General features: G+C 57.1%; 53 protein-coding genes and 9 pseudogenes (2 of these 62 running past the window's edge). 19 read left to right on the forward strand and 43 right to left on the reverse strand.

What is annotated here, in order from left to right; genetic code table 11:
* Positions 1-222 carry the final stretch of an inositol monophosphatase family protein gene (locus tag JCM25146_RS00870; protein ID WP_025825167.1) on the forward strand. Its footprint begins 579 nt before the window's first position, so the window shows 222 of its 801 coding nt (coding positions 580-801); its start codon lies beyond the left edge, outside the window; its stop codon occupies positions 220-222.
* A gap of 89 nt (positions 223-311) precedes the next feature.
* Entirely contained in the window at positions 312-1142 is an 831-nt protein-coding gene (locus JCM25146_RS00875; RefSeq protein ID WP_025825169.1) for a lipid-binding SYLF domain-containing protein, read from the forward strand.
* A gap of 50 nt (positions 1143-1192) precedes the next feature.
* Here JCM25146_RS00875 and mltG read toward each other — a convergent pair whose 3' ends face one another.
* The 9 genes and pseudogenes from mltG to JCM25146_RS00920 form a co-directional block, all read right to left on the reverse strand.
* Positions 1193-2227: an endolytic transglycosylase MltG gene (mltG, locus tag JCM25146_RS00880; protein WP_025825171.1), complete on the reverse strand. Its 1035-nt coding sequence runs from the start codon at positions 2225-2227 to the stop codon at positions 1193-1195.
* The gene (fabF, locus tag JCM25146_RS00885; RefSeq protein WP_081774692.1) at positions 2217-3485 is read right to left on the reverse strand and encodes a beta-ketoacyl-ACP synthase II; all 1269 of its coding nucleotides are present in this window, start codon (positions 3483-3485) and stop codon (positions 2217-2219) included. Before fabF ends, mltG begins: the two co-directional genes overlap by 11 nt.
* A gap of 104 nt (positions 3486-3589) precedes the next feature.
* Positions 3590-3829, reverse strand: a complete 240-nt coding sequence (locus JCM25146_RS00890; protein ID WP_025825175.1) for an acyl carrier protein — start codon at positions 3827-3829, stop codon at positions 3590-3592.
* A 288-nt stretch (positions 3830-4117) separates the two neighbouring features.
* Positions 4118-4858 carry a 3-oxoacyl-[acyl-carrier-protein] reductase gene (gene fabG, locus JCM25146_RS00895; protein WP_025825177.1) on the reverse strand — a complete coding sequence of 247 codons (741 nt, stop codon included), beginning with the start codon at positions 4856-4858 and terminating at the stop codon, positions 4118-4120.
* A gap of 16 nt (positions 4859-4874) precedes the next feature.
* Positions 4875-5818, reverse strand: a pseudogene (fabD, locus tag JCM25146_RS16270) (ACP S-malonyltransferase).
* A 90-nt stretch (positions 5819-5908) separates the two neighbouring features.
* The gene (locus tag JCM25146_RS00905; protein WP_025825179.1) at positions 5909-6430 is read right to left on the reverse strand and encodes a YdcF family protein; all 522 of its coding nucleotides are present in this window, start codon (positions 6428-6430) and stop codon (positions 5909-5911) included.
* 17 nt (positions 6431-6447) lie between these two features.
* Complete coding sequence (locus JCM25146_RS00910; protein WP_025825181.1) at positions 6448-7704, reverse strand: class I SAM-dependent methyltransferase; 1257 nt, start codon at positions 7702-7704, stop codon at positions 6448-6450.
* Positions 7705-7718: 14 nt separating this feature from the next.
* Positions 7719-8468 (reverse strand): glycine betaine ABC transporter substrate-binding protein, encoded by a 750-nt coding sequence (locus JCM25146_RS00915; RefSeq protein WP_025825183.1) that lies wholly within the window; start codon positions 8466-8468, stop codon positions 7719-7721.
* Positions 8469-8669: 201 nt separating this feature from the next.
* Complete coding sequence (locus tag JCM25146_RS00920; protein WP_025825186.1) at positions 8670-9026, reverse strand: hypothetical protein; 357 nt, start codon at positions 9024-9026, stop codon at positions 8670-8672.
* 471 nt (positions 9027-9497) lie between these two features.
* Here JCM25146_RS00920 and JCM25146_RS21820 point away from each other — a divergent pair, with 471 nt between their 5' ends.
* Both JCM25146_RS21820 and JCM25146_RS24370 read left to right on the forward strand, forming a co-directional pair.
* Positions 9498-9827 (forward strand): hypothetical protein, encoded by a 330-nt coding sequence (locus JCM25146_RS21820; RefSeq protein ID WP_148298916.1) that lies wholly within the window; start codon positions 9498-9500, stop codon positions 9825-9827.
* Positions 9824-10516 (forward strand): cold-shock protein, encoded by a 693-nt coding sequence (locus JCM25146_RS24370; RefSeq protein WP_025825188.1) that lies wholly within the window; start codon positions 9824-9826, stop codon positions 10514-10516. The genes JCM25146_RS21820 and JCM25146_RS24370 overlap by 4 nt, the downstream gene beginning before the upstream one ends.
* A 115-nt stretch (positions 10517-10631) precedes the next feature.
* Here JCM25146_RS24370 and smpB read toward each other — a convergent pair whose 3' ends face one another.
* The 4 genes and pseudogenes from smpB to JCM25146_RS00950 all read right to left on the reverse strand — a co-directional run bounded on the left by smpB (position 10632) and on the right by JCM25146_RS00950 (position 13666).
* Positions 10632-11129: an SsrA-binding protein SmpB gene (gene smpB, locus JCM25146_RS00935; RefSeq protein WP_025825190.1), complete on the reverse strand. Its 498-nt coding sequence runs from the start codon at positions 11127-11129 to the stop codon at positions 10632-10634.
* A gap of 2 nt (positions 11130-11131) precedes the next feature.
* Positions 11132-12021 (reverse strand): annotated as a pseudogene (dapA, locus tag JCM25146_RS16275) (4-hydroxy-tetrahydrodipicolinate synthase).
* A gap of 11 nt (positions 12022-12032) precedes the next feature.
* A complete protein-coding gene (locus JCM25146_RS00945; RefSeq protein ID WP_025825192.1) occupies positions 12033-12929 on the reverse strand; it encodes a prephenate dehydratase in 897 nt (298 codons plus the stop codon).
* Between the two features lie 5 nt (positions 12930-12934).
* Entirely contained in the window at positions 12935-13666 is a 732-nt protein-coding gene (locus tag JCM25146_RS00950; RefSeq protein ID WP_025825194.1) for a 3-deoxy-manno-octulosonate cytidylyltransferase, read from the reverse strand.
* 126 nt (positions 13667-13792) lie between these two features.
* On the opposite strand from JCM25146_RS00950, the gene JCM25146_RS00955 reads away from it, so the two are divergent.
* From JCM25146_RS00955 to JCM25146_RS00970, 4 genes are all read left to right on the forward strand, one after another.
* A complete protein-coding gene (locus tag JCM25146_RS00955; protein ID WP_242400817.1) occupies positions 13793-14293 on the forward strand; it encodes a c-type cytochrome in 501 nt (166 codons plus the stop codon).
* Positions 14290-15084 carry an inositol monophosphatase family protein gene (locus JCM25146_RS00960; protein ID WP_035371659.1) on the forward strand — a complete coding sequence of 265 codons (795 nt, stop codon included), beginning with the start codon at positions 14290-14292 and terminating at the stop codon, positions 15082-15084. Before JCM25146_RS00955 ends, JCM25146_RS00960 begins: the two co-directional genes overlap by 4 nt.
* 102 nt (positions 15085-15186) lie before the next feature.
* Positions 15187-16446 (forward strand): phosphoglycerate dehydrogenase, encoded by a 1260-nt coding sequence (gene serA, locus JCM25146_RS00965; protein WP_025825199.1) that lies wholly within the window; start codon positions 15187-15189, stop codon positions 16444-16446.
* Between the two features lie 22 nt (positions 16447-16468).
* Positions 16469-17965 (forward strand): YifB family Mg chelatase-like AAA ATPase, encoded by a 1497-nt coding sequence (locus tag JCM25146_RS00970; protein ID WP_025825201.1) that lies wholly within the window; start codon positions 16469-16471, stop codon positions 17963-17965.
* Positions 17966-17971: 6 nt separating this feature from the next.
* Here the strand turns inward: JCM25146_RS00970 and metC are convergent.
* The 3 genes and pseudogenes from metC to JCM25146_RS23125 form a co-directional block, all read right to left on the reverse strand.
* A pseudogene (gene metC, locus JCM25146_RS16280) lies at positions 17972-19185 on the reverse strand (cystathionine beta-lyase).
* Entirely contained in the window at positions 19178-19771 is a 594-nt protein-coding gene (locus tag JCM25146_RS16285; protein ID WP_369347385.1) for a sulfurtransferase, read from the reverse strand. The pseudogene metC and the gene JCM25146_RS16285 overlap by 8 nt, the downstream one beginning before the upstream one ends.
* On the reverse strand, positions 19717-20028 hold the full coding sequence (locus JCM25146_RS23125; RefSeq protein ID WP_242400818.1) for a rhodanese-like domain-containing protein: 312 nt from the start codon (positions 20026-20028) through the stop codon (positions 19717-19719). Before JCM25146_RS23125 ends, JCM25146_RS16285 begins: the two co-directional genes overlap by 55 nt.
* A gap of 218 nt (positions 20029-20246) precedes the next feature.
* Here JCM25146_RS23125 and JCM25146_RS16290 point away from each other — a divergent pair.
* Together JCM25146_RS16290 and JCM25146_RS00990 are read left to right on the forward strand one after the other, a co-directional pair.
* Positions 20247-21334, forward strand: a pseudogene (locus tag JCM25146_RS16290) (AI-2E family transporter).
* Entirely contained in the window at positions 21331-22038 is a 708-nt protein-coding gene (locus JCM25146_RS00990; protein WP_025825204.1) for an endonuclease/exonuclease/phosphatase family protein, read from the forward strand. Before JCM25146_RS16290 ends, JCM25146_RS00990 begins: the two are co-directional and overlap by 4 nt.
* Here JCM25146_RS00990 and cls read toward each other — a convergent pair.
* Entirely contained in the window at positions 22029-23456 is a 1428-nt protein-coding gene (cls, locus tag JCM25146_RS00995) for a cardiolipin synthase (protein WP_025825206.1), read from the reverse strand. The two genes, JCM25146_RS00990 and cls, sit on opposite strands and share 10 nt — an antisense overlap.
* Before the next feature lie 10 nt (positions 23457-23466).
* Between cls and JCM25146_RS01000 the strand changes: the two genes are divergently transcribed.
* Positions 23467-23907, forward strand: coding sequence for a YraN family protein (locus JCM25146_RS01000; protein WP_242400819.1), 441 nt, complete (start codon positions 23467-23469; stop codon positions 23905-23907).
* Between the two features lie 48 nt (positions 23908-23955).
* On the opposite strand, the gene JCM25146_RS01005 is transcribed toward JCM25146_RS01000, so the two are convergent.
* From JCM25146_RS01005 to purB, 10 genes and pseudogenes are all read right to left on the reverse strand, one after another.
* Positions 23956-24273 (reverse strand): hypothetical protein, encoded by a 318-nt coding sequence (locus JCM25146_RS01005; RefSeq protein WP_025825208.1) that lies wholly within the window; start codon positions 24271-24273, stop codon positions 23956-23958.
* A gap of 71 nt (positions 24274-24344) precedes the next feature.
* Positions 24345-24683, reverse strand: a complete 339-nt coding sequence (gene grxD / locus JCM25146_RS01010; RefSeq protein WP_025825209.1) for a Grx4 family monothiol glutaredoxin — start codon at positions 24681-24683, stop codon at positions 24345-24347.
* Positions 24684-24720: 37 nt separating this feature from the next.
* A complete protein-coding gene (locus JCM25146_RS01015; RefSeq protein WP_025825210.1) occupies positions 24721-24951 on the reverse strand; it encodes a BolA/IbaG family iron-sulfur metabolism protein in 231 nt (76 codons plus the stop codon).
* A gap of 17 nt (positions 24952-24968) precedes the next feature.
* A pseudogene (gene purL / locus JCM25146_RS16295) lies at positions 24969-27172 on the reverse strand (phosphoribosylformylglycinamidine synthase subunit PurL).
* Positions 27169-27870, reverse strand: a complete 702-nt coding sequence (purQ, locus tag JCM25146_RS01025; RefSeq protein ID WP_025825211.1) for a phosphoribosylformylglycinamidine synthase subunit PurQ — start codon at positions 27868-27870, stop codon at positions 27169-27171. The pseudogene purL and the gene purQ overlap by 4 nt, the downstream one beginning before the upstream one ends.
* Positions 27867-27983 (reverse strand): Rap1a/Tai family immunity protein, encoded by a 117-nt coding sequence (locus tag JCM25146_RS23130; protein ID WP_242400820.1) that lies wholly within the window; start codon positions 27981-27983, stop codon positions 27867-27869. Before JCM25146_RS23130 ends, purQ begins: the two co-directional genes overlap by 4 nt.
* Positions 27956-28237 (reverse strand): hypothetical protein, encoded by a 282-nt coding sequence (locus JCM25146_RS16300; RefSeq protein WP_242400821.1) that lies wholly within the window; start codon positions 28235-28237, stop codon positions 27956-27958. The genes JCM25146_RS23130 and JCM25146_RS16300 overlap by 28 nt, the downstream gene beginning before the upstream one ends.
* Positions 28234-28476, reverse strand: a complete 243-nt coding sequence (gene purS, locus JCM25146_RS01035; protein WP_025825212.1) for a phosphoribosylformylglycinamidine synthase subunit PurS — start codon at positions 28474-28476, stop codon at positions 28234-28236. The genes JCM25146_RS16300 and purS overlap by 4 nt, the downstream gene beginning before the upstream one ends.
* Positions 28477-28504: 28 nt before the next feature.
* Positions 28505-29272: a phosphoribosylaminoimidazolesuccinocarboxamide synthase gene (gene purC / locus JCM25146_RS01040; protein ID WP_025825214.1), complete on the reverse strand. Its 768-nt coding sequence runs from the start codon at positions 29270-29272 to the stop codon at positions 28505-28507.
* A 148-nt stretch (positions 29273-29420) separates the two neighbouring features.
* A pseudogene (gene purB, locus JCM25146_RS16305) lies at positions 29421-30769 on the reverse strand (adenylosuccinate lyase).
* A 164-nt stretch (positions 30770-30933) separates the two neighbouring features.
* Here purB and JCM25146_RS01050 point away from each other — a divergent pair.
* The 4 genes from JCM25146_RS01050 to JCM25146_RS01065 all read left to right on the forward strand — a co-directional run bounded on the left by JCM25146_RS01050 (position 30934) and on the right by JCM25146_RS01065 (position 34609).
* Positions 30934-31542 (forward strand): YjbE family putative metal transport protein, encoded by a 609-nt coding sequence (locus JCM25146_RS01050; protein WP_025825216.1) that lies wholly within the window; start codon positions 30934-30936, stop codon positions 31540-31542.
* Positions 31543-31625: 83 nt separating this feature from the next.
* The gene (locus tag JCM25146_RS01055; protein WP_025825218.1) at positions 31626-33596 is read left to right on the forward strand and encodes a lytic transglycosylase domain-containing protein; all 1971 of its coding nucleotides are present in this window, start codon (positions 31626-31628) and stop codon (positions 33594-33596) included.
* Entirely contained in the window at positions 33596-34078 is a 483-nt protein-coding gene (locus tag JCM25146_RS01060; RefSeq protein WP_025825220.1) for a phosphatidylglycerophosphatase A family protein, read from the forward strand. Before JCM25146_RS01055 ends, JCM25146_RS01060 begins: the two co-directional genes overlap by 1 nt.
* 15 nt (positions 34079-34093) lie before the next feature.
* Positions 34094-34609: a CinA family protein gene (locus JCM25146_RS01065; protein ID WP_025825222.1), complete on the forward strand. Its 516-nt coding sequence runs from the start codon at positions 34094-34096 to the stop codon at positions 34607-34609.
* A gap of 8 nt (positions 34610-34617) precedes the next feature.
* Here JCM25146_RS01065 and JCM25146_RS21825 read toward each other — a convergent pair whose 3' ends face one another.
* The 13 genes and pseudogenes from JCM25146_RS21825 to JCM25146_RS01125 form a co-directional block, all read right to left on the reverse strand.
* Positions 34618-34920 carry a hypothetical protein gene (locus tag JCM25146_RS21825; protein WP_148298917.1) on the reverse strand — a complete coding sequence of 101 codons (303 nt, stop codon included), beginning with the start codon at positions 34918-34920 and terminating at the stop codon, positions 34618-34620.
* 50 nt (positions 34921-34970) lie between these two features.
* Positions 34971-35456, reverse strand: coding sequence for a type II toxin-antitoxin system RatA family toxin (locus tag JCM25146_RS01070; protein WP_025825224.1), 486 nt, complete (start codon positions 35454-35456; stop codon positions 34971-34973).
* The gene (gene lipA, locus JCM25146_RS01075) at positions 35456-36430 is read right to left on the reverse strand and encodes a lipoyl synthase (protein ID WP_025825226.1); all 975 of its coding nucleotides are present in this window, start codon (positions 36428-36430) and stop codon (positions 35456-35458) included. Before lipA ends, JCM25146_RS01070 begins: the two co-directional genes overlap by 1 nt.
* A gap of 138 nt (positions 36431-36568) precedes the next feature.
* Positions 36569-37980, reverse strand: a pseudogene (gene lpdA / locus JCM25146_RS16310) (dihydrolipoyl dehydrogenase).
* 30 nt (positions 37981-38010) lie between these two features.
* Positions 38011-39265, reverse strand: a pseudogene (locus JCM25146_RS16315) (pyruvate dehydrogenase complex dihydrolipoamide acetyltransferase).
* Between the two features lie 12 nt (positions 39266-39277).
* Positions 39278-40633, reverse strand: a complete 1356-nt coding sequence (locus JCM25146_RS01090; protein ID WP_025825228.1) for a pyruvate dehydrogenase complex E1 component subunit beta — start codon at positions 40631-40633, stop codon at positions 39278-39280.
* 6 nt (positions 40634-40639) lie between these two features.
* On the reverse strand, positions 40640-41650 hold the full coding sequence (gene pdhA, locus JCM25146_RS01095; protein WP_025825230.1) for a pyruvate dehydrogenase (acetyl-transferring) E1 component subunit alpha: 1011 nt from the start codon (positions 41648-41650) through the stop codon (positions 40640-40642).
* Between the two features lie 130 nt (positions 41651-41780).
* Positions 41781-42257, reverse strand: coding sequence for a cyclic pyranopterin monophosphate synthase MoaC (moaC, locus tag JCM25146_RS01100; RefSeq protein ID WP_025825232.1), 477 nt, complete (start codon positions 42255-42257; stop codon positions 41781-41783).
* A 3-nt stretch (positions 42258-42260) separates the two neighbouring features.
* A complete protein-coding gene (gene trpC / locus JCM25146_RS01105) occupies positions 42261-43127 on the reverse strand; it encodes an indole-3-glycerol phosphate synthase TrpC (RefSeq protein WP_025825234.1) in 867 nt (288 codons plus the stop codon).
* A 17-nt stretch (positions 43128-43144) separates the two neighbouring features.
* Entirely contained in the window at positions 43145-44254 is a 1110-nt protein-coding gene (gene trpD / locus JCM25146_RS01110; protein WP_025825237.1) for an anthranilate phosphoribosyltransferase, read from the reverse strand.
* Complete coding sequence (locus tag JCM25146_RS01115; protein ID WP_025825239.1) at positions 44247-44843, reverse strand: anthranilate synthase component II; 597 nt, start codon at positions 44841-44843, stop codon at positions 44247-44249. The genes trpD and JCM25146_RS01115 overlap by 8 nt, the downstream gene beginning before the upstream one ends.
* Positions 44844-44903: 60 nt before the next feature.
* Positions 44904-46436, reverse strand: a complete 1533-nt coding sequence (gene trpE, locus JCM25146_RS01120) for an anthranilate synthase component I (RefSeq protein WP_025825241.1) — start codon at positions 46434-46436, stop codon at positions 44904-44906.
* Between the two features lie 8 nt (positions 46437-46444).
* Positions 46445-48361: a SurA N-terminal domain-containing protein gene (locus JCM25146_RS01125; RefSeq protein WP_025825243.1), complete on the reverse strand. Its 1917-nt coding sequence runs from the start codon at positions 48359-48361 to the stop codon at positions 46445-46447.
* Positions 48362-48595: 234 nt separating this feature from the next.
* Here JCM25146_RS01125 and tpiA point away from each other — a divergent pair, with 234 nt between their 5' ends.
* The 4 genes and pseudogenes from tpiA to kdsA all read left to right on the forward strand — a co-directional run bounded on the left by tpiA (position 48596) and on the right by kdsA (position 52318).
* Positions 48596-49336, forward strand: coding sequence for a triose-phosphate isomerase (gene tpiA / locus JCM25146_RS01130; RefSeq protein ID WP_025825245.1), 741 nt, complete (start codon positions 48596-48598; stop codon positions 49334-49336).
* Between the two features lie 27 nt (positions 49337-49363).
* A complete protein-coding gene (gene secG / locus JCM25146_RS01135; RefSeq protein WP_025825247.1) occupies positions 49364-49708 on the forward strand; it encodes a preprotein translocase subunit SecG in 345 nt (114 codons plus the stop codon).
* Positions 49709-49851: 143 nt separating this feature from the next.
* Positions 49852-51485: pseudogene (locus JCM25146_RS16320) on the forward strand (CTP synthase).
* Positions 51482-52318 carry a 3-deoxy-8-phosphooctulonate synthase gene (gene kdsA, locus JCM25146_RS01145; protein ID WP_025825249.1) on the forward strand — a complete coding sequence of 279 codons (837 nt, stop codon included), beginning with the start codon at positions 51482-51484 and terminating at the stop codon, positions 52316-52318. The pseudogene JCM25146_RS16320 and the gene kdsA overlap by 4 nt, the downstream one beginning before the upstream one ends.
* A 90-nt stretch (positions 52319-52408) precedes the next feature.
* Here kdsA and gyrB read toward each other — a convergent pair whose 3' ends face one another.
* The 3 genes from gyrB to dnaN all read right to left on the reverse strand — a co-directional run.
* Positions 52409-54847 carry a DNA topoisomerase (ATP-hydrolyzing) subunit B gene (gene gyrB, locus JCM25146_RS01150; RefSeq protein ID WP_025825251.1) on the reverse strand — a complete coding sequence of 813 codons (2439 nt, stop codon included), beginning with the start codon at positions 54845-54847 and terminating at the stop codon, positions 52409-52411.
* A gap of 92 nt (positions 54848-54939) precedes the next feature.
* Entirely contained in the window at positions 54940-56088 is a 1149-nt protein-coding gene (gene recF / locus JCM25146_RS01155; protein WP_408734899.1) for a DNA replication/repair protein RecF, read from the reverse strand.
* Positions 56089-56123: 35 nt separating this feature from the next.
* A protein-coding gene (gene dnaN, locus JCM25146_RS01160) for a DNA polymerase III subunit beta (RefSeq protein ID WP_025825255.1) crosses the window boundary here: on the reverse strand, positions 56124-56313 show its final stretch. Its footprint extends 935 nt past the window's final position; only the last 190 of its 1125 coding nucleotides appear in the window; its start codon lies off the right edge, out of view — the gene reads right to left on this strand; its stop codon occupies positions 56124-56126.

Below are 56313 nucleotides of genomic sequence, written 5' to 3' on the forward strand. Positions count from 1 at the left end.
CTGGCTCTGGCCGATGTCGCCAGTGGTCGTCTGGATGGGTATATTGAGATTGTTATCAACCTGTGGGATGTCGCAGCAGCCCTGCCTCTTCTGGCGGAAGCTGGAGCCGTTGTCTCACCCTTCCTGCAAAATGGTGGGTTAACGGGGGGCGCAACCATTCTGGCAGCTAACCCCTATATTGGTCCTGTATTGGCTGAGGCCGTTTCCATCCCGCTAAAATAACAGCATAAGGAATGACAGGCCTTTCTCGTGCCACAAAAGCATGCTTTTTTATTAATAATAAACATTGGCTCTTCGTGGAGAAACCCGGAATGCATTTCTTTAGACGGCTGTCTTCAGTTTCTCTGATCGTGGCGGCGACCATGCTGTCTTCTGGGGTGGTCGTGTGTGCGCAGGCTGCAGACAGCGCGCAATCCACTGTTGATAAAGCTGCCCTGACTGTGCAGGACATCTTTCTGGGTGCAAATGGGCAGAGCGCACTGGTCAACAACCTGGCCAAATCACGCGCTGTCATGGTCTGTCCCTCCATGTTCCGTATGTCCATTGCATTTGGCGGTGCGCATGGTGAATGTGTTCTTCTGGCTAAAGATGCGCGAGGCTCATGGTCTGACCCTGCGTTTTATAAACTGAGTTCCGCGTCTTTTGGTATTCAGTTGGGGGTACAGAGCTCCCAGATCGTCTTTTTCATTATGACTGATCGTGGTCTTCAGGCCCTACTGGATAGCCAGTTCCAGTTCGGGTCCAATGCCGGGGCATCGTTTGCCAATATGAGTTCGGCAGTAGCCAGCAGCAATGCCGGGGCCAGCAATACGGATATACTGGTTGCCCAGAAGTCTCAGGGTGTGTTTGCCGGTGCTTCACTCGGAGGCAGCAAGTTGACCGTCAACAGTGACCAGAACCGCGCCTACTACAAACAGAGCGTTGGCCCCGAAGATATTGTTGTAAGTATGCGGGTCAATAACCCGGATGCGGACCCGTTGCGTAGTGTGCTCATGCGTTATGCGCGCATGGCGCAGACCGCATCGGGTACGGCGGCATCTTCAGGGGCTGCCAATACCAGCAATGCAGTGAATGATAGCGACAGCACAGGCGCTACAGCCCCGAGTGGTGGTATTCAGCAGGAGAGCCTATCCCCGCGCTAAGGGAGGCCCCGCTTTTTTTTTATAAGCCAGCCTGCTACTGCCAGATGGCGTTAATGGCTGGCTTTTTGTTTGCGTAGCAGCCCAACATTATGGTTGTGGTCCGCCAGTGTGGCTGCAAAGTTATGCCCACCAGTGCCGCTGGCGACAAAATAGAGCATGTCCCCTTTTGCGGGGTGCGCTGCGGCAAGTAAGGCGGCCTGTCCTGGTGAGCAGATTGGCCCCGGTGGTAACCCAGCATTCAAATACGTATTGTATGCGCTAGGTGTTTGAAGGTCTGTATGGGTCAATGCTCTGTCCAGAGTGGGCCTGCCCTGTGTTAGCGCGTAAATGACAGTTGGGTCGGTTTGTAAGCGCATATTTTTTTGCAGACGATTGTAAAAAACACGCGCAATCAGTGGGCGCTCATCAGGTTGCGCGGTTTCTTTTTCCACGACTGATGCCATGGTGAGCAGGTCCTGCGGGCTGGCAAGGGGGAGGTCGGGGTCACGCTCTGTCCAGATCTGTTTGAGTGTCTGCGTCATGGCAGCCTGCATATGGGTGAGCAATTCCTTGCGGGAGCTGTTCCGTACGTAGGTATAGGTCTGGGGGAGTGTGCTCCCTTCAGCAGGCAGCGGGGTCTCCCCGGTTAGTAAAGGGGTGGCCGCCAATAGGGCCTGAACCTGCCAGGCTGTCATGCCTTCGGGAATGGTGATCTTGTGTTGCACGGGCTTTCCGTGCCGCAATATCCATAATGTCTGTTTAATGGAGACATGGGCAGGAAAATGCAGTTCCGCCGCATGGATTTGCCCGTCCTGACGAGTCAGGGCAAGAGCGCTTAAAAATATTTGAGTATTCCACCAGCCGGGTAGCACAACGCCTGCATTTTGCAATGCGTCCAAAGTGGAGGTGTAGCTCCCGTGGGGGACCACAATATCCTGATCGGTGGATAAGGGGCCGGGCTGGAGGTAGCTTTGCCAGCCCATAAAGGCGGTTAGCCCTGCGCCTGCCAGAAGGATAAAAACCCCGCCCCCTGACCACTTGAGAAAACGATTAAGTTTGCTGTGGCCTGAGGGGGTGGAGGGCTGCTTTTTGCGTTTAGACGCCACGCACGATCAGGCTGGCGTTGGTGCCACCAAAGCCGAAGCTGTTGGACAGTGCAACATTGATCGGACGCTGCTGCGCCGTGTGTGCCACACGGTCAATCACGCTCTCACGGGACGGGTTGTCCAGATTCAGCGTTGGGGGAGCCACATTGTCCCGGATGGCAAGGATGGAGAAGATGGCTTCCACCGCACCAGCCGCTCCGAGCAAATGCCCAGTTGCGGATTTGGTGGAGGACATGGCCAGCTTTTTGGCATCATCACCAAAAAGCCGTTCTACAGCCTCAAGCTCCAGATCGTCAGCCATGGTGGATGTGCCGTGGGCATTGACATAGTTAATGTCAGCCGTCGTCAGGCCCGCACTTTGCAATGCGGAGCGCATGGCACGGTAAGCACCATAGTGGCCTTCGGAGGGGGCGGTAATATGGTAGGCATCACCAGACATGCCATAACCAATGATTTCGCCATAAATTTTGGCACCGCGCGCTTTGGCGTGCTCGTATTCCTCGAGCACGACAATGCCAGAGCCTTCCCCCATGACAAAACCATCACGGTCCTTGTCCCACGGGCGGGAAGCCTGCTGCGGCGTGGCGTTAAAACCGGTGGAAAGCGCACGTGCAGAGCAGAAACCGGCAATACCCAGCGGGCATACGGTTGCTTCTGCACCACCTGCGACCATGACGTCGGCATCACCAAACATAATCAGGCGTGCTGCATCGCCAATGGCGTGAACGCCGGTTGCGCAGGCGGTTACAACCGAATGGTTGGGCCCCTGAAAACCGTATTTGATGGAGACATGCCCGGATACAAGATTGATCAGGGCGGAAGGAATGAAAAAGGGCGACAGCCGCTTTGCACGTCCTTCATGCACCGTAATGGAGGCGTCATATATGGTCTGAAGGCCACCAATGCCCGAACCGATCATAACGCCGGTACGGCATTTCTCTTCCTCGGTCTGGGGTTTCCAGCCGGAGTCTTCGACAGCTTCAGTTGCTGCCACCAGACCCATATGGATAAAGCGGTCCATCTTGCGCTGGTCTTTGGTTGGCACCCACTCGGAGAGTGTGAGCTTACCTTCCTCGCGCGGTCCCTCAGGGACTTCCCCCGCGACCTGCGCCGGGAGGTCACTCGCATCGAACTGCGAGATTTTACCAATCCCGTTCTCGCCTGCGATCAGACGTGACCATACGTTTTCGACACCGAGGCCGAGAGGCCCGACGATGCCCATGCCGGTGACGACAACGCGTCTCCGTCCAGAATTCATTCCGGCCGAAAGCAACAAACCAGCCCGCTCCCCATTCGACACATATCTGGTCCCTCAGCCATCTGAGGACCATAGTCCTGTAATTTAAGGCAGATGGCCTGAAATCAGGCTGCTTTCTGCTTTTCAATGTAATCGATGGCGTCTTTCACCGTGGTGATTTTTTCAGCGGCATCTTCGGGGATTTCGACATTGAAGGCTTCTTCAAACGCCATCACCAGCTCAACGGTGTCAAGGCTGTCAGCGCCCAGATCGTCGATGAACGACGCTTCCGGTGTCACTTTGCTTTCCTCAACGCCGAGATGCTCGACCACGATTTTCTTAACCTTATCAGCGATTTCGCTCATCTGTCTTTCTATCCCATATGCCTGCCTACCAAAAAAGGCAGGTTGTTCAGGTGTTTTATCCGCGACGGACCTTGATGCTGGCAGAGAACTGGGAGGCAAACACCCTCCCGTTTCCGGTCCAGCAGCTCAGGTATTGCGCGCGATTAGCACGTTTTATCTCTCCACGCCAAGGCAAACCCGACAAATACATCTGTGGTAAGCCAAAAACAGCATGGTTGCGCAGCATGTGTGGCACATCTTGAAGCATTTTGCACCACCTGTTCTGGTGGTGCTCTGCTTTTCGTGTGCTCAGGCCATGACCATGCCGCCGTTGACGTGCAGTGTGGCGCCCGTAACCCACTTCGCCTCGTCCGATGCAAGGTATAGCACGGCAGAGGCAACGTCCTCCGGCTGGCCCAGGCGTGCAAGGGGGATGGAGGAAAGAAGTTTTTCCTTCTGTGCATCAGGCAGCACGTCGGTCATCGGGGTGACAATAAAGCCGGGGGCCACAACGTTAACGGTCACTCCACGCGAGCCTGCCTCCTGCGCCAGAGATTTGCTCATCCCTACCATGCCGGCTTTGGCAGCAGCATAGTTGGCCTGCCCTGCATTGCCGGTGGTGCCAATAACAGACGCAATGTTGATAATGCGGCCCGCACGGCGGCGCAGCATACCTTTGAGGGTCGCACGGCACAGGCGGAACGGCGCGGCAAGATCAACATTGAGAACCTGATTCCAGTCCTCGTCCTTCATGCGCAGGGCCAGTGTGTCCCGCGTCAGACCTGCGTTGTTGACCAGAATGTCCAAGGGGGCACCGGCAACTTCTTCGGCCCGGGCGATCAGGGCATCCGCTTCGGGCGGCTCGCTCAGGTTGGCGGCAGCATGGAATGCCCCCTCCCCCAGCTCTTCTGCCAGTTCGCGGATAACCGCTTCGCGCGTGCCAGACAGCACGACCTTGGCCCCCTGAGCATGCAGGGTTCTGGCAATGGCGCTGCCAATGCCACCGGACGCACCGGTGACAAGTGCTGTTTTTCCATCCAGTCGGAACATGGTTGGCTATCCTGTTTTAAAGGGATTTGAGAAAGGCTTCGACATCGGCCGGAGTGCCGATGGACAGGGCCGAAACTTCGGGGTCAATACGCCGCACCAGACCGGATAGAACCTTGCCTGCCCCGATTTCCACAAACGTATCAACACCCAGACCGGTCATGGTCGCTACACTTTCGCGCCAGCGCACACGACCTGTGACCTGCTGGACCAGATTAAGGCGAATCGTATCGGCATCGCTCTCACGCTCGGCTGTAACATTGGCAACAACCGGCACAACAGGTGTTGCAATGTCGCTTTGGCCAGTGCTTCGGCCATGACGTCTTCAGCTGGCTTCATGAGCGAGGAATGGAAAGGGGCTGAAACCGGGAGCTTGAGTGCGCGCTTGATGCCCATTTCCTTGGCAATGTTAATTGCGGCATCAATCCCGGCCATTTTGCCGGAAATAACAATCTGACCACCGCCATTGTCATTGGCAATTTCGGTGCTGCCTTCTGCGCTGGCGCGGGTGCAGATTTCTTCCGCCTGTGCAAGTGTTACGCCAATCAGTGCGGCCATGCCGCCCTCCCCGGCAGGAACCGCGCGCTGCATGGCCTGCCCGCGCAGACGCAGCAGCTTGGCTGCCTGTGCAACATCAAAGGAGCGGCCTGCGGCAAGTGCCGCATATTCCCCTAAAGAATGCCCGGCCAGCAGGCTAACGCGCCCCGCCAGATCAAGCCCGCCATCAAGCTCAAGTACGCGCAGAACCGCCATGGATACGGCCATAAGAGCAGGCTGGGCATTTTCGGTGCTGGTCAGGGTTTCAAGTGGGCCTTCAAAAATCGTTTTTGACAGATGTTCACCCAGAGCATCGTCAACTTCCTGAAAAACTGCACGTGCTGCGGGAAAAGCAGCGGCAAGCTCCTGCCCCATGCCAACGGACTGGCTGCCTTGTCCGGGAAAAGTAAATGCGTAAACGGCCATGATACTCACTGTTTCAAAAACGATGCCCAAAGGCAGGTCAATTGTCAGGAATGGCAGAAAAAAACCATTGGGTGCAGAATAGGGCCTGCGTTAGCGCGGCACAATACGCCAGACCAGAACGAGGAGTGCATCCCACGGAATTGCAAGGGTTTCGTGCGCGATGCGGTGCAGCTTTGTGCGTAGGCGCATGGGGCGTTGAGTATGCTGGACAAATGGAATGGCGTGGGCCTGCCACCCGGCTAGACGTAAAAGCAAAAAACAGCGAGGTACATGGTATGGGCTTGTTACCATGGCCACCGGCGTGTTGAGGGCAATGCCAAGGCGCTTGAGAATGGCGGAGCATAGAACAATGGAATCAAATGTGTCGGTCGCGCTGCTTTCAGCGACGATCTGCCATTCAGGCACTCCGGCGCTGTGGAGCAGGCGGGCCATGACGGCTGCTTCCGTCAGGCCGCTTTGCGGGACACCGCCGGTAACAATGTACGTAACCTGCCGTTTTGCCCCATAGGCCAGAGCAGAGTGTATGCGTGCGCGTAGTGCTGGTGTCGGCTGGCCATCGGGGAGCAGGGCAGCCCCAAAAATTATAACTGGCTCCGGGTTATTGACCTGCATGCGCGTCGTATGTGCGCTCAGGCTGGTGAGCGGAGCAGAACACGGTTCAGGCGTTCAAGAATATAGAAGCTCTCTTGCCAGACATGCCTGAACTTTTCTGCATTAACACCGCGAGTGGCCAGAATCGCAGCCAGCTCGCCCAGCGTGCGTTCTCCATCAATCAGGGGAAGAATGCCACGTGCCTGCGGAGGGAGGGGGATGGGTACGACCAGAGTACCAAAAGCAAAAGGCAGCATGTTGTCTGGCGTCATCTGCTTGGCCAGCTCTGCCCCCGGAATTTCGCGCATAATGGGTACGGCATTCGGGGCTAGTGGATCAGGCTTGGTGAGCCCCGCATGTTTGCGCACAACATAGGCTACATGAGTTGCCATGTTGCCAGCAAGGTCCTCCGCAATGGCCGCCTGCTCCTGCCACGGTAGCGTCGCAAGGCGCGCACGCAGGCGTGGGTCAGGCAGGAAGAGTGCTGGGTCGTACCGGGCTGGTTCCATCAGTGCGGCAGGTTCCAAGCCGGCCTGATCCAGCAGGGCCAGAAAGTCGGTAATGGTGTAAGCTCTGTCCCTCGGGTTGAGTAGCAGATCATACAATCCTGCATCTCCGCCGGACAGGTGGTCGCCAAAATTACCATTCTGGCGCAGCCATGCGGTAGCAGGGAGTGTGCGCATGACGCGGCGCGCGACATCAAGTCGTTCTTCGGGCGATTGGGTCAGCGGGGCCAGTTTTTCCAGCGCATCTTGCAGCATATATACGCCGGTGCGACCAAAGGGCGCGTAGACCATAAGCCCCATGCCCCCGCCGGGAGTCAGGTGGCGTTCCAGAGTTTGTAAGGCTGCTGCCGGGTCAGGTAGATGGTGCAGCACACCGCAACAGTCGATGTAGTCGAACAGGCCCAGTTCTAAGGCATCGAGTTCGTTAAGAGAGCCCTCAATAAAGCGGATATTGTCCAGTTTGCGGGTTTGGGCCCGTGCCTGCGCAATGGAGAGCGCCTTGGTTGAGCGATCCAGGCAGACAACTTCCGCCGGGCGATCTGCCCGTGCCAACTGGGTGGCCAGCATGATTGCGCCATCCCCCGTACCGCACCCGGCGACCAGAACCCGCATGGATTTGCTACGGGGGCGTTGGGCGCCAAAAACCCAATAATCCACTTCGCGCAGATGGCTGGGGCTGCCAATAAACAGGCGCCGCGTTTCGTCCTGCGGATTGCGCTCGGGGTATGGATAAGCCTCGTACTGGGCGGCTAGTCCAGCGTCACGATCATCTGTCGGGGTGGCTGTCATGGGCTTTGCAACCTTTAGCGGGGCAAGAGTTTGCCGCGCTGCCATGCTTCGGCAGCCTCGTCTGCGCTCATGCCTTCAACACGCATGGCGTAATCCATGGCGCTGATGATCTTGGCGCTGAGCATCAGTTCATCCAGTTCATCCAGCAGGTCTGTCTCCAGTTCATCACGCACTCCTGCGCGCAGAAGGAGCGTGGCTTCCTGCTCTTCTCCCATTGCTTTTTTGGGATCATTGAGGATGCGCAGTCCACCTTGGTGGAACAGGAAGCACGGCTGGAAGAGCGGCATAAGGCTGGGTGTATCCGCAGCAAGGGCAGCATTAAGCCGGGCCAAAGCTGCCTCGTCCGGCAGAACTTCAAGCGTAAAACCAGCGTCAGCCAGAGAATAGGCATCCAGCACATGCTGCATACGCTTTTCCAGAGACTGGGGGGTAATAATCGTCCGGCTGACAGCCGCCCCGTTCTGGGCCAGCTCAGCTAGCGATGTGATGGGGCTGTTCTCGTCCGAAATGCAGCAGCAGGCTTCTGGCCGGAACAGGTTGCCCAGTTGCGTAATGCCGGGGGAAAGCAGGCTTGCGTCCTCTTCGGGTAGCCATGCTGCAACGTAGATATCAATTTCGCCTTTATGAAGCAGGTCGGCCAGAGCCTCTTTGGGGCCTGTTACAATTTCAGGCTCAATGTCGTTGGCTTCTAGAACCCGAATGATGGTGGCTGCCGTCGCCTCATGAATTGTGGAATCAGGATAGGCGAGTGTCAGGGATGTCATTTCGGGTTCCTCTGGATCGGTCGGGACAGCAAGGTCTTAGCCCTGTCCTTGCCGCACGGCAAAGTGCAGTGGCAATCCCTCAAATGGAAATATTTGGTGTTGCCGGGTATTTTTATGGTGAGTGGGATAAAGAAAAGCCGTCATCCCCGGGGTGGGAATGACGGCCAAAAGCACCAGAACAATATGGTTTGGGGGCAGTAATCAGGCTGCGACAATGCCCTGTTTTACCGGCAGAACCGGGCGGATCATGTTCAGGGCGTCAGCAAAAGATGCGAACTGGCCCAGCGTATTGTCGCGCACGGCATCCATAACAATCCAGCGGTTGCCGCGGGAATAAACCTTGTAGGCCGGGTTGGAGGTCTCACGCACCCAGATCAGAACATAGCCGGAGGAAACACCTGCCTGTTTTTCTTCCGAAGGGAAGATATCGGCATCGCAGATACCCATGGGCTGGCTGGCTGCAATCCAGCGATCCAGATAATCACGGTGACGGCACATGATTTCCATCTGGAACGGGATGACCTGACAGGTGTTCTGTGTTTCCGACTGGCGCAGCATAAGTTCTGTATCCCCTACTCAAACCCGGTGGCTCTTTCTGAATTTGAGAGTAAGGGGGAAAGTTCGTGCCGCGCTACAGGAAAGAGAGGTCTCCCGCCTCATAAAAGGGCAGGTTGAGAGGGTAGTGGCGAAAAAAACACAAAGCAGTCGATTTTGTCAGGAAATTATGCACAATTACGGTGCGAATGATTAAAAAATGAGCATATTTTCGCGTCACCGTACGCCCGCATGTGCGTCTTAAATAAACAGAACCACGTTTTTGTGTCGGTACCAAAGCTGTCGGAACATATGCGTGGCGGCGTAAATGAAGGCTGACGTGGATGCTCTTCCCTCTCCACTGTTTATAGCGTGGCATAAGCAGGGATGTGTCATGTCATCGGGAATTGTTATGGCTGGAGTGTTGTCTCGCTTGCAGAGGGGAGTGCTCTCCTCGCCCCTTTGCTCGCGTGTTTTAAACTATAGTTTGCGTGGTTGGTTGATCTGATCGCTTGTAAGTTGTGTTTTGTGGCTGCTTTGCACGCAGGATTGGACGCCCCGGAGCGTGAGAAAGGGGCGCGGCATCACAAATTTGTGAAACGAAGAAAAGTGCGTGAAGCGGGCGCGGTTTTCATGCTTTGCTGTAGCGGCACGGTAATGACTGTGCTACGCATGCGTTGGGCATGTTTGCAATATTCAGGAGGGGGAATGATGGGCTTTTTGTTCAAAGCACGTAAACCTGTCAACCCATTCTGGCAGTTTGCCCGTTTTTCAATATCCGGAGAAGAATCTGTCTTCTCCGCACTCCAGGATCAAGACCGTTGAAAAGTAACAGGACCGACCGCAGCCCCCGTTCTCCTCGCCGCGGCGGATTTGATGACGACTATATGTCGATGCCTTCTTTCGGTGAACGCCCCGCTTACGGTGGTGGCGGTGGTGACCGTGGTGGCTTTGCTCCGCGTCGGCCCGCTGGTGGTCCGCAGGTTATCGCTTCCGGCCCGGAAGTGGGCGCGTCCGTCAAGTGGTTCAATGGCGAAAAAGGTTTCGGCTTTGTCGAACTCGCTGATGGATCGGGCGATGTGTTCCTGCACGCCAATGCGCTGTCTCAGGCTGGTGTTCAGGGCGTAAACCCTGGCGCAACTCTGGTTGTGCGTATCGGTCAGGGCCCCAAGGGTCGTCAGGTCGCTGAAGTCATCTCTGTTGACGAAAGCACGGCTCAGCCGGAACGTCCGCGTAGCCCTGCTGGTGGTCGCCCCGGTTTTGGCGCACGTCCTGCTGCACGTCCTGCTCCTGATCTGTCCGACGCTGAAGACACGCGCGGTACCGTTAAGTGGTACAACGCTGTTAAAGGCTTTGGCTTCATCACGCCTGAAGGTGGCGGCAAGGACATCTTCATTCACGCATCCGCATTGGAACGCTCCGGTCTGCCGGGTCTGAACGAAGGCCAAGGCGTGAACGTTAAGGTTGTTCAGGGCCAGAAAGGTCCGGAAGCTGCTGAAGTGACCTCTGCCTGAGGCACTGCTTTTTAGCGGTACGTTAGAAAAAAGCCTCGGTCTTGATGACCGAGGCTTTTTTATGACTGCTCATGTAAGCCATAAAGAGTTTCGTTATATGGGCTGGGCTTGGGGGTTAGTAGTCGCCCTTGCCCTTGTTACGGATCAGACGGGCTTTGTCGCGCTGCCAGTCCCTGTCGGCTACTGCCTGGCGTTTATCAACGCTTTTTTTGCCAACACCCAGACCAAGGGTTACTTTGGCCAGTCCCCGGTCATTAAAGTGGATGTCCAGCGGCACAAGGGTTGCCCCCTGCTTGGCAATTGCCCCCATAAATTTTTGCGCCTGTTTGCGGTGCATGAGCAATTTACGAGGTGCGCGCGAGTCAAAGCGTGAGAGAACCCCGCCCTGATACTCTGGGATATAGCTGTTAAACAGCCAGAGTTCACCGTTGCGTTCACCTGCAAAAGCTTCGCCAATCGTCGCACGACCAAGGCGCAGGCTTTTAACTTCCGGCCCTTTGAGCACAAGCCCGGCTTCTACAGTTTCCTTTATGGTATAGTTGAAGCGCGCTTTGCGATTTTGCGCGACCATACCATGGGAGATCATGGTGCTTTTGGTGGATTTTCCAGACATGATCAGCCCAGAAGCCCGACATCAACCAGCGCTTGCCGGACTTTCTGGCGGGACGCATCGGTTAGCGGGGCAAGTGGTAGGCGGCAGGTCTCGCCTGCCAGTCCCAGCAGGCTGGCGGCATATTTGGCCGGAGCGGGGTTGCTCTCGCAGAACAGCGTGTCATGGAGCGGGGTCAGGCGGTCCTGAATGGCAATTGCGTCCTGTGCCTGCCCTGCTTTCCATGCGGCCTGTACGGCAGCGCAAAGAGCGGGAGCAATGTTGGAGGTCACGCTAATGCAGCCATCTCCGCCTGCGGCCAGAAAAGCCACGGCCGTACCATCTTCACCAGAAAGCTGGTTAAAGGGCTTGTCCACGGCCTGACGGACCTGAAGGGGACGGAACAGATTTGCTGTTGCGTCCTTTACCCCCAGAATATTGGCATGCTTTGCGAGCCTGGCTGTGGTTTCCACGCTGATGTCAACAATGGAGCGGCCCGGAATGTTGTACAAAATAACCGGAATGGAAACCGCATCAGCTATGGTCATGAAGTGCCGGTACAGCCCTTCCTGCGTGGGCTTGTTGTAATAGGGAGCGACCACCAGCGCTGCCGAGGCCCCAGCCTGTTCCGCATGGCGGGCAAGGTCAACAGCTTCGGACGTGCTGTTGGAGCCTGCCCCCGCAATAACCGGCACACGACCATTGGCAACTTTTATGGTGCGTTCCACAACCTCATGGTGCTCGCTGTGGGAGAGTGTGGGGCTTTCCCCCGTTGTGCCTACGGCACACAGCCCGGAGGTGCCCTCCTTGATCTGCCAGTCCACCAGTTTTTCAAACGAGACAAAATCCAGGCTGCCGTCCCGGTTCATCGGGTGATGAGTGCAGTGATGGAGCCGGAGAAGAATGTATGAGGCATGGGGCAGTCACTTATCCTGGAATGGCATCTGCGGGAGTGGAGTGTGGCGTGTCCTGCCCTTGGGTGGCGGCATAGCGCCGGAAGGGCGATTGTTGATACACGCCCAGAATTGTGGCGTTTTTGGAGAAAAATTCAAGTTCCGCCAGAGCTTTGCCCAGATGGGAATCGCTGGGGTGGCCTTCTACATCCATCAAAAAACGTGTGGCGGCAAATGTTTCACCCGTCATGTAGCTTTCCAGCCGGGTCATGTTTACGCCGTTGGTGGCAAATCCCCCTAGTACCTTATAGAGGGCGCCGGGGCTGTTTTGCACGCTGAATAGCAGCGTGGTCATGGTGTGTGGCGTGTTGGGCTCAGGCTCTTGGGGCGTGCGGGCGGTAATGTAAAAGCGCGTGGTGTTGTGGGAGGCATCTTCCACATTGCGTTGTAGAATTTCCAGCCCATACAGTTCTGCGGCCAAGGCGGAGGCAACTGCGGCCTCTTCGGGCTTTTGCCAGAGCGCCACCAGTTCTGCAGCCCCTGCTGTGTCAAATTCCGTGACCGGGGTCAGGTTATGGTTTTTGAGCAGATTGCGTATCTGGGCCATGGCAACGGGGTGCGTATGCACACGGCGGATCTGCTCCATGCGGGTGCCCGGCACAACCAGCAGGCAGTGTTCAACACGCTGGAAATGTTCGCCAATAATATGCAGCCCCGATGCGGGGAGGAGCGAATGAATGTCTGGCACACGGCCTGCCAGACTGTTCTCGCACGCCAGCATGGCCTGTTCTGCACGTCCGGTATGAACGGCATCTATGGCGTCTGCAAAACTGTGGCATGGCAGTGTTGTCCAGCCCGGGCGTGCTGCGCGGCAGGCCATATCGGAGTAGGCTCCATGCATGCCCTGAAAGGCGATAACTTTGTCCATCATGGCCTTTATGCTCCAAGCAGGCGGCGTGCCCGTTCCAGATCCTGTGGTGTATCAACCCCAAATGGCGCGATTGCAATACGTGCACAACCAATGCGCATACCATTTTCCAGCGCACGGAGTTGTTCCAGACTTTCGCGTTTTTCCAACCCGGACGGAGGGAGTTGGACAAAGCGCGCAAGAGCGGTGCGCCGCCAGCCATACAGGCCCACATGGTGCCATAGGGGCCCCGGCCCCCATGGAATGGGTTGGCGGGAAAAATAAAGGGCTGGGGTTTGTTGCGCGTCAGGTGCAAAATGGCAGGCGACCTTGACTACGGAAGATGCGTTTTTCTCTTCTTCCGAGGTAATGGGCGCAACAAGGGTGCCTATGTCAAACGCCGGGTTGTTCATGACCTTGCTAACCTCATGCAAGGTCTGTGGTGCAAGCGTAGGTAGATCCCCCTGTAGGTTGATGATGGTGCTGTACTGCCCGCGCGGGTCAATACTCTGCACAGCCTGCCACACCCGGTCCGAGCCAGATGGCAGGTCTGCATCGGTCAGCACGGCTGTTCCTTTGGCGGCGGTCACGGCCTGACATATCTCTGTGTCAGCGGATGCAACCACCACAGGGCCAATGTCGGCTTTAAGCGCGGCTTCAAGCACATGCACGATCATGGGGCGTCCGGCTATGTCGGCCAGAGGCTTGCCGGGGAGCCTTGTAGAGGCAAGTCTGGCGGGGATGACAACAAGGGGCGGCATGGATCAGCTTGCTCCAAAAGACAGCGCGGCTTATAGCCGTGGAAAAGCGCCGGGCAGTCTAGAAAAGCTGCACTGCAAACGCAACCAGTGATAAACAGGGCGGTCGTGCGGATGGATGGCAGGTTCGTGAACAGGGTGGCGGTCTCGGTTCTGCTGAGCGCTGTTGCCATGGGGGGCGCACTGGCGGTGGCCGGCTCCGTTGTGCCGGATACAGCACCTGCCACGCTGGCTTTCCGGCTTCCTGACCAGCAGGCAGTCACCATTGCGCCGTTTATGGTGCGTGCCAGTTCTGCCCATGGTGGGCAGCTGGTGCGCCATATCTGCGCGCAATGCCACGCCCTTGCCGCTGGAGGAGAGGGTGCGGGGCCTGTTCTGGCTGATGTGGTCGGCCGTACTGTCGCCTCCCTTCCCGGCTATGCTTATTCTGCCGCGTTGCGCCAGCATGGTGCTCAGGTCTGGGATGATCAGAGGCTGTCCGACTGGCTGACGTCTCCTGCCCGTTATGCTGCGGGTACACGCATGTCTTTTGCCGGTTTGCCTGACCCGCAGGATAGAGCCGATGCAATTGCTTACCTGCATACGCTACACACCCCCTCCCCCACGCCAATAACAGGAGAGAACCGATGAGCCTGTCGGGAATTGACCAATTTGTGGATGTCGCCACCATGCTGGCGGATGCGGCGCAAAGTGTTGTGCGGCCATGGTTCCGGCGTGGTGTGAATGTGGACAGCAAGCAGGACGCAAGCCCGGTGACGGTAGCAGACCGGAGTGCCGAGCGGGTGATGCGCGCCATACTGGCTGAACGCCTCCCCGACCACGGCGTGTTCGGGGAGGAGTTTGGTCAGGATAATGCCGGTGCGGACTACCAGTGGTTGCTGGACCCGGTGGATGGCACACGTGCGTTTGTAACCGGACGTCCGTTGTTTGGCACCCTGATCGCCCTTTTTTACAAAGGTGAGCCCATACTGGGGGTTCTGGACCAGCCAGTTCTGCAGGAGCGCTGGCTGGGGGTTAAGGGGCGGCAGACACTCTTTACCTCACCTTTGGGGGGAACTGCCCTGACCCGGCAGGGTGTGGCGCTGGAGGATGCTGAGATGTCCTGCACATCGCCCGAAATGCTTGAACTTGCTCCCCATGACCGCTGGCGACAGCTCAAGCAAAATGCACGCCGGATGACATGGGGCGGAGACTGTTACGCCTATGGTCTGCTCGCTATCGGGCAGATTGATCTGATCGCCGAATGTGACATGAACCCGTGGGACTGGGGCGCACTTGTGCCGATTGTACACGGTGCCGGTGGTGTCATGAGCGCATGGGATGGCTCCCCTTTACGGCTTGATGGTGACCGTACGGTTCTTGCTGCGGGTTCTGCCTCCCTGCACAGTCAGGCTGTAGGGATACTGCGGGCGGAACAGTAAGATTTATATAGGGCATATCGGCAAATTTGGGCGCGCAGACTATGCATTGGTCCAGTTTTGCGATAGGTCTGCGCTTCGGTACAACAGCGATGGTCAGTCCAAATGAGCACGAGCACGCACCTGTCCCTCTCCAAGGACAAGATCCGTATTCTTCTGCTGGAGGGTATCCACGATAGTGCCGTCGCCCTTCTGAAGGCCTGTGGTTACGAGAATGTCGTACGCCATAAAGGGGCACTCGAGGGCGATGCGCTCAAACAGGCGCTGGAAGGTGTGCATATTGTCGGCATCCGCTCGCGCACGCAATTGACCAAAGAGGTCATTGAAGGTGCGGACCGCCTTATGGCCATCGGCTGTTTTTGCATTGGCACCAATCAGGTCGATCTGGAAACGGCACGCCTGAACGGGATCCCTGTTTTCAACGCGCCTTACAGCAACACGCGTTCCGTGGCCGAACTGGTCATGGGCGAGATTGTTATGCTGATGCGCCGCATTTTCCCCCGCTCGGTCGAGTGCCATAAAGGGGCATGGACCAAGTCAGCAGCCAATAGCTGGGAAGTGCGTGGCAAAACCCTTGGTATTATTGGTTACGGCTCCATCGGCTCGCAGTTGTCCGTGCTGGCAGAAGCTTTTGGCATGCGCGTGGCTTATTACGATGTAGTGGACAAACTGGGTCATGGTAACGCCATGCCGGTAGACACGTTGGATGACCTGCTGGCCCAGAGCGATGTGGTCAGTCTGCATGTTCCCCAGTTGCCAACCACAGCCAATCTGATGGGGGCCGAGCAGATTGCCAAGATGAAGAAGGGCTCCTTCCTCATCAACAACGCGCGCGGCAATGTGGTGGATCTGGACGCGCTGGCCAAAGCGCTGGAAAGTGGCCACCTGCTTGGTGCCGCGATTGACGTGTTCCCCAAAGAACCCAAAGGTCCGGGGGATCTGCTTTCTACCCCGATCATGGGGCTTGATAACGTCATCCTCACCCCGCACATCGGTGGTTCCACGGCAGAAGCTCAGGAACGCATTGGCGTGGAAGTGGCCCGCAAGCTGGTGGAATATTCGGATGTTGGCTCCACCTTTGGTGCCGTCAACTTCCCCGGCGTGCAACTGCCACAAAGCCCGCGTGGGACGCGCTTCATGCACGCGCATCATAACATCCCCGGTGTTATGATGAAGCTCAATGAAATCTTCCTGCGTGAGACCTGCAATGTGACCGCCCAGTTCCTCCAGACGGATGGGGAAATTGGCTACGTGGTGATTGAAGCGGATACAGGTGGTGATACCGATCTGGATGATCGTCTGCTCAAGGCCCTGCGTGAACTGGATGGCACAGTGCGTGCCCGTCTGATTTACAAAGGCCGTTAAGCATGGGCTGCGGAGAGTGGGAATGATTTACTCCCGCATCCGCAGCTTTGCATTTTCGGGTATCGAGGCACGACCCGTATGGGTTGAGGTTCAGATATCTTCTGGTCTGCCTGCATTTCTGGTTGTGGGGCTACCAGACAAGGCCGTAGCCGAAGCGCGCGAGCGTGTGCGGGCGGCCTTGACCTCCATCGGGCTGGCGCTGCCCGCAAAGCGTATTGTGGTAAATTTGGTGCCGGCGGACCTTCCCAAGGAAGGATCGCACTTTGACCTGCCCATTGCGCTGGCCCTGCTGGCCGCCATGGGGGTTATTCCCGGAGAAGAAGTGGGGCGCTATGCAGCCCTTGGCGAGCTCTCGCTCGACGGGCGGCTTAATCCGGTTTCTGGTGTGCTGTCAGCCTCGCTTGAGGCCGCATCCATGGAGCTGGGCATTGTCTGCCCTGCGGCTCAGGGCGAGGAAGCTCTGTGCGGTGGGGACATTGCCATTCTGGCTGCCGTAGACCTTTTGTCGCTGATTAACCATTTTACGGGCCTGCAAATTCTCTCTGGCCCCGTTTTTTCCAATACTCCCGATGTTGATGATGCCCCCGCCGAGCCTGATCTGGCTGATATAAAAGGCATGGAAATCGGGCGTCGTGCGCTGGAAATTGCTGCCGCAGGCGGGCACTCCCTTTTGCTGTCCGGTCCGCCCGGCGCAGGCAAATCCATGCTGGCATCACGCTTGCGCGGCCTGCTGCCAGACCTGCTGGCACCCGAGAGTCTGGCGGTTTCGCGCATATATAGTGCCGCCGGGTTGCTGCGTGATGGCAGACCCATGCGCCGCCCCCCTGTGCGTGATCCGCACCACTCTGCCAGCCTGCCCGCACTGGTTGGCGGGGGTACGCGTGCTCGCCCTGGGGAAATCAGTCTGGCGCATCATGGCGTGTTGTTTTTGGATGAATTGCCTGAGTTCTCTCGCGCGGCGTTGGAGGCTTTGCGCCAGCCGCTGGAGACCGGGCAGGTCAGTATTGCTCGAGCAGCTGTGCATGTTACCTACCCTGCCCGCTTCCAGCTTGTTGCTGCCATGAACCCATGCCGTTGTGGGTATCTGGGGGACCCGGAGCGTGAATGCGGCAAGGCACCCCGTTGTGGAGCGGATTATCTGGCGCGTCTTTCCGGCCCGCTTATGGACCGGATTGACCTGCATGTGGCCATGCAACCCTATGAACCCATAGGGTATATGGCGCAGGGCGGTGGGGAAGATACAGCAACAGTTGCGCGGCGTGTGGCTCAGGCCAGAGCACTTCAGGCACATCGGCAGGGCATGCGGAAAAATGCCGAAGCACCGCTTGATATCCTCAGCCTGACAGGCAGAGCGCAGGAACTGGCGCAAACCATTGCCGAGCGCTTCCGTTTTTCCGCACGTGGTTACACTCGCCTGTTACGGGTCGCCAGAAGCATAGCAGATCTGGCTGAAAACCCGGATGTGGAGGCACAGCACATCGCCGAGGCTGCTACATTCCGGGCCCGTTCCAGTACGTAAGGCGTGTCAGATGGTCGTATGGTGCAGGGCGTTGAAGGCCTGCTCCAGATCGTCAATCAGGTCCTGCGTGTTCTCCAGCCCGATCTGCAGACGGAATGCAGGAGAATCCGGCTGGTCGGAGCCAAAGTTCCGCGTGATACCGCCTGTGGTCGGCAATACCAGACTTTCGTATCCACCCCATGAGGCACCAATGCCAAACAGGCGCATGGCGTTAATCATGTGCTCCATGTTCTGGCGCGTATATGTGGTGTTCAGCACGACCCCAAACAGGCTGCCTGCCCCCGTAAAATCGCGCTTCCAGTAAGTGTGGCCCGGGCAGTCAGGTAGAGCTGGGTGCAGAACCTGTGCAACCTCGGGGCGTTCGTGCAGCCATGTTGCAACGTGCAGCGCTGTGCGTGCCTGCTGCGCCATACGGACCCCCATGGTGCGCAGGCCGCGCAGGGTCAGCCAGCAGTCGTCCGGTCCGGCAAGCTGGCCAAGCTGGATGGAGCGTCGCGCAGGATGTGCCAGCTAGCCTGATCGGCTACGGTAATAGCGCCAGCAATAACATCGGAATGTCCTGCGGGATATTTGGTCAGCGCCTGAATGGAAACATCTACCCCGTGCTCAAACGGGGCAAAAATGCCAAACCCCCACGTATTATCCAAAAACAGCCGTGCCCCATGGCTATGGGCGACATCTGCCAGCATGGGAATGTCCTGCACTTCAAAGGTATGGCTACCCGGACTTTCCGTAAAAATGATGCGGGTATTGGGCTGAACATACTCCTCAACCTCGGCTCTGCTGGCACAGGGCGGGAAGTAGGAAATATCTACCCCAAAACGCCGGAGCATATTCTCGGCAAAACGGCGGGTCGGGCCATAGATGCTGTCCACCAGCAGGCAGTGATCACCGGCCTTTAAAAAAGCGAGCAAGGGGGTTGTGCAGGCAGCAAGACCGGAACTGACAATCTGGCAGTCCGTGCCGCCTTCAATCTGTGCGATCAGTTTTTCCAGCTCATGCTGGGTGGGGGAGCCCATGGCACCATAGATGCTGGTGTGGTCATAGCGCTCCAGTCCCTTGCGGTTCATGCTCTGAAGGGAGGGGAAAAGGACAGTAGAGCCCCGCTCTACCGGCAGGTTGACGTAAGTTCCCCCTTCGGGCGCAGCTGCACGGCCTGCATGGGTCAGGGAAGTACCCAGTTTTTGCCATCCGGCATCCACGTTACGGCGGTCAGTCATGGGTTGTATCCGTTGTTATGGGCGTATTGGGTGTGCTGCCCCATTCGGCCCAGGAGCCGTCATACAGGGCGTTGGAGGTAAAACCAGCCAGTTCCAGCGCAACGCTCAGCACCGCGGCGGTCATGCCGGACCCGCAGGTGGTGATGGGGTGCGTGGTGGCGGTTACACCAGCATGTAAAAACATGGTTTCAAGCTGTGCTGCGGGTAAGAAAAAACCGTTTTCATCCATAACGGTTTTATAGGGTATGTTACGGGCACCGGGCATATGGCCCGATTTTACGCCTGCGCGTGGTTCTGGGGCCATGCCGTAAAAGCGGTCTGCGCTGCGCGCATCCAGTATCGGGCGGTTTTGCAGCCTGACGTGCTCAAGCATGTCCCCCAGTCCGGCTATGCGGGAATATTCTGTTCTGGGATGGTAGGTTTGTGGCGCATGCTCTGCTCCAGTCCCCTGTTCGACCGGCAGGTTCTGCTGTTGCCAAGCGCGAAGACCACCATGAATGATCTGCGTTTTTTCATGTCCGAACAGTTTTGTCATCCACCATGCCCGGCAGGCGGAGGCCACATTGCCCTGATCGTAAAATACCACATGGGTTTCGGGCGTAATACCAGTGCGCCAAAGAGATGCGCAAAGCGTGCAGCAGACGGTACCGTATGCGGCAAGCTGCTTTGTGGGTCTGAAAAAACGTTGATGTCAAAATACTGGCTGCCCGGAATATGGCAGGCATGAAACCGTTTTAGTGGGTCGAAGGTCTCTCCCGGCAGGGCTGTCGTGGCATCCAGAAAACGGATGGAGGTATCCTTGGCAAGAGTATGCAGAAAACTGCCGGAAATGAGAGGAGACATGTCCATAAAGTTCCATAATGTTTTTAATGCAGGTCAAAGACGATCACATAGTCTGGGGCAACAGGCAAACGTGTTTGTGCCGCGGCGTATGTACCAACACAGAGCGTTTATCGGAACCGACTGGAAAGTCGGGGCGGAATGCGCCATATCATAAAGCCGATATGCCATGTTCTTGTGGGAACATACAAAATTAAGGCGTTCCGTGGTTTATTGCGCGCATGACTGATGGTCACACATTGACGGCTGAACGCATTCTCCGGTTTTTATTGCTGGTGGGAATTGCGTATGGCTGCATAGCCGTGCTGGTGCCTTTTTCTTCCGCCCTGCTCTGGGCGGGGGTGCTGACGTACACGACATGGCCTCTGTTCCAGTATTTGCGGCGGAGCATGGGTGCCAACGCAGCCAGCCTGATCATGACCGTACTGTGCGCCGTGTGTGTGGTGTTCCCGCTGGCTTTGCTTGCCTCTGCCTGTGTTGCATCCGGTCCACGCTGGGCGCTCCAGCTGACAACCCTGTTCGGGCAGGTCAACCAGTTGCCTCCCCTACCCCACTGGCTTGATAATCTGCCGGTTTTTGGGCCTGATATTCACCGCAGATGGGCGTTGTGGAGCCGTAATCTGGAACTCGCTGCTGCGGAGTTGCGGCCTTATGCCGGGGGAATTATCCAGTCGGTTCTGAGCGTGCTGATGCAGATGGCCAATGGTGCGCTCCACCTTGTTACGGCATTGTTCATTTCTTTTTTCTTCTGGATCAGTGGCTCTATCCTGTGGGACACGCTGCAGGCCGTTATGCTGCGCATTGCCGGGCCACAGGCCGGGCGGCACCTGTCCATTATTGCCAGCACGGTACGTGGCACGGTCTATGGTATTCTTGGCACCGCATTATTCAGGGTATTCTGACCGGGCTTGGCTTGTGGATGTTTGGCGTGGCTGAGGCGGTTATTCTGGGCGGCGTTGCTGCGTTTTTGGCTGTTTTTCCTGTTGGAGCGCCGCTGGTCTGGATACCTGCAGCTGTATGGCTGTTTGTCACACACCATCAGCTCAAAGGAATTTTGCTTATCTTGTATGGTGTTATTTTTATTTCCGGGGCGGATCATCTGATTCGTCCACTATTTATTGCGCGCGGCTCCAAGCTGCCTTACCTGCTGACCGTGCTTGGGGTTATTGGCGGGTTGCTGGCATTTGGTGGTGTGGGTATTTTTCTGGGGCCGGTCCTTCTTGCAATCGGTTTTACACTGACTATGGAGTTTGCCCAAGGTGAGCCAGTGCGGACCACACTGGATGAGACAAGGACCATGGGGCCATGAAGCGTCGTCTGTCCCGTTTTGTAGAATTGGCTGCCCGTGGGCGGCGCAGGCATGCTGTGGCTAACGATACGCCGGGTGTTAAGGTTATCAGTTGGAACCTGCTGCGCCGCACGGGCGCGACAGTGCATGATGTTGCCGCCCTGATTGAGGCAGAGCAGCCTGATATTCTGCTGATGCAGGAAGCCACGGTGGAAATTGATATTCTGCCAGATGTTATTGGTGGACATTATGCCCGCTCCCCCCTGCCGGGGCGCATTCATGGTGTGGCGTGCTGGAGCCGCCTGCCCTTTGCGCGTCCGCCACGTGCGTGCACCATACCTTCTGGGCCGATTGTTAAGCGGCATGCCCAGATCATAGAATACGCGCAGTTTTCTCTGGCTAACGTACATCTCTCTCATGGACAGATGCTTAACCGCCGGCAGTTGCGCAGGATTGCATCCCTGCTCTCCGCACCATGTGCCATTTTGGGAGATTTCAATCTGGTGGGGCCAACCCTTGTGCCGGGTTTTGCCGATGTGGGGCCAAAGGCACCGACCCACCGCATGGTCGATCTGCTGCCAATCCGGCTTGACCGCTGTCTGGTGGAAGGCATGGTCTGCTCGGAAGCGCGGGTACTTCCCGTCTTTGCTTCTGACCATCGGCCGATAGCCGTGACTCTTCAACCAGAGATTGGTTTGAAGCCGGCTATTTTTGCTTACAGGTAAGGCATGAACAATCTGGCAAATGAATCGCGGATGCGTGTCAGACTGTTGCGTTTGTCCAGATCATAATGTGTGAGCCGGTGGTTGCGGTGCTGGCATATAAAGTCATCGGTAATCTGAGCCATGGCCACATCATATGTTTCCATGTTGATCTCAAAATTCAGGCGTAGGCTGCGAATATCCAGATTGGAGCTGCCTACAAACGACCACGCCTTGTCCACCACCATTAACTTGGAATGGTTAAAAGGCGGGTTCGCGTGCCACACACGCACCCCCGTATCCAGCAATGGAGAAATATTGGCAGCACACGCCCAGTCCAGCGGGCGATGATTGCTGCGGAGGGGGATAATAATATCCACCTGTACCCCGCGCAGGGCGGCCAGCCCCAGTTCGGACAGAAAACGCGCGCCAGGCAAAAAATACGGGGTCATGAGCCGTATGCTTTTGCGCGAGAGCGTGATGGCCTGCAACATGGTGTATTCGATTTTTTCCAGATCCGTATCCGGGCCTGCGGTCACAATACGGGCCAGAGATGCGCCATTGCCCGCATGTTCTTGCAAAAAAAGATCACGGTTCAGTTGCTCTCCAGTTGTAAAATACCAGTCCCACGCGGCAACCTGTGCAAGTTGATGCACAACCGGCCCTTCGATCTGGAAATGGGTGTCGGACACGGGGTTGCGGGGTTTACGCGCGACCAGATTATCGTCGGCAATATTAAGCCCGCCCATAAAGCCGATACTGCCATCCACAACCAGAATTTTGCGATGGTTCCTCAGGTTCAGAAAAGGCATGCGCCATGGAAGGAGTGAATGCATAAAGCGCGCGCAAGGAACGCCCGCGCGTTTAAGGTAACGGTAGGTGGGGGACAGGAAGTAACCGCTGCCAATACCATCAACCAGCACGCGCACATGGACCCCTCTTTTGTGCGCGGCAATCAGCTTGTCTGCAAAGAGTTGGCCGCAGGTGTCATGCCGGAAAATATAGGAACACAGGAAAATGCTTTTTGTGGCGTTTTCAATGGCATTGAGCATATGTGGGTAGGCACCGTCCCCATCATGCAGGCAGGTTATGCTGTTGTTGCCCACAACGGGGCGGGTTGTCAGTTTGCCAACCATCAAAGCCAGTGGCGCAAACTGACCATCAAGCTCCCTGTTCCATGAGGAGAGGTCCGCTCCATCCTGCCGATGGGCTGTTCTGTCTCCAACCAGTTTTTTAGCAAGTCGCGTGACGCGGTTAATGCCAAACATAAGGTACAGCGCAGTGCCAAAGAATGGCATAAGAACACACACACCAATCCACCCGATGGCGGATGATGTGTTACGTTTTGTCAGAAGAATATGCAGACTGACGCTGGTAACCAGAGCCAGGCGCATACACGCAACAACAAAAGCTGTTGTGGAAAACTGAAGGTCAAAAAGCATGGTGGAGAGAATGCTTTCACAACAAGCGGCTGGCGTCCACAGCATAGCGCATAAGTGTTCTACAAAACCGGCTGGCCCGGTTGCTGCGCGGCGTGTAAGAGGTGCAGCATCCTACCAGAGCGGGCTGGCTGCGGAGGACGCAGTTTGCCAGAAACTGCGCAATGCAGGCTGGCAGATTTTATTGCAGCGCGCCAGAACGCGTCGGGGAGAAATTGATATTGTTGCGCAAAAAGGCGCACTTATCAGCTTTGTAGAGGTCAAACAACGCCAGACTTTACGGGGGGCAGCCGAGTGCCTTTCTGCGACCCAGTCCAGAAGGCTGTATAGGGCGGCTGAGTGTCTGCTACAAAGCCACCCGCACTGGCAGTATGAGGAACTGCGCTTTGACCTGTTTATGGTGGATGCTCAGGGTAACATAGAATGGCTGGAGGATATTATCCGCCAGATGTAAAGGCGAACTGAGCACCGTCAGAGAGCCGCTGTCGGCTCTGGTGGCTTATCAGGTGCGGTGGTGGTGTTTGCTGGCATGCAACACGGTATGCGCACTCTGGTGGTAGCTGACCAGATGCACCATTTTGCCGTGTTGGGCAGAAGCCAGAATAACCTTGTGGCCTGCATGCGCATTGGCAGCTACACGGCGTACCATATGATGTGCATGGATGACAGGTGGTGGAGCAGTCAGGGAGGCAAAGGTTAATTTGCTAGCTTCCAGATCGGAAAGAACACGTTCCGCATGCACTGAAGAACTGGAGGCCATTACACTCAAGCCAATACCAGCCAGAGCAAAAAGCCCGCGTACAAACGGAACTCGCGTCATTAACCTTAGCCCCCTGATCTTATGTCTGCCTGAAACTATACAAAGCAATTTCAGGCTGACAACCTAATAATTCAGGCAGACGCGTTGCAGGCGATATTTTTTTCTGCGAGCAATTTCTGGAGTTCACCTGTCTGGTACATTTCGGTCACAATGTCGCAGCCACCGATGAATTCACCCTTGACGTAAAGCTGGGGAATGGTCGGCCAGTTGGAATAGTCCTTAATGCCCTGACGCAGCGTGGAATCTGCCAGAACATTGGCTGTTTTGAACGGTACACCAACATGCTGGAGAATCTGCACTACACGGGCAGAAAAGCCACACTGTGGGAAATCAGCATCCCCTTTCATGAAAAGCATGACGGGGTTGGAATCAATGTCGTGCTGGATGGTCTGTTTGATGGAATCAGTCATGATCTGTGGTCCTTGAACGTGTGGAAAACGGTTCTGGTCAGGGTGCGGACGTGCGGAGGGCCAGCGCATGCAGCTTACCCCCCATGTGTCCTTCGAGCGCATTATAAACAAGCTGATGCTGCCTGACGCGCGGAACATCACGGAAGGCTTCACTCACGATCGAACAGGAGTAATGGTCTCCATCTCCTGCCAGATCGTCAATTTTAATCTGGGCGTCGGGGAACGCCTTGAGAATGTAAGCTTCAAGTTCTGTGGCAGACATGGCCATGATGCTGTGCCTTTTTCCTATTTATCCATCAACGCAGGAAAAAAGCTTTCGTGCGCAAACTGGAGACGTGCAGCAGATATGGTAACTCCGCTAGGCAGAATCAACTCATTCCCGCCTGCACGACCCATCAGGCGTGCGGGTACTCCAGCCTGTGCTGCACGGGCGCAGAATGCCTGAGCATCGTCCACGCATACAAGGTAGCGCGCCTGATCTTCACCAAACCAGAAGGCTTCCGGTCGGATGCCGGAATCTGGGCTCTCCAGCTCACAGCCAATGCCAGAGGCCATGACCATTTCGGCCGCAGCCACCAGAATGCCGCCATCTGCAATGTCATGGCATGCGGTAATCTGGCCAGCCTGAATTTCAGCCCGGACAAAATCGCCGTTCCGTTTTTCCGCTGCCAGATCAACTGCCGGCGGTGCTCCGTCTTCCCTGCCTAGAATTTCACGCAGCCAGATGGACTGGCCCAGTTCACCTTTGGTTGTGCCTATCAGCACCAGATCCTTGCTGGCCTGCATGCCAAGGCCAATGGCGGTGGACACGTCATCAAGAACGCCAAGTCCGCCAATGGCAGGCGTGGGCAGGATCGCCTGTGTTGTGCCATCGGGCATCCGCGTTTCATTGTAAAGGGACACGTTGCCACTGACGATGGGGAAGTCGAGAACCTTGCAGGCTTCTCCCATCCCCTCAAGGGCAGCAATAAACTGCCCCATGATTTCAGGCTTTTCCGGGTTGCCAAAGTTCAGGTTGTCCGTCACCGCCAGCGGGCGTGCGCCAGTTGCCGTGATGTTGCGCCATGCTTCGGCCACAGCCTGTGCCCCGCCTGTGCGTGGGTCAGCCTGACAGTAGCGTGGTGTGCAGTCCGTCGTCAGTGCAAGGCCGATCTGGGTGTCGTCCACTTTGACAATGGCTGCATCTGCGGCACCTGGACGACGGACAGTCTGCCCACCGACCGTGCTGTCATACTGGTTCCACACCCATGCACGCGATGCCAGATCGGGCGAGGCCACAAGCTGGAGCAGCATGGCATCAAGGGAGAGAGGAGCATGCACGTGGCCAAGTGCGGCAGGTGCCGTAGGGGCGATGGATGGACGGTCATAGACCGGGGCTTCGTCCGCCAGAGGTTCGAGCGGAATGTCGGCCTCAAGCGCCCTTTGTGCTTGATGACAATATGCCCGGTTTCGGTCAGGTGACCGATAATGGCAAAGTCCAGTTCCCACTTTTCAAAAATCTTACGCGCAAGCTCCGTCCGGTCAGGGCGGAGAACCATGAGCATGCGTTCCTGACTTTCGGAAAGCATCATCTCATACGCGGTCATATTGGGTTCGCGCTGGGGTACTGCGTCCAGATCAAGCTCAATACCCACCCCGCCTTTTCCAGCCATTTCCACGGCGGAAGAGGTCAGGCCTGCGGCACCCATGTCCTGAATGGCGACAATGGCGTCCGTGGCCATCAGCTCCAGACAGGCCTCAATCAGCAGCTTTTCAATGAAGGGGTCGCCGACCTGTACAGTAGGACGTTTGGAAAGCGCGTCCTCATCAAATTCGGCGGAGGACATGGTTGCACCATGAATCCCGTCCCGCCCCGTGCGTGAGCCAACATAAACAACAGGATTGCCAACACCGGCGGCGGCAGAAAGGAAGATGCGATCCTGCCGTGCAATGCCCACGGTCATGGCGTTAACCAGTGGGTTACCGTCATATGCCGGGTGGAAGTTGATTTCCCCGCCAACGGTTGGTACGCCAACACAGTTGCCATAACCGCCAATGCCGCGCACCACACCATCCACAATGCGGCGGGTCACCGGGTTTTCCGGGGTGCCAAAGCGCAGGGCGTTCAGGTTGGCCACCGGGCGGGCACCCATGGTAAACACGTCACGCAGAATGCCGCCAACGCCCGTGGCCGCACCCTGATAGGGCTCGATAAAGGAGGGGTGGTTGTGGCTTTCCATCTTGAAGATGGCGGCATAACCTTGGCCAATATCCACCACACCTGCATTTTCGCCCGGACCATGGATAACCCAAGGTGCTTTGGTGGGTAGGCCGCGCAGCCATTTGCGGGAAGATTTGTAGGAGCAGTGCTCCGACCACATGACGGAGAACACACCCAGTTCCGTCAGGCTGGGCGTGCGGCCCATGATAGACAGAACGCGACCGTATTCCTCGGCTGTTAAGCCGAATTCACGCGCAAGGGATTCATCAACGGTTACAGGCTTATTCACCGGACAAGAGCCTCCACCAGACCTTCAAACAGAGGCAGACCATCCTCACCGCCCATAAGGGGATCAACCAGATCCTCGGGGTGGGGCATCATGCCGCAGATACGTTTGTTTTCGCTTAGAACACCGGCAATGCTGTTCACGCTGCCGTTCGGGTTGGAGCCGGCATCATCTGCCTGCACGCGGCCTTTGGCATCGGCATAACGGAAGGCCACCCGCCCCTCGCCTTCAAGCACGGCCAGTGCTTCGGCGTCGGCGGTATAGTTGCCATCCCCATGGGCCAGAGGTGTGCGAAAGACGTCACCCTTTTTCCAGCGTCGGGTAAAAGGGGTGTTCTCGACCTCAACACGCAAATAGCAGTCCTGTGAGAGGAAGCGCAGGTTTGCATTGCGCAGCAGTGCGCCGGGCAGCAGGTTGCTTTCGGTCAGGATCTGAAAGCCATTGCACACGCCAAGGATATGGCCGCCTTTGGCTGCAAAGTCGCGCACAGCACCCATGATGGGGGAGTGCGCTGCCATGGCGCCACAGCGCAGATAGTCGCCGTAGCTGAAGCCGCCGGGCAGAACAACCAGATCAATACCGCTCAGATCTGTCTCATGGTGCCAGATCATGCGAGGGGCCTGCCCGGTCACGCGCCGCAGGGCAATGGCCATATCACGTTCCCGGTTCGTGCCGGGGAATACGACAATCGCTGCTTTCATTTTTTAACGTCACACGGATAAGAGTCATGCAGGGCGGTAAACACGCTCTCGCCCACCGGCTTGGCCAGAGAGTCGGAGTGCGCTTTCAGCCAGGCGAGCACCTTGGCGCGCATGGCGGCAATGTCTTCGCTCGCGGGAACGCAAAAGCCGTGGGGGCTGCTGCATCGCCACTGTTATGGGCGTTGATCTGGGCAAGGGTTACGCCATCCGTCAGCCCGCTCAGATACGCATCACATGCGGTGCGTGTGGCGGTGGTGGAGCACATTTTGCCCAGCGCGCCCGCCTTCATGGGGGCCAGACGCTGTGCCTGAGCCAGAGCGGGGACTGCCAGCGCTCCGGCAAGGGCGATCAGGGCGAGGCGCTTCATGCCACAACCTCGACCGAATAATCCTCGATAACCAGATTGGCCAGCAGGTTGCGTGCCATTTCGCCCGCTTTTTCGTGTGCTTCTTCAGCCTTCACGCCATGCAGGTCCAGCTCTATGACCTTGCCGACGCGCACATCCTGCACGCCTTCAAAGCCCAGTGTATGCAGTGCGTGACCAATGGCCTTTCCCTGCGGGTCCAGAACGCCGTCTTTCAGCATGACGGTTACACGTACTTTCATTCTCAAACTCCCAAAGTACCCGTAGGGGTTACTGAACTGTTTCTGGGCCCTTCATGTCGCCCCCTGCGCCGTTTTCGGGCAGAATGCCCATGCGCCGCGCTACTTCCTGATACGCTTCCTTCACGTTGCCCAGATCGCGACGGAAGCGGTCCTTGTCGAGCTTTTCGTTCGTGTGGAGGTCCCACAGGCGGCAGTTATCGGGCGAAATTTCGTCGGCCAGAACAATGCGCATGTCCTCACCTTCCCAGCAGCGGCCGAATTCGAGCTTGAAATCCACCAACTGGATGCCGATACCGCTGAACAGACCACACAAAAAGTCGTTCACGCGCATGGCCATGCCGGTCATGTCTTCCAGATCATGCGGGCAGGCCCAGCCAAATGCGATAATATGATCTTCCGACACCAACGGGTCGCCCAGTTCGTCGTTCTTGTAATAGAACTCGACAATCGGGCGCGGCAGGCGCTGACCTTCGGGGATGTTGAAGCGCTTGGAAATGCTGCCAGCAGCAACATTGCGGATCACCACTTCAAGCGGGATAATCTCCACTTCCTTGACCAGCTGCTCACGCATGTTGATCCGGCGGATAAAGTGGGTTGGAATGCCAATTTCCTGCAAGCGGAGCATCAGATGCTCGCTAATGCGGTTGTTGAGCACGCCTTTGCCGGTGATCACACCGCTTTTGGCGCCATTGCCAGCCGTGGCATCGTCCTTGAAGTATTGCACAAGGGTACCGGGCTCCGGACCTTCAAAGAGGATTTTGGCTTTACCTTCATAAAGCTGGCGGCGACGGGCCATGATGATCCTTACCTGTCGAAAGTGTGCGGGCGGTTGGGCCACCGCCCCAAAAACCGGGGGCCGCACAGGCGGCTTACCCCTTTATTCATCCCATGTTCATAGCAGGCTTCCCGCGTGGAGGATACAGCCTGTAAAACCGGATGGGCTGTTACTGGGCGGGGCCTGCCTCGCCAAAGATTTTTTCAAACTGGATGTCAATCGCCTTTAGGTGCTGGCGGCTGTCCATGGCGGCATCCAGCACATCGGCAGGAATACGGCCAGAAATTTCGGTGTCATCAGCCAGATTTTCACGGAATGTCCGACCTTCGGGTGTGCCCAGCTTGGTCCATGTGGCCATCGCGTTGCGCTGGACAATGCGGTAAGCATCCTCGCGCGAGAGGCCTGCTTTGGCTAGTGCGAGCAGCACTTCACCAGAGTGCACGACACCGCCCAGACTTTCGATATTGGCGGCCATGCGGTCCGGGTAGACAACCAGCTTAGAGATCATGCCCGACAGACGGGCAAGGGCAAAGTCCAGCCCAATGGTGGCATCAGGCAGATGTTACGTTCAACCGAAGAATGGCTGATGTCGCGCTCATGCCACAATGCCACGTTTTCCAGAGCAGGAATAACGGCAGCGCGGACCAGACGGGCAAGGCCGGTCAGGTTTTCGGTCAGCACCGGGTTACGCTTGTGCGGCATGGCAGAGGACCCCTTCTGCCCCGGATGGAAAAACTCTTCCGCTTCGCGCACTTCCGAGCGCTGGAGATGGCGGACTTCTGTTGCCAGCCGCTCAATACCACTTGCAATGACTGCCAGCGCACAGAAGAACGCAGCATGCCGGTCACGCGGGATAACCTGAGTGGACACGGTCTCGGCCTGCAAGCCAAGGCGTTCGGCTACATAAGCTTCCACGCGGGGGTCAAGGTGGGCGTAGGTGCCGACCGCGCCGGAAATGGCACAGGTGGCAATTTCTGCCCGTGCGGCTTCAAGCCGGGTTTTGTTGCGGGCGAACTCGGCATAATGACCGGCGATCTTGAGCCCGAAGGACGTGGGCTCGGCATGGATGCCGTGGCTGCGGCCAATGGTCAGGGTGTGCTTGTGTTCAAACGCACGTGCCTTCAGGGCGGCCAGTGTGTCGTCCAGATCCTTGAGCAGCAGGTCGGTTGCCTGCACAAGCTGTACTGCAAGGCAGGTGTCCAGCACGTCCGAGGATGTCATGCCAAGGTGGACAAAGCGGCTTTCGGGCCCCACTTTTTCTGCCAGCCATGTCAGGAACGCAATGACGTCATGACGGGTTTCGGCTTCGATCTCGTCAATTCTGGCAAGGTCAGCATCGGAGAAGGCAGCCATGGCGGCATTGCCTTTTTCACGCACCACTTTGGCCGCTTCCTTGGGGACTGTTCCGTACTCGGCCATAGCCTCGCAGGCCAGTGCCTCGATCTCGAACCAGATTCGATAGCGGTTTTCGGGGGACCAGATTGCGGCCATGACGGGGCGGGTATAGCGCGGCACCATAACGCGGATTTCCTTAACCAGAACAGTTTGAATGTCAGAACAGGTGGCGTCTCTCTAGCGGATTTCATGCATGTCGTCTGCCCGCAATACGGAAAACTTTGACATTTTCTGCCGCGTGCCAGAAATTCCGCCCACTTAACGCGTATTCTGGAATCGGAGTTACTGTGGCCAGCCTATTTGATTCTGCCAGTTTTCCGGCAATAGCTGCTCTTTTGCAGGTTGTGCTGATCGACGTTACTCTGGCTGGAGACAACGCAGTTGTCATTGGCATGGCAGTACGCTCCCTAAGTGGCGCGCAACGGCGTAAGGCCATATGGGCCGGTGTGGGGCTGGCTGCGGTTATCAGGGTGCTGCTTGCTCTTGTTGCGGTCAAACTGCTTGCCATTGTCGGGCTGACACTGGCTGGCGGCCTGCTGCTGCTATGGGTCTGCTGGCGCATGTACCGCGAGATGCAGCACGGCTCTGCGGAAGGTGATGGTGGGGCAAATGCTCCGGGTAGCCTGCGTTCGGCCATTATCAAAATCCTGATCGCAGATTTGTCCATGAGTCTGGATAACGTGCTGGCGGTTGCCGGGGCTGCGCGTGAACACCCGGGTATTCTGGTCATGGGGCTTGCGCTGTCTGTTGTGCTTATGGGGCTTGCGGCCTCCCTGATTGCGCGCTTGCTGGAGCGTTATAAATGGATTTCCTGGGTGGGGCTGCTGGTTGTGCTGGCTGTTGCCGTGGAACTGATTGTCAGTGGTGGTGGAGAGGTGTGGGGTCACCTGTCCTGAGCCTGACGCAGGCGTGACTGGCAGGCGCATGACGCACGACAAAAGAGCTTGCCATTTGTAACAAACCCGTTGAATCCTCGGGTATGATCCGCTCCTATCCTTCGTGGCGGCGCCAGCTTGCCGCCGCAGTATCACTGGTCGGGTTTTCCCTGACTGCCTGCTCTGGCCCCTCTGCGCAGCCGGTATCCGCTCCGGCGGATAATGCTGTCTCTGGTGCGCCATCTGTGCAGGGGCACGCGTTATCTGGCAGTCTGAATGACCGACTGGATACATGGCTCCGCCTTGTCGGCCCCACCCATGCCAGTGCTCAGGATTATGCGGATTTTCTGCAATCTGGTGGGATATGGCCACGCTGGTCCTTGCTGGTGCTGCGCATGCAGCAGGCTCTGGCGAACGAAATGGATACTCAGGTGCTCGCGCGCCTGTGCCATAGCCAGAAGCTGACCTATGCGCCCGCTCTTGTACAATGCGCCACACAACTGGCGGATGACAGGCCACTCCAGAAGCAACTGGCGGCTCAGGCTGTGACCGCTTGGACGGATGGGAACGATACAGCCGCTGCAGCCAGCGCCCTGACCAGCACATTCGGGGCAGCTCTTACACCCCGGAGTTCATGGTTGCGTTTTGACCGGGAGGAACGGACAGGCCAACTCAGTGCCGCCCAGCAGACACTGCCTTACCTGTCCGCTAGCCAACTCGCTCTGGCACAGGCACGGCTGGCGTTAAGGAATAACGATGCCGCAGCGCAGTCTTTGCTGGAGGCCCTGCCCTCCTCCGCGCGTACCGACCCGTGGCTTGTGCTGGATCAGGCCCGGTGGCTGCGAAAACAGCAGCGTTACGATGAAGCTGTAGCGTTGTGGAAAGCGGCTGGCGTTGAGGCTGAGAGAGCCACCCGTTCCAAACTGTTCTGGCGTGAGCGCGATGCCCTTGCGCGTGAACTGATACAGCAGAATCGGGCGGCGGACGCCTTTGCCGTGGCGAATGACACGGTAACCGATGGTGAAAGCAGACTGGATGCGGTGTTCCTGAGCGGCTGGATCACCCTGCGCATGCAGCATGATACGGCTACGGCCGAAGACTTTTTTCGCCAGTTAACGCTCTCTCCCTCCCTTATCACGCGCAGCCGTGGGTTTTACTGGCTCGGTCGCGCGCGTGCTGCTAGTGGGAATACGGTCTCTGCACAGGCAGACTGGCAGCGGGCAGCTGCCTCTCCCGGCACGTATTACGGTCAGATGGCCGCAGCAACTCTGGCGGGCCAAGGCAATGCCCTGCTGGCTCCCGGGCAGGTTCCGGATATGATCGTACATTCTTTGAAGGAGATGGACAGCGCAACGCCACATATCTCTGAAGATGTTCTGCCAACGGGGAATGACCTGCTTCTGGCCGCACTCCGCCTTGCGTCCATGGGGGACAGGGAACATACGCGCGACTTTTTAAGCCTGTTTGAAAAACAGGTGACCGATACGCCACAACGGCAGGCCCTTGCATCCATGGCGTTGCGTTTGGGCGTGCCAGATGTTGCCGTGACCATAGCGCGCCACGCTGGGCGTGATGGCGTGTTTATGCTGCGTTCGGGCTGGCCCCTGCCCTATACACCGCCACAAAGCACTTTGCCGCAGGGGTTAGTGCTTGGCCTGATGCGGCAGGAAAGCAGCTTCAACCCCGATGCCATCAGTCCGTCCAATGCTATTGGTCTTATGCAGATCAAGCCTTCCACTGCAGCGGATATGGTGCGCGCTGCGGGTGTACCGTCATCTGCGGCTACGGCTGTCGGGCTGCATAATCCGCAAAACAATATGCAACTGGGTACGGCTTACCTGCTGCATATTCAGGACCGCTTTGGCCCAGTCGTACCTTATCTGGCAGCTGCGTATAATGGTGGACCAACCCGACTGGCCAAATGGCTGGCTACTGCAGGTGATCCAGCACGCAGCGGGGCAGACATGGAACAGATGATCGACTGGGTAGAAAACATACCCTATGCCGAAACACGGAATTATGTGCAGCGTGTATGGGAAAATATGACTGTTTATAAAGCACTGGGAACTCCCTGATGACCCTTGCCCGTCTGATAGCAACATTTGGTGGCTGCGGCCTTGCCCCCCGTGCTCCGGGCACGGTTGGTTCTTTTGCTGCTCTGTTGGTGGGCTTGCCCCTGCTGCGGCGCCCCCGTGCGCTGCTATGTGCAGGAGTTACAGCAACACTGGTGGGCTGGTGGGCGACCAGCCGGGCCGGAGAAGGCGAAGACCACAGCTGGATCGTGATTGATGAAGTGGCCGGAATGTGGATTGCCCTTCTGGCATGTCTGCCAGATAGCCAGCATGATGGAGCCTGCCCAAAGGCCGCGCAGCGTCTGTTGTGGCCTATTGTGGCGTTTGGGCTGTTCCGTCTGTTTGATATTACCAAGCCTGGCCCCATTGGTACGCTGGATAAGCGCCACGATGCTCTGGGGGTGATGGGGGATGACGTGCTGGCGGGTTTTGCCAGTGCGGGTTGTGTTTTGGCCTTACGCAGGGTGCTGGCACGTAGGGCATGAGCCGAGGAGCTGGATATGACGGATAAACCTGTGGTTTTCAGTCATGCGCTTTTAGCCCGAACCACAGATGTTGTGGACGCGTTGCGCCACGCTGGTTTGCGGGTTGTCACGGCAGAAAGCTGCACGGGCGGGCTTTTGGCCGGTGCCCTGACGCATTTTTCGGGCTCATCCGATGTGACTGAAGGCGGCTTTGTAACCTATTCCAACGCCATGAAGCAGGCAGTGCTGGGTGTGCAGGCAGACACACTGGCAACCCATGGTGCTGTGAGTGCCCGCACTGTGGAGCAAATGGCTGAAGGCGCACTGCATGCCTGTGCCACAGCGGACATCGCCGTTTCCATTTCCGGCATTGCTGGTCCCGGTGGCGGCAGTGCAGACAAGCCCGTTGGGCTGGTCTGGTTTGCAACAGCCCTGCGTGGTGCGGCCACGCGTACAAACCAGCAGATATTCGCAGGTGAGCGCGCAGATGTGCGTGAGCAGGCCGTATTCCATGCTCTTGAACTTGTGGCAGAGCGGCTGAATTCTTTGTAGGGCGGCTCTCAGCGCCTGTCGGCTGGGTTGTAAACTGGCGCTTCCAGAAGCTCGGGGGCCAGAACGCCGGTTCCTCTGGCTATTGTTCCATCCGGTAGTGCTGCTGGGGGTACTGGCGGTGCGACCGGTATACGCCGTTGTGCATCGGCCAGACTTTGAGTGTTCAGCGCCTCTGTTGTCGGGTCATTGTGCACTACGGCTGGTGCTGTAGGTGTATATGCTTTTGGTCCGTGCTGCGGGTTGTGTTCTGCCGCATGAGCAGCATTCCCCACAAGACTTCCCAGTAGAAGCAGGCAAAACAGTCTGGGCATTCTGGTCTCCCTTTTGTTCGTGGTCTGGCTGCTACTGGTGTTGCGTTGTCTCAGCCTGCGTGGTTCTGGCCGGACAGGGCAACCGTGGAACCCGCCAGAGGCACTGGTGGCCCATAAACCTCCTTGGCCCGCTTGATAAAGGCGGAGACCATCAGGCGTGTGGCCTCAGTAAACACCACCCCAATTGCCGCCTGAAGAATGCGGGAATTGAATTCGAAATCGACAAAAAAATCGACCTGACAGCCGCCCGCATGGGGCATGAACTTCCACACATTGCGCAGGTAGCGGAAAGGGCCACGCTCATAGCGCACGGTAATGGTGGTCGGGCGCTCCAGTGTGACACGCGACGTAAAACTTTCCCGGAACGGGCCAAACCCAATGGTCAGGTCAGCTACCAGCTCGGTTTCGGTACGTGTGCGCAAGCGCGCGGCAACGCACCAGGGTAAAAAGGCCGGATAGTGTGCAACGTCTGCAACCAGATCAAAAATCTGGTCCGGACGATAGGGCAGAACACGCGTCTCTGCGTGTTTGGGCATTACTGAGCCTCCTTCAGGCGTTTGTTACGTGCTTCGCGGAGTTGGGCAAAGTCTGTATCAGCATGGTAGGAAGAACGGGTAAGAGGGCTGGCACTGACCTGTAGAAAGCCTTTTACGCGTGCCATGGTGCCGTAGTCCTCAAACTCTTCGGGTGTGACAAAGCGCGCAACGGCGGCGTGCTTGACCGTGGGCTGCAGATACTGCCCCATCGTAATAAAATCCACATCTGCAATGCGCAGATCATCCATGACCTGAGCGAGTTCCATTTTTTCTTCCCCCAAGCCCAGCATCACACCAGATTTGGTAAAAATGGAAGGATCAAGCTGTTTTACGCGGTCCAGCAGACGCATAGACTGGTAATAGCGTGCACCCGGACGAATGGTGGGGTACAGGCGGGGCACGGTTTCCAGATTATGGTTGAATACGTCCGGCCGGGCCTTAACCACGACCTCCAGTGCTCTGTCCTTGCGCAGGAAATCCGGTGTCAGGATTTCAATGGTTGTGGTGGGGGATGTGGCCCGTATGGCCTGAATGACATGGGCAAAGTGTAAAGCCCCACCATCGCTAAGGTCGTCGCGGTCAACAGAGGTAATGACCACATGACGTAGGCCCAGCTTGGCCACGGCCTCGGCCACACGTGCGGGTTCCCCCTCGTCCAGCGGTTTGGGCAGGCCCGTGCTGACATTGCAGAACGCACAGGCACGGGTGCAGACCTCCCCCATAATCATCATGGTAGCGTGGCGCTGTGACCAGCATTCCCCAATGTTCGGGCAGGCGGCTTCCTCACACACTGTGACAAGTTTGTTGTCACGCATGAGTGCGCGTGTTTCGTGGTATGTTGGGTGGTTGGGCGCTTTAACGCGGATCCATTCCGGCTTGCGGGCAATGGGGTTGTCCTGCCGATGAACTTTCTCCGGATGCCTTATCCGGCTTGTGCCACCTTTGCGATGATCGATCTCGACACGAGTAGACATGACTTCGCCCATTTTTACCCCAAGAGTTCAGATAGAACTGGAATGTCCCTGCAGACACGTCAAGGCGTGAAGAGGCTCTGTAGGGGGAAGGTACATCACACCATGGAGATTGATGCCCTTCCCTACCCCCAAAAGGAACTAGAAGTGCAAAGCGCCATCATAGGCGGCAAGCACAGCTTCATGCATGGATTCAGAAATGGTCGGATGCGGGAAAATGGTTTCCGCCAGTTCTGCCTCGGTCAGTTCACCTGTACGGGCGATTACGTAACCCTGAATCATTTCCGTCACTTCGGCACCGATCATGTGTGCGCCAAGGAGTTCGCCTGTTTGGGCGTCAAATACGGTTTTGATCAGCCCGTCCGGCTCACCCATGGCCAGCGCCTTGCCATTGGCAATGAGCGGGAACCTGCCAACACGCACCTTGTAGCCAGCTTCCTTGGCTTTTGCTTCCGTGTAACCAACAGAGGCAATCTGGGGGCGGCAATAGGTGCATCCGGGTACTTTTGTCGGGTCAATGGGGTGGACTGTCTTGCCGGCTATGGCCTCCACACACATGACGGCTTCATGGCTGGCTTTGTGCGCCAGCCATGGCGCTCCTGCCAGATCCCCGATGGCGTAAACGCCGGGTTCACCTGTACGGCACAGGGAGTCTGTGACCACATGTGTCCGGTCTACCTGAATTTTGGTACCTTCCAGGCCGATGTTTTCCACATTGCCGACAATACCCACGGCAGAGATCACCCGGTCAGCCACCAGTGTTTCAGTCTTGTCACCAAGCGTGACAGGGATGTGGACCTCGGTTGCCGTTTTTTGCAACGTGCCAACCTGGGCGCCGGTCAGGATGCGTATGCCCTGTTTTTCAAAGGCTTTGCGGGCAAGCTGGCTGATTTCTTCGTCTTCTACGGGTAGAATACGTTGTGCTACTTCTACCAGTGTCACATCCGCACCCATATTGCGGTAAAAGGATGCAAATTCGGTGCCAATGGCGCCAGAGCCAATAACAACAAGGCGTTTGGGCATATCTTCTGGCACAAGGGCTTCCTTGTAGGACCAGATAAGTTTGCCATCAGGTTCCAGCCCGGGCAGGACGCGCGCGCGCGCGCCGGTGGCCAGAATAACGTGCTGGGCAGTCAGGGTGGTCGGGGCCGCGCCGTCCTGGCTGACAAGCACCTTACGCCTGCCATTGGCCTGCGTACCATCCAGCTTGCCATAGCCGTTAAAAACCGGAACCTTGGCTTTTTTCAGCAGATGGGCAACACCTGATGACAACTGCTTGGACACGGCGCGCGAGCGGGCAATGATTTTTTTAAAATCAAAGCTTACTCCTTCGGCCTTGAAGCATAGGCAGGCAGGTCATGCAGAAGGTGGTTGATCTCCGATGCGCGGAGGAGCGCCTTGGTAGGGATACATCCCCAGTTCAGGCAGATACCTCCAAGGTGCTGGGCTTCCACCACTGCTACGGAGAGTTTAAGCTGGGCAGCGCGCAGGGCGGCAACATAGCCGCCCGGCCCACCACCAATGACAATAATGTCAAAATCTGTCTGGCTCATGATGCCAAATTTCTCCCGAAAGAGGCTGCGTTACAGAACAAGAGCCAGAGGCGACTGCACGATGGAACGGAACGCCGAGAGCCATTTGGCCGCCGTAGCGCCATCCACCGCGCGGTGATCGACCGAGAGCGTAACAGTCATGACTGTTGCTATCCTGATCTCATCCCCACTCACAACAGGCTGGCGTTTGCCTGCGGCAATGGCCAGAATGGCGGCCTGAGGCGGGTTTACAATGGCGGCAAATTCCTTGACGCCAAACATACCCATGTTGGAAATGGAGAATGTTCCGCCCTGGAACTCTTCTGGCTTGAGCTTACCAGCCCTTGCGCGCGAGACGAGGGATTTGGCTTCCTGGCTGATCTGCTTCAGGCTTTTGCGCTCGGCAGCCCGGACGATGGGGGTTATCAACCCGTCATCGAGAGAGACTGCGACCGAAATATCCGCATCGTCGTGCAAGATCATGGCGTCTTCTGTGAACGAGGCGTTCACTTCTGGTACCTGTTTGAGTGCCAGAGCCGCAGCCTTGATCAGCATATCATTGACTGACAGCTTGAAGGAATCCTGGCCTTCATCACTGGAGAGAGCGTTCAGTTGCGCGCGCAGCGCGATCAGAGCATCCAGCTCCACATCCATGGAAACATAGAAGTGGGGAATGGTTGCCTTGGATTCACTCAGGCGGCGGGCAATGACCTTGCGCATGGTGGTGTGCGGCACCGAGCGGCTGCCACCACCAGATACGGGGGCAGCAGCTTGCGCGTGGGAAGGAAGAGAGGCACTGGCTTTGCTCTCTGCCGCTTCCACGTCCCGCTTGACAATACGACCATGCGGGCCAGTCCCCTTGATGGAGGCAAGGTCCACGCCTTTTGATGCGGCAATCCGGCGAGCCAGAGGGGACGCAACAATACGGTTGGTCGGACGTGCCACCTGTGGGGTCGTAGCCGGTGCAGAGGCCGGTACGCTAGCAGTCACCGCGGCGTTAGCTACTGCAGCAGGTGCTACAGCCGTAGCGGGTGTAGCGGGCGTGGGAGCGGCTGGTACAGCCTCCCCTTCCTCTACGACAATGGCGATGGGGGTGTTGACTGCAACGCCCTCGGTCTTCGGGGATGAGGATGCGGCCAAAAATGCCCTCTTCAATGGCTTCTACTTCCATTGTGGCCTTATCGGTTTCGATCTCGGCCAGAACATCACCACTATTGACCGTATCTCCCTCCTTTTTCAGCCAGCGGGCAATTTTACCCTCTATCATGGTGGGAGAGAGGGCGGGCATCAGAATTTCAATTGCCATCTTTACAGCACCTCAGATCAGGCTGCGCACGGCTTTGACCACGTGCTCAGGCTGCGGCAGAGCCAGTTTTTCCAGATTGGCGGCAAACGGCATGGGCACATCTTCACCGGCTACGCGCACTGGGGGCGCATCCAGCCAGTCAAAAGCGTGTTCGATAACCTGCATGGCCACTTCCGCGCCAATGCCAGCAAAGGGCCAGCCTTCTTCCACTGTAACAAGGCGGCTGGTTTTTTTAACACTGTTGATAATCGTTGCCGTATCCAGTGGACGAATGCTGCGCAGGTTGATCACTTCGGCTTCAATGCCCTGCTTGGCAAGCTCTGCGGCTGCATCCAGAGCGGTCCCGACAGCAATGGAAAACGCAACAATGGTCACATCTGTGCCTGCGCGTTCGATTTTGGCCTTACCAATAGGCAGGATGAAATCCTCATCAACCGGGCAAGGGAATTTCTGCCCGTAAAGAATTTCATTTTCCAGCACGATAACCGGGTTAGGATCACGGATTGCCGCGCGCAGCAGGCCCTTGGCATCTGCCGCAGACCAGGGTGCGACCACCTTAAGCCCCGGTACATGCCCATACCAGCTTGCATAACACTGCGAATGTTGTGCCCCAACGCGCGCAGCAGCCCCGTTGGGGCCACGGAAGACAATGGGGCAACCCATCTGTCCGCCAGACATATAAAGCGTTTTGGCGGCGGAGTTGATGATGTGGTCAATGGCCTGCATGGCAAAGTTCATGGTCATGAACTCGACAATCGGCTTGAGCCCGGTCAGTGCCGCCCCAACGGCCATCCCTGTAAAACCATGCTCGGTAATGGGCATGTCCAGAACACGCTTGGGACCAAACTCCTGCAACAACCCCTGCGAGATCTTATAGGCACCCTGATAGTCTGCAACTTCTTCCCCGAGCAGAAAAACATCTTCGTCTCGGCGCAGTTCGGCTGCCATGGCGTCGCGCAGGGCTTCACGCACCGTGATCTCGCGCGTTTCGCCCCATTCACGTTCGGGTTCAGGGGCTGCGTCCAGCACAGGCGAGGCAGGTGTGCTGGCGGGGGTCTGAGGTGCCGTTGCGGTTTGTGGCGCAGGTGCTGCGGGCTGGCTGGCTACGCTGTCCGGCACGGCCTCACCATCTTCCACCACAATGGCGATGGGGGTGTTAACGGCAACGCCCTCAACCCCTTCTCCAATCAGAACGCGGCCCAGAATACCCTCTTCAATGGCTTCAATTTCCATTGTGGCCTTATCGGTTTCGATCTCGGCCAGAACATCGCCAGCCGCAATCATGTCCCCTTCCTTTTTCAACCAGCGGGCAATTTTGCCTTCGGTCATGGTGGGGGAAAGGGCGGGCATTAAAATTTCAGTTGCCATAATTACTCAGGCCTCCAGCACAACGTCCGTATAGAGTTCAGAAGGATCAGGTTCCGGGCTCGTCTGTGCGAATTCGGCTGAGTCGTTCACGACGGCTTTGATTTCGGTTTCCATGGCTTTGAGCGTGGCTTCTTCCACGCCTGCGTCAAGGAGGATATGCTTGACATGCTCAATTGGGTCGCGGGTCTTGCGCACCTGATCGACCTCTTCACGCGTACGGTATTTTGCCGGGTCGGACATGGAGTGACCACGGTAACGGTAGGTCATCATTTCCAGAATGTAGGGGCCTTTGCCAGCCCGGCAGTGCGCTACGGCTTCAGCCGCGGCAGCATGCACGGCTGCAACATCCATGCCGTCAACCTGCTGGCCGGGAATACCCCAGGGCTCGCCATTCTTGTACAGATCATGCGAGGCGGAGGCGCGCTCGATTGCTGTGCCCATGCCGTATTTGTTGTTTTCGATGACAAAAATACAAGGCAGCTTATGCAATGCAGCCAGATTGAAGCTTTCGTAAACCTGCCCCTGCCCTGCGGCACCATCCCCAAAGTATGCAACGGCCACTTCGTCTGTGCCGCGATATTTGTTGGCAAAGGCCAGTCCTATGCCAAGGGCAACCTGAGCGCCGACAATGCCATGCCCACCATAGAAGTTCTTCTCGCGCGAGAACATGTGCATGGAACCGCCCTTGCCATGCGAGTAGCCTGTGGCACGGCCCGTTAGTTCTGCCATAACGCCACGCGGGGTCATGCCTGCAACCAGCATCTGCCCATGGTCGCGGTATGATGTGATGAGTTTGTCACCGTCCTTGAGGCACATCTGGAGGCCCACCACAACGGCTTCCTGACCGATGTAAAGGTGGCAGAACCCGCCGATCAGACCCATGCCGTAAAGCTGACCGGCTTTTTCCTCAAATCGGCGGATCAGCAGCATATCGTGGTAAGCGCTCAGGAACTGCTCTCGGGTCAGGGATGGGCCGTTGCCACCCGCTGCGCCAACCTGCTCAGATGTTGTTTCCATGTATGGACCCTCTACGATACATAGGTAAATGCGTCTTGACGTAATGTTTTGGCCGCCAGAGGACTGGCCGGTTCGAACATTTTATCCTGTTTTTGTATAAAAAAAATGCCGTTTGGTCAGGGTATCTTGGTTATGTGGCGTTATATTCTCCTGACCGGCCACCACTTTTGTGTCGGAGCCGGGTGTTGTCTATGCGCATGCCGCGATCAACGGCCTTGCACATGTCATAGAGTGTGAGTGCCGCAGCAGACACCGCAGTCAACGCCTCCATTTCCACCCCGGTTGCGTCTTTTGTTGTAACAGTCGCAGTGATCTCGATTTTGTCATCGCTGGCGACCAGATCAACCGTGACAGATGTCAGGCGCAGCGGATGACACAGGGGGATAATGTCAGCCGTTTTTTTTGCAGCCATAATCCCGGCGATCCGCGCCGTTGCCAGCACGTCCCCCTTTGGCATGGAGCCAGAAACAATCAGTTCAAGCGTGCTCGGGTGCATATGCACGTCTGCTGCAGCTACGGCCTTGCGGAATGTTTCGTCCTTGCCGGAGACATCGACCATCCGGGCGTGCCCGGATGAGTCCAGATGGGTCAGGGGCTGGTCGCTCACGGCTTACTTCAGTCCCAGCAGCGTACGGGCAGCAACTCCGGGGTCTGGCTGGCGCAGCAGGGTCTCGCCGACCAGAAAGCCGGTTACGCCAATGGCGGCAAGCTGGTCGATTTCCGCGTGGGTTTTAATCCCGCTTTCGGAGATGATAATCCGGTCCGGCGGCACCAGCGGCGCAAGCTGGCTGGTGGTGTTGATGTCGGTGGTAAGTGTTTTGAGGTTGCGGTTGTTAATTCCGATCAAAAACGTGTCCAACGCCAGAGCGCGGTTCAGTTCGTCCTCATCATGCACTTCGACCAGCACATCCATGTCCAGCCCTTTGGCATGGTCCACCAGTTCCAGCGCCATCTCATCAGTCAGGATGGACATGATGAGCAGGATGCAGTCAGCACCAATCATGCGGCTTTCATAGACCTGCCATGGGTCAAGAATAAAATCCTTGCGCAGGATAGGCAAAGAGCAGGCCGCCCGCGAGGTTGCCAGATCCTCGTTTGCGCCGTGGAAGCATGAGCTTTCGGTCAGCACGGAAATGCATGCGGCTCCAGCCTGCTCATATGCAAGGGCGATCCGTGCGGGATTGTAGTCTTCTTGCAAAATACCGGCCGAAGGAGATGCCTTTTTAATTTCGGCAATCAGGCCCACGGCGCGGTCGGCAGCCTTTTCCTTTAACGCGCGACCAAATCCGCGTGGAGCTTCCTTGGTTTCCTGCGCCTTTGCGACCACTTCTTTAAGGGGGTGCAGGGTGGAGCGATGTTCCACTTCCAGCCGTGTCCGAGCACAGATGCGGGAGAGAACATCTGGGAGTTCATCCGCCTTGCAATCGGGTATGGTGGCGGAGGCAGCTACAGTGGACGTGGAAGATGGATCGTTCATGATTGTCCTGTCATGTCTCAGGCGTGTGCATCGGAAGAAGATGCACGTAAACCGTTGAGCACTGCAAAGGCAGTACCGTTGTCGAGTGAGCGTGCAGCGGTTGCCACACTGTCCCTAAGTGCGGCCGGGTCTATCCGGCCGTTGTGCAAAACAGTCTGCCGACCGGCGACGTGCAGCGCAAAAGCCGCGTTCAGCAGAACAGTATCACGGTATGCACCGTGTGCGCCACGCAGGAGTGCTTCTAGTGCTTGCGCATTATGCCGGGCATCTCCCCCTTTAATGGCGGATACGGGGGCATAGGACAAACCCGCCATGTCGGGTTCGATCTGGTAAGACTGGATTTGCCCATTTTCAAGTGCAACGGCCTGTGTCGGGCCTGCCAGCGTAATTTCGTCTATGCCGCTCTTCCCGTCCTGCGGTAAGCCGCAAACCGTCCAGACGCATTCCGAACCAAGGCGGGCCAGAACTTCTGTTACGGGCCGGAGCCATTGGGGCGCAAAAACTCCCATAAGCTGCCGTTTGACACCCGCAGGGTTCACCATTGGCCCGACCAGATTGAACAATGTGGGCAGGGCCAGCACCTTACGCACTGCCGCAGCATGACGCATGGCCGGATGGTGGTGTGGTGCGGCCATAAACACCACATGGTGTTGCGTCAGTTGTCTGGCAAGGACCCCTGCGTCGGAAGAAAGAGGGACGCTCAGGGCCGCCAACACATCTGATGCGCCAGCGAGGGAGGAAACTGCCCGGTTGCCATGTTTTGCCACAGGCACCCCAAGAGCTGCCAGAACAAAGGCAACTGCTGTGGAAACATTGAGGGTACCATATTTATCCCCCCCGGTTCCACACACATCAATTGTGCCTGGTGGGGTATTGGGTACCGGGTACATACGCTGGCGCAGAGCCGTAACTGCGCCAAACAGTTCGTCCTGCGTCTCTCCACGCACACGCAAAGCCATCAGAAAGGCGGCAATACGCTCTGGGGGAACATTGCCGTCCATAATACTGCCAAAAGCGGCTTCGGCCTGTGCAGCGCTCAGTTGCTTGCGCTGGGCAAGATCGGCCAGAATGGCTGAAAAAAAATCTGTATCATGGGTGCTGACAGCCGTAATCGTGGGCTCAGGCATGGACCAGACCCGCTTTCCATTCCCGGGCATGGGTTAGAAAATTGCGCAGCAGATCATGTCCGTGGTCCGAGGCAATGCTCTCGGGGTGGAACTGCACACCCGATATGGGGTGCACCTTATGCCGCACGCCCATAATCACGCCATCGGCTGTCCATGCCGTTACTTCCAGATCGTCTGGTATGCTGGCAGGCTCCAAAGTGAGGCTGTGGTAACGGGTTGCATTGAACGGGTTTGCAAGCCCGGCGAACACATCCGTTCCATTGTGGAAGACGGGGCTGATCTTGCCATGCATGGGGGTAGGTGCGCGCACAACCTGTGCGCCAAATACCTGACCAATAGATTGGTGACCAAGGCAGACGCCAAACACCGGCACCTTGCCTGCTGCTGCGGCAATCAGGTCGCAGCAGATTCCCGCATCGTTGGGAGAGCGCGGACCGGGGGAGAGTACAATGGCATCGGGGGCCAAAGCCAAGGCCTCGTCCACGGTTAATGCGTCGTTACGCCGCACATCGCACACCTCTCCCAGTTCCCCCAGATAGTGAACAAGGTTGAAGGTGAAGCTATCATAATTGTCGATCAGTAGGATCATGGCGGAATGATGACCTTTTCGCGCGCACGGGTCAAATGACGTGAAGGAAAGGCGGGCTTATTATGCCCGCCCTGTCCGTGCCATTATCAACGCTTCCTCGGCTGCGCGGAAGACAGCGCGTGCTTTGTGCTGTGTTTCTTCGTATTCGGCTTCAGGCACGCTGTCCGCGACAACGCCGCAGCCTGCCTGAACATGCATGATGCCATCTTTGACTACCGCCATGCGCAGGCCAATGCAGGTATCCATGTCGCCCCCTGCACCAAAATAGCCAATGCAGCCTGCGTAGGTGGCTCTGCGGGTGCGCTCGACCTCGTCAATAATTTCCATGGCGCGGATTTTGGGAGCGCCGGTCAGGGTCCCGGCGGGAAAAGCCGCGACCAGAGCATCCAGCGCCTCCAGATCAGGTTTGAGCATGCCCTCCACATTGGAGGAAATATGCATGACGTGACTAAAACGTTCTATGACAAACCGCTCTGTCACCGTCACCGATCCGGGAATGCTGACACGCCCCACGTCATTACGGCCCAGATCAATCAGCATCAGATGCTCAGCAATTTCCTTCTGGTCGGCCAGAAGGTCTTTTTCCAGCGCCAGATCTTCCTCCGGGGTCTTTCCCCGTGGGCGCGTTCCCGCCAGTGGTCGGACGGTCATTTTACCGTCCCTGAGCCGGACAAGAATTTCTGGCGATGACCCAACTAGCGAAAAATCGCCCAAATCCAGATGGAACAGGAATGGCGCGGGGTTGATGCGCCTGAGTGCGCGGTAAAGGGAGAGTGAGGGTAGAGGGAATGCCGTGGAAAAACGCTGGCTTGGCACGACTTGAAAAGCATCGCCCGCTGCGATGTAATCCTGAATACGGCTTACGGCCGCGCAGAAATCCTGATGGCTGAATGTGGATGTGGGCTCCACAAAAGCGGGGATGTCAGCAGGGGCCTGGTAGTGTGGGAGCGCGCCGCTCAGGCAGGTTCTGGCACGCTCAAGGAGTGCATGTGCACTGGTCCATGCCTCTGCTGCCGTGGTGGTGGCATTGGGGCGAATGGGGGCTGCTAGAATAAGTTCGTCTGTAACCGTATCGAACACAGCAAACAGGCCGGGGCGCATCAGAACGGATTCAGGCAGGTTCAGATCGTCTGGTGGAGCATCTGGCAGATGCTCCATCTGACGCACCATATCGTACCCCAGATAACCAAACAGGCCTCCGATCATGGGGGGGAGTTCGGCAGGCAGATCCATGTGAGAGGCGTGGATCAGGGTCCGCAGACTAGCCAGAGGTGCGGCTGCATCGGGTATCGCGGTACCTAGTTGTCCGTCCTGTGTGGTGCTACGGCTGACTTTGCCGTTATGGCAGGTCCAGACCAGATCGGGCTTAAGGGCAATTACGGAGTAGCGGCCTCGTGTGGTGCCGCCTTCCACACTTTCCAGCAGCAGGGTGTGTTGGCCTGAACTGCCATCCATCTGGGCCAGCCGCATGTAGGCGGATACCGGCGTCAGTAGATCAGCAGGTTCAACGGAATAGACAATGCTGCCCCTGCCCGCTTCCCATGCGGCAGCGCAGGTCTGCTGGTCGGGAGAAGATGCGGTATGGGCCTTCATGCCATGGCTCACTGTGCGGGCCCTCCAAATCCGGCGGCGGAGAGAGCTGCCTGAATGGCGGCATTGTTGATATGCGGGGGAACCCGTTTGCTGAGGTCCTGCACATAACTGGCCGCCAGATCATCCCCGTAAGCCTGAGCCATATTATTTTTCAGTTTTTGCAGAACATCAGCGGGCGCTGGTGGGGTGGGTATGAAAACCCTGGTGACAACGGCCACAAAAAATGTATCCGCATTTTCTGCCATAACGGCCTGCCCTGCCTTCATGCGCGGGAGGTAGCTGGCAATTTCTGGTGGCAGCGCTTTGGTGGGGTTGGCAAGGGAGAATGGAATATCCCGCACGGTCTGCACACCGGGAGCATTCTGCGCTGCTATGCTGCCTTTCTGGCGGGCAGCAAGGAACAATGCCGTAGCCTGCTGGTCGGCTGCATGGTGGCGGGCATCCGCCTGCCATGCGGTGACTACATCAGCTTTTGCCTGTTCAAACGTGCGCGGAGTGGCCGGAGTAATGGAGTCAACCGCCACGGCGAACCAGCTATTGTCCGGCCCGTCGATTAGCGTTGGATTGTCGCCCGTATTCTGCGCGAAAATCTGGTGGATGATGGCATCACGGAGCTTGCCGGATGCCGGAATCGGAGCGGGCTGCTTGTCCGCCGTGTTGCCCTGTGCATCTAGCGATCCGGCAATGGCGGCAGCCCCGATGGTGTCGGGAATGGCGTCGAGCCCCTTGCCTGCGATGGCATCCTGCAACTGCCGACGGCGTTCGGTGACAACAGAAGGAGCCATAGCGGCGCGATACTGCTTGAGGATATCCTGCTTTGCATCCGCAAAGGATGTGCTGTGTGCAGGTAGAATTTTGGTTACGCGGAATACGGCCCAACCCATTTCGGTTTTAACGGGCCCCATGACCTGCCCCTGAGGGGCCTGAAAAAGAGCCTGCTTGAGAATGTCCGATGGAATCGTGGCAGGGCGTGCGCCGGGCATGTCTACCGATGCCGCGCCTTTGACAACATTCTGCGCACTCTGCCAGTCACCATTTTGCTTCCATGAATCGGCGATTTTCCGGGCATCGGCTTCGGTGGAAGCCGTAATGAGCTGGATGTCGCGGGTTTGTGGCACGTTGTAGCGGCTGCTCTGTTCATCATAAAAATGTTTGAGCTGCGCGTCATCTACAGCAATGCTGTCGGCAACAGTCTGCGCGGACAGCACAACAATGCGGGCATGCCGGAGCTCGGGGGTGCCAAACTGCCACAGGTGGTTCGTATAATAACGCTGTAATGTTGCGTTGTCTGGCGTTGGTACGGTCGGCTGGGCCGCTACGGGAATGCTGATCAGGTCAACCAGTCGGGTGCGCGCGCCGTAATTGACCAGTGCATCAAGCAGGGTGATGGACACGGAGGCTCCCTGAGCCATGGGCTGGAGTAATGCGCGCACGGTCAGGTCATCGCGGATCATGTCCAGCACCTGCTGTTCGCTCAGCCCCTGCGCGCTCAGGCGTTGGTTGAAGACAGCTCTGTCAAACTGCCCCGTCGGGCCCTTGAAGTAAGGCAGGGAGAACACTTCCTCCCGAATGGCGGAATCGGGGACGATAATCTTGAGATTACGTGCCGCCTCAAGCAGTTCGGCCTGTGAGATCAGGCGTTGCAGAATCTGGCGTGCAATTTGTCCCTGCATGACGGGGGACATGGCAGAGGGATCTTTGATCCCCATCTGCTGGGTGAGTGTGGGCATTTCCGAGCGCAGGGCCATGGCCAGGTCGCGCGTGGGAATGCGGTGCTGGCCCACGCGCGCCACCACATCGGTCTCCTCGCTCATGAAGCCAATAACGTCACCAATGCCCCAGCCGACAAAGGCCACAAACACAAGAATGGCAACAACGCGGCCCAGCCACGATTCAACAAGTACTCGGCGCAGGTAGGAAATCATGACCCTATGGATCCACAGCTCATCATAAATGGGTTATGCTGATTGCAGCACATCTTGGGGCGGCACCATAAGCGGAGGTGTGCCGCTTGACCAGACTTAACCGTTGTGGGGCAGCAATAAGGTATTAACCCTCTCTTGCCCCATGGTGTGCGTATATGGTTTAGCCTGTTGCCAATCGCGCCATGGCGGACACGACAGTGCAGTGCATGGCCGCACAGGATCGGGAGGAAGGGTATGAGCAGACAGATTATTGTCGGCAATTGGAAAATGAATGGCACCCGTCAGGATGCACAGGCACTGGTGCAGGCCCTTATCAGTGGTTTGCCTGCATCTGCCCCGGATGTGGTCGTTTGCCCCCCCTTTACGCAACTGGCCCTTGTGGAGCCTGCTTTGGCTGCATCCCCCATTGGCCTTGGTGCGCAGGATTGCCACAAGGATGTGTCCGGTGCGCACACGGGCGATATTTCACCCCTCATGCTGGCTGACCTTGGGGTCACGCACGTGATTCTGGGTCATTCGGAACGGCGTCAGGAGCATGGTGAACTGGATGAAACCGTGCGCGAAAAGGCCGTGGCGGCAACCAAAGCGGGCCTGACACCCATTGTCTGCATTGGTGAGACGGAAGAGCAGCGCGAAAGCGGAGAATATGAGGATGTGCTCGGCTGGCAGATCAAGGGCTCGCTTCCCGATGGATTTGCCGGTATTGTGGCGTACGAACCCATCTGGGCTATAGGAACGGGGCTTGCTGCCACGACCGACCAGATAGCCCAAACCATGTCTTTCTTGCGTGCGGAATTGGTCCGACAGTTTGGAGAGGCTGGAAAAGCTATCAAAATCCTGTATGGAGGGTCCGTAAACGCTGGTAACGCTGTTTCCGTTCTTTCCATTCCCGAGGTCGCGGGCGCACTGGTTGGCGGCGCGAGCCTTAAGGCGGATGCATTTCTTTCTATTGTCAGCGCAGCCTCCGCTGCCTGACATTGCTGCTTTGATCTGGAACCCGACATGACGACAGCCCTGCTGATCCTGCATTTCTGTGTCACCATTGCTCTGATTGGCGTTGTGCTGATCCAGCGGAGCGAGGGTGGCGGCCTTGGTATTGGTAACAGTCAGGGTATGGGGGCCTTCATGTCCGGTCGCGGGACAGCAAACCTGCTGACCCGCACAACTGCCGTGCTGGCAGGGCTGTTCATGCTGCTCTCGCTCCTGCTCGCCATGCTTTACAAAGGCGGCGTGACAGGTGCCGGGCATGATATTCTGGCCCAGCCTCCGGCCGAAACCGCGCCCGTTGCCGCATCTGCTCCGCCTGCGGTGCAGACACAGGCACCTCCTGCGGCTTCCAAGCCCTGAAAAATGCATTCGTCCTTCTCTGATACCGTTTTGGTGCGCAGGGAAGACCATGAGTTTTTGTCCCCCGCATGCAGCAATGCATGCGGTGGATTGTGTTTGTTTATCCCTCTCCGCCCGCTCCAGTCCGTGTAGGAATTCTGCTCATGACACGCTTTGTCTTTATTACTGGTGGTGTGGTGTCCTCTCTTGGCAAGGGCATTGCTTCAGCCGCTCTCGCAGCGCTTTTGCAGGCGCGCGGCTATAAGGTCCGCCTGCGCAAGCTGGACCCCTACCTGAACGTGGACCCCGGCACCATGAGCCCTTACCAGCATGGGGAGGTGTTTGTAACGGATGACGGAGCGGAGACAGACCTCGACCTGGGGCACTATGAGCGCTTTACGGGGGTGAATGCGAGCAAGGAGGACAATGCGACAACAGGGCGCATTTATTCCGATGTTATCGTGCGTGAGCGGCGGGGGGACTACCTTGGCGCTACGGTTCAGGTCATTCCGCATATTACCGACGCCATCAAGGATGTAGTGGTCGCCAATACGGATGATCTGGACTTTGTTCTGGTCGAAATTGGCGGCACGGTTGGGGATATTGAAAGCCTGCCCTTCCTTGAGGCCATTCGCCAGTTACGTAATGATCTGGGCATGGACCAGACCATGGTGGTCCACCTGACCCTTCTGCCGTGGATACCTTCTGCCGGGGAACTGAAAACCAAACCGACCCAGCACTCCGTCAAGGAACTGCAGAATGTTGGGATTCAGCCGCAAATTCTGCTTTGCCGGTGTGATCGCCCCATTCCGCCGACTGAGCGGCGCAAGATTGCCAATTTTTGTAACGTGCGCCCAGAGGCGGTTATTGCTGCGCGGGATGTGGACACAATTTATGCCTGCCCGCTCTCCTACCATGCGGAAGGTATGGACACCGAAGTGCTGCGCTACTTTGGCCTGCCCTATGCGGAAGAACCGGACCTGACCAACTGGCAGAATATTGTGGATGCCCTGCGTCACCCCACGGGTGAGGTGCGCGTGGCCGTAGTTGGCAAATATACGGCCCTGCTGGACAGCTACAAATCCCTGAACGAGGCCTTGCTCCATGGTGGTATTGCCCACCGTGTAAAGGTCAAGCTCGACTGGATTGATTCGGAGCAGTTTGAAAAAAATCCTGCTACGCTTGAAGAAAAGCTGGGCAGTGCGGACGCCATTCTGGTTCCGGGTGGCTTTGGTGAGCGTGGCTCGCAAGGCAAGATCGAAGCTATTCGCTACGCGCGTGAAAAAGGTATTCCGTTCCTTGGGATATGCTTTGGCATGCAGATGGCTGTTATCGAGTGCGCACGTAACCTTGCCGGTTTGGCAGATGCATCCTCCACCGAATTTGGTCGGACGGAGGAGCCGCTTGTCGGGCTGATGACGGAGTGGGCGCGCGGCAATGAGCGGCTGCGCCGGAGTGAAGGGGGAGAACTGGGCGGCACCATGCGCCTTGGGGCGTACCCAGCGACACTGGTAGCAGGCTCACGCGTGCGGATGCTTATGGAGCAACCAGCATCCGTGAACGTCACAGGCACCGGTATGAGGTGAATATTCACTATAAGGACCAGTTGGAAAAAGCGGGGCTGCGTTTTTCCGGACTGTCACCCGACGGGATTTTGCCGGAAGTCGTGGAATATCCTGACCACCCTTGGTTTATTGCCGTGCAGTATCATCCAGAACTCAAGTCCCGCCCATTTGCGCCGCATCCATTGTTTGCTGGGTTTGTGGGCGCGGCCGTTGCCAAGGCAAAACAGGTATGACCATCCTTTCTGGCGCGCCGGTTCAGATTGGAGGTCTGGAGATTGGGAACGATCTGCCTTTCGTTCTGATAGCCGGTCCCTGCCAGATTGAATCAGCAGCTCACGCGCTGGAAACAGCGGCGGCTTTGAAGGAAATCTGCCAGCGTGCCGATGTGGGGCTGATTTATAAGAGCTCTTTTGACAAGGCTAATCGTACCAGTCTTTCCAGCACACGTGGTGTTGGATTGCAGGAGGGCATCTCCATTCTGGCGGATGTGCGCCAGACATATGATCTGCCAGTGCTGACTGATGTGCACACGGCCGAGCAATGCGCCCCCGTTGCCGAGGCTGTGGATGTGTTGCAAATCCCCGCCTTTTTATGCCGTCAGACAGATTTGCTTCTGGCTGCAGGCAGAACCGGGGCTGCAGTTAATGTAAAAAAGGGGCAGTTCCTTGCCCCGTGGGATATGCAGCATGTTGCTGCCAAAATTGCCTCAACAGGCAATCAGCGCGTTATGTTGTGCGAACGTGGGACCAGCTTTGGGTATAATACGCTGGTCAATGACATGCGCGGGTTGCCTATTATGGCCCAGACGGGTTGCCCGGTTGTGTTCGATGCCACGCACTCTGTGCAACAACCCGGTGGGTTAGGCGGAGCCAGTGGCGGGCAGCGCGAGTTTGCCCCCATTCTCTCACGCGCAGCATTAGCTATTGGTGTAGCTGCATTGTTTGTGGAAACGCATGAAGACCCAGACAGCGCACCAAGTGATGGTCCCAATATGCTGCCAATAAGCAGTTTGCCTGCACTGCTGGAGCAGTTCCGGGCAATAGATTGTCTGATTAAAGGCCGCTAATCGGCTCGTTTTTAAGGGCGATGCGTCGCATATAAAAAGACGCCATGGATATTTTCCATGGCGTCTTTTTTTGTCGGTATGATGTTGAATTTACACGTCCAGATTAGCGACTTTGAGCGCGTTCCCTACAATAAAGTCGCGGCGGGGTTCGACCACGTCACCCATCAGCGTTGTAAAGACATCCCCTGCCTCTTCCACGTCGCCAACACGGACCTGCAACAGTGTGCGCATAGCGGGGTCGAGTGTTGTTTCCCACAACTGTGCGTCGTTCATTTCGCCAAGACCTTTAAAGCGGTTGATGGCAAGCCCTCTGCGACCTTGTGCAAGCAGGCGTGTGAACAGATCGGAGGGGCCGTTCAGGCGGTGTTCTGCTGATTCAAATTTCAGCACAACGCCTGTGTCAAAATCCTTTTGCAGGCGCGCAAGCTGGGACGTCAGCCAGCGCGCATCGGCGCCAGCCAGTGTTGTGGGATCAATACGGTAGACTTCCCCTACCCCACGCACGTTGCGTGCCAGTTCCACGCCGTCCACACTTGCGACTGCTTTCCAGCCTCGTTCCGTAGCAGGAGATGCTGCATCCAGCCGTTGCTGAAGTGCGGGCATGCGCTGTTGCAACTGCTCAAGATCGGCACTTAGGGCACCAGCAAGAGCAACCTGTTCGATAATCCATGCGGGAATGCGTGTGGAAATGCGCGAGATCGCCTGAAATGCCTGCCTGATGAAGGGCAGGTCGGCTTCCAGCTCCGTGGTGGCAACCGTACGGCCGTCAGTATAGACAAAGCTTGCGTTGTTGAGCGCTTTATCCAGCAGATACTGCTCCAGTGCAGCATCGTCCTTCAGGTAGGTTTCTTCATTGCCACGCTTGGCCCGGTAGAGGGGGGGCTGGGCAATGTAGAGGTAGCCGCGCTCAATCAGTTCTGGCATCTGTCGGAAAAAGAAGGTCAACAGCAACGTACGGATATGGGAGCCGTCCACGTCAGCGTCAGTCATGATGACAATGCGATGGTAACGGAGCTTGTCTATGGAAAATCCACCCTGATCAACCTCGCCACGCCCGATACCCGTGCCCAGTGCGGTAATCAGTGTTCCAATTTCTGCCGAGCCGAGCATACGGTCAAAGCGTGCGCGCTCTACGTTCAGGATTTTACCCTTGAGTGGCAGAATAGCCTGAAAACGCCTGTCCCTGCCCTGCTTTGCTGTTCCTCCGGCGGAATCCCCTTCCACGATGAACAGTTCAGCTTTAGCCGGGTCACGCGCCTGACAGTCTGCCAGCTTGCCAGGCAGGGAGGAAACATCCAAAATCCCCTTGCGGCGCGTTAATTCACGTGCTTTGCGGGCCGCTTCGCGCGCAGAGGCGGCATCCAGCACCTTGGAAATAACCGTCTTGGCTTCCTTGGGGTGTGTTTCAAACCAGTGGGCAATAATGTCGGCCGCAGCCGCATGCACAACAGGCTGCACTTCGGAGGAAACAAGCTTGTCCTTGGTCTGGGACGAAAATTTGGGGTCAGGTACTTTAACTGACAGAACGGCTGTCAGACCTTCGCGCATATCTTCGCCCTGCAGGGACTGTGCGTCTTTTTTGGCAATGCTCTCTGCGTATTTGCCAACAACGCGGGTCAATGCCTGACGGAAACCTGCCAGATGCGCACCACCATCACGTTGTGGAATGTTGTTGGTGAAGCAGAGCATGGTTTCATGGAAGCTGTCGTTCCAGCTGAGTGCGAACTCCACCTTGATCCCGTTGTCCGGGTTCTCCAGAGAGCCGGTAATGGGGGGGGTAATCAGGGAGGTGCGGGAGCGGTCAAGCCAGTTTACAAAGGCTTCTAACCCACCTTCATAATGGAATTTTTCTTCACGGAGCGGAGTTGTACGGGCATCGCGCAGCACAATTTCCAGCCCGGAGTTAAGGAATGCCAGCTCACGCAACCTGCGTTCGAGAATGGTAAAGTCGAACTCAATCCGGGGGAAGGTTTGCAGGCTCGGCTTGAAGGTAACCTGTGTTCCGGCCTCTTCTGCAGAAGGCCCCACAACTTCCAGCGGCGCATCGCGCTCGCCATCATGGAAGCTGATGCGATGCTCGGTACCATTGCGCCAGATACGGACTTCCATCCACTCGGAAAGCGCGTTGACAACGGCAGCCCCCACGCCGTGCAGACCACCAGAAACCTTGTAGGAGTTCTGGTTGAACTTGCCGCCAGCGTGCAGGCGTGTCAGCACCACTTCTGCGGCACTTATGCCCTCTTCTTGGTGCATGTCGGTTGGAATGCCGCGCCCGTTGTCACGGACAGTCACGCTGCCGTCTGCGTTGAGGGTGAGAACACAGCGCGATGCAAATCCGGCCTGTGCCTCGTCCACCGCGTTATCAATGATCTCGAATGCCATGTGGTGCAGGCCGGAACCATCATCAGTATCACCGATGTACATTCCGGGCCGTTTGCGGACAGCATCAAGCCCCTTCAGCACAGAGATAGACGCGGCATCATACTCTTCTGTACCAGCAGATGGCGTAGGCTGAGAGAGGTCTGTCATAAGAATGCTGCACTCCGCAAAAAAAGAATGGAAGCCATACCGGTCTTATACTCTGCCCATGGCATTGCGACCAGCGTGGAAGGCGCGTTTTGTCAGCAGATCGACAAAAAAGACCCCAGCCGGATGCTGGCAAACTGGGCGTGGCCCTGCAATGGCGCAAAAGGGGCGGAATCCGTGCCTGTTATCAGCACCGTGCTTTGAAAATTTCGCAGAATTTTTTGCAAGGATATTCGACGTTGCTCGTCCAGATGCACAAGGGGTTCATCAAGCAACAGCAGGGGGGCTGTTCCCCTGTGATCCCGGACCAGTCGGGCGTGCGCCAGAATAAGCCCGATTAGCAAAGATTTCTGCTGGCCGGTGCTGGCCAGTGCTGCGGGGAGATTTTTTTTCAGGTCCATGAGTTGGAAGTCTGTTTTGTGCACCCCAAGGCCTGAGCGACCTTTCTCCCGGTCCACCGTGCGTGTGGCAAAAAGTTTTTCCTTAAGCCAGTCTTCCACATGTAGCGCAGGCGCCGCGTCCAGTCGGTCTGCTATTGCACAGTCCAGCTTAATCTGTACGGCGGGAAAAGCATCCATATCCTGCTGGGCGTACAGGTTGATCTGGCGCACAGTTTCATTCCGGGCAGCAGCAACGGATACGCCATGGCGGGCCATGGCACCTTCCAGCCCGGAGAGCCACACCTGCTCGTTGGCACGTGTTTGCAGCAGGCGGTTTCTTTGCGTCATGGCGCGGTCATAGGCCGCCAGTTCGCGGGCATGGTGGGGATAGGCGGCCATAACCAGCCGGTCCAGAAAACGGCGTCGGCCAGAGGTGCTCTCGCTGAACAGCCGGTCCATCTGTGGGGTCAGCCAGACGGCTGCAAGGGGATTTTCCCAAGTATTCTGGTTACGAAGAGGTCTGCCGTTTAACAGAAAAATCCGCCGTGGCGTTTCTGTGCCGGGTTGTAGGCCGGTGCCAAGGTCAATGGGATGGCCATCTACCAGAATATGGGACGCGACCCCCCAATGTGCGCTGCCGTTCTGACCAAAATGGCTTAAGGGAGCGCCGCGTAGTCCACGGCCGGGGGTCAGAAGAGAGACTGCTTCGAGCAGATTGGTTTTGCCGCTGCCGTTCTCGCCAGTCAGCACAACAATGGGCGCTTGTGGGCTGAGGGTAAGCTGGTCGTAATTACGGAAGCGGCAAAGCGAGAGCCGGCTGAGTTGCAGCTTTGTGGAAGGCAGCCCCTCCCTGCTGGTGAACAGGTGTGGGGCTGCGTAATGGTGCGACGCGGATGTTGTCACACCCGCATCGGCATCAGGACATAGAGAGCGGATGGGCTATCCACATCACGCACAATGGTGGGGGATGCACTATCCGCAAAGCAGAATTCGACTTCTTTTTCCACCTGATCAGTAATGTCGTTCAGATAGCGGGCCTGAAAACCGATTTCGAGCGCTTCGGCATCATAGGAAATACGGTTGTCATCC

Origin of the sequence: Acetobacter okinawensis JCM 25146 (assembly GCF_000613865.1) — a bacterium.
GTDB classification, from domain to species: domain Bacteria; phylum Pseudomonadota; class Alphaproteobacteria; order Acetobacterales; family Acetobacteraceae; genus Acetobacter; species Acetobacter okinawensis.

Excerpts from the sequence above, each read along its gene's own strand:
- trpC (WP_025825234.1), bottom strand. The coding sequence starts at position 43,127 with ATGAACGATCCATCTTCCACGTCCACTGTAGCTGCCTCCGCCACCATA.
- JCM25146_RS00875 (WP_025825169.1), top strand. The coding sequence starts at position 312 with ATGCATTTCTTTAGACGGCTGTCTTCAGTTTCTCTGATCGTGGCGGCG.
- JCM25146_RS00920 (WP_025825186.1), bottom strand. The coding sequence starts at position 9,026 with ATGCTGCGCCAGTCGGAAACACAGAACACCTGTCAGGTCATCCCGTTC.
- JCM25146_RS01070 (WP_025825224.1), bottom strand. The coding sequence starts at position 35,456 with ATGCCCAAACACGCAGAGACGCGTGTTCTGCCCTATCGTCCGGACCAG.
- purS (WP_025825212.1), bottom strand. The coding sequence starts at position 28,476 with ATGAAAGTACGTGTAACCGTCATGCTGAAAGACGGCGTTCTGGACCCG.
- JCM25146_RS00915 (WP_025825183.1), bottom strand. The coding sequence starts at position 8,468 with ATGACATCCCTGACACTCGCCTATCCTGATTCCACAATTCATGAGGCG.
- trpE (WP_025825241.1), bottom strand. The coding sequence starts at position 46,436 with ATGAAGGCCCATACCGCATCTTCTCCCGACCAGCAGACCTGCGCTGCC.
- purC (WP_025825214.1), bottom strand. The coding sequence starts at position 29,272 with ATGGCCCGTCGCCGCCAGCTTTATGAAGGTAAAGCCAAAATCCTCTTT.
- JCM25146_RS01005 (WP_025825208.1), bottom strand. The coding sequence starts at position 24,273 with ATGACGCGAGTTCCGTTTGTACGCGGGCTTTTTGCTCTGGCTGGTATT.
- grxD (WP_025825209.1), bottom strand. The coding sequence starts at position 24,683 with ATGACTGATTCCATCAAACAGACCATCCAGCACGACATTGATTCCAAC.
- tpiA (WP_025825245.1), top strand. The coding sequence starts at position 48,596 with ATGAGCAGACAGATTATTGTCGGCAATTGGAAAATGAATGGCACCCGT.
- cls (WP_025825206.1), bottom strand. The coding sequence starts at position 23,456 with ATGCTTTTTGACCTTCAGTTTTCCACAACAGCTTTTGTTGTTGCGTGT.
- JCM25146_RS01060 (WP_025825220.1), top strand. The coding sequence starts at position 33,596 with ATGACCCTTGCCCGTCTGATAGCAACATTTGGTGGCTGCGGCCTTGCC.
- trpD (WP_025825237.1), bottom strand. The coding sequence starts at position 44,254 with ATGCCTGAGCCCACGATTACGGCTGTCAGCACCCATGATACAGATTTT.
- JCM25146_RS00890 (WP_025825175.1), bottom strand. The coding sequence starts at position 3,829 with ATGAGCGAAATCGCTGATAAGGTTAAGAAAATCGTGGTCGAGCATCTC.
- gyrB (WP_025825251.1), bottom strand. The coding sequence starts at position 54,847 with ATGACAGACCTCTCTCAGCCTACGCCATCTGCTGGTACAGAAGAGTAT.
- JCM25146_RS23125 (WP_242400818.1), bottom strand. The coding sequence starts at position 20,028 with ATGTCTCCTCTCATTTCCGGCAGTTTTCTGCATACTCTTGCCAAGGAT.
- JCM25146_RS01115 (WP_025825239.1), bottom strand. The coding sequence starts at position 44,843 with ATGATCCTACTGATCGACAATTATGATAGCTTCACCTTCAACCTTGTT.
- pdhA (WP_025825230.1), bottom strand. The coding sequence starts at position 41,650 with ATGGAAACAACATCTGAGCAGGTTGGCGCAGCGGGTGGCAACGGCCCA.
- JCM25146_RS00990 (WP_025825204.1), top strand. The coding sequence starts at position 21,331 with ATGAAGCGTCGTCTGTCCCGTTTTGTAGAATTGGCTGCCCGTGGGCGG.
- fabG (WP_025825177.1), bottom strand. The coding sequence starts at position 4,858 with ATGTTCCGACTGGATGGAAAAACAGCACTTGTCACCGGTGCGTCCGGT.
- JCM25146_RS01125 (WP_025825243.1), bottom strand. The coding sequence starts at position 48,361 with ATGATTTCCTACCTGCGCCGAGTACTTGTTGAATCGTGGCTGGGCCGC.
- purQ (WP_025825211.1), bottom strand. The coding sequence starts at position 27,870 with ATGAAAGCAGCGATTGTCGTATTCCCCGGCACGAACCGGGAACGTGAT.
- JCM25146_RS00960 (WP_035371659.1), top strand. The coding sequence starts at position 14,290 with ATGAGCCTGTCGGGAATTGACCAATTTGTGGATGTCGCCACCATGCTG.
- JCM25146_RS01065 (WP_025825222.1), top strand. The coding sequence starts at position 34,094 with ATGACGGATAAACCTGTGGTTTTCAGTCATGCGCTTTTAGCCCGAACC.
- JCM25146_RS01015 (WP_025825210.1), bottom strand. The coding sequence starts at position 24,951 with ATGGCCATGTCTGCCACAGAACTTGAAGCTTACATTCTCAAGGCGTTC.
- lipA (WP_025825226.1), bottom strand. The coding sequence starts at position 36,430 with ATGTCTACTCGTGTCGAGATCGATCATCGCAAAGGTGGCACAAGCCGG.
- kdsA (WP_025825249.1), top strand. The coding sequence starts at position 51,482 with ATGACCATCCTTTCTGGCGCGCCGGTTCAGATTGGAGGTCTGGAGATT.
- JCM25146_RS21825 (WP_148298917.1), bottom strand. The coding sequence starts at position 34,920 with ATGCCCAGACTGTTTTGCCTGCTTCTACTGGGAAGTCTTGTGGGGAAT.
- JCM25146_RS00950 (WP_025825194.1), bottom strand. The coding sequence starts at position 13,666 with ATGCCGCCCCTTGTTGTCATCCCCGCCAGACTTGCCTCTACAAGGCTC.
- JCM25146_RS00970 (WP_025825201.1), top strand. The coding sequence starts at position 16,469 with ATGATTTACTCCCGCATCCGCAGCTTTGCATTTTCGGGTATCGAGGCA.
- JCM25146_RS01090 (WP_025825228.1), bottom strand. The coding sequence starts at position 40,633 with ATGGCAACTGAAATTTTAATGCCCGCCCTTTCCCCCACCATGACCGAA.
- JCM25146_RS23130 (WP_242400820.1), bottom strand. The coding sequence starts at position 27,983 with ATGCGCGCCAAGGTGCTCGCCTGGCTGAAAGCGCACTCCGACTCTCTG.
- fabF (WP_081774692.1), bottom strand. The coding sequence starts at position 3,485 with ATGAATTCTGGACGGAGACGCGTTGTCGTCACCGGCATGGGCATCGTC.
- JCM25146_RS01055 (WP_025825218.1), top strand. The coding sequence starts at position 31,626 with ATGATCCGCTCCTATCCTTCGTGGCGGCGCCAGCTTGCCGCCGCAGTA.
- serA (WP_025825199.1), top strand. The coding sequence starts at position 15,187 with ATGAGCACGAGCACGCACCTGTCCCTCTCCAAGGACAAGATCCGTATT.
- JCM25146_RS00910 (WP_025825181.1), bottom strand. The coding sequence starts at position 7,704 with ATGACAGCCACCCCGACAGATGATCGTGACGCTGGACTAGCCGCCCAG.
- smpB (WP_025825190.1), bottom strand. The coding sequence starts at position 11,129 with ATGTCTGGAAAATCCACCAAAAGCACCATGATCTCCCATGGTATGGTC.
- JCM25146_RS00945 (WP_025825192.1), bottom strand. The coding sequence starts at position 12,929 with ATGATGGACAAAGTTATCGCCTTTCAGGGCATGCATGGAGCCTACTCC.
- JCM25146_RS01000 (WP_242400819.1), top strand. The coding sequence starts at position 23,467 with ATGCTTTCACAACAAGCGGCTGGCGTCCACAGCATAGCGCATAAGTGT.
- JCM25146_RS16300 (WP_242400821.1), bottom strand. The coding sequence starts at position 28,237 with ATGAAGCGCCTCGCCCTGATCGCCCTTGCCGGAGCGCTGGCAGTCCCC.
- JCM25146_RS00905 (WP_025825179.1), bottom strand. The coding sequence starts at position 6,430 with ATGCAGGTCAATAACCCGGAGCCAGTTATAATTTTTGGGGCTGCCCTG.
- secG (WP_025825247.1), top strand. The coding sequence starts at position 49,364 with ATGACGACAGCCCTGCTGATCCTGCATTTCTGTGTCACCATTGCTCTG.